The organism is Pseudonocardia sp. NPDC049635 (assembly GCF_040659795.1).
Taxonomy (GTDB): Bacteria; Actinomycetota; Actinomycetes; order Mycobacteriales; family Pseudonocardiaceae; genus Pseudonocardia.
Genome location: NZ_JBFAON010000002.1, coordinates 390,918 through 432,566, shown reverse-complemented (window position 1 = coordinate 432,566; position 41,649 = coordinate 390,918). Strand labels below are relative to the sequence as shown.

Sequence of the window (41,649 nt, the reverse complement as noted above, 5' to 3'; positions counted from 1 at the left end):
GCTCGTTTCCGCTCACCTTGTGAGCGGAAACGAGCAACACCCACCCCCGGCCCGGCCGCCGCGGTGCAACTCGCGTGGAGATCGGACGGCGTCCGTTCGCGGTGCCCGGGCTCGGTGCCGGGCGGGTCCGCCTCAGCGCCGCCGGAAGCCGGGTCGACGGCGGTCCCGCGCGTTCCAGCAGGGCAGGTGCCAGTGTCTGCGGTCCTCGACACCCCCGGTGCCGTCGGCGGGCCAGGCCACGACGTGCGGCGTCCCGGACGACAGCAACTGGTCGCACCCGGGACACCGGTAGGTCTTCACGTCATTGCCGCCCGGGACCCGGCGGACGTTCCACTCGCCGTCCCGGGAGCTCTCCCGTGACGTGACCATGCCGCTGCCGAGCGGTGGCGCGACGGGACGGCCCCGCCCCCGTTCCGAGGGGCGGGGCCGCCGCGCGCGCCTGCCTGCCACGGGTCAGCGCTGGGTGTAGTCCCGGAACCCGTGCCCGGTCTTGCGGCCCAACCGCCCCGCGGTCACCAGGTGCTCGAGCAGCGGGGCCGGCGCGAAGCCGGACTGCCGGAACTCCGAGTACAGCGACCGCTGGATCGCCAGCGACACGTCCAGGCCGACCACGTCGAGCAGCTCGAACGGCCCCATCGGGAGGGCACAGCCGGTCTTCATCGCGGCGTCGATGTCGTCGGCCGTGGCGTAGTGCGCCTCGAGCATCTTCACCGCGTCGTTCAGGTACGGGAAGAGCAGTGCGTTGACGATGAACCCGGCCCGGTCGCCACAGCTGACCGGCACCTTGCCCAGCTTCTGGGCCACCGCGAGCACGGTGGCGGCGACCTCGCGCGAGGTCCCGATCGTCGACACGACCTCGACCAGCTTCATCACCGGCGCCGGGTTGAAGAAGTGCATCCCGATCACGTCACCGGGCCGCCCGGTCGCCGCCGCGCACTCCACCACCGGCAGCGACGACGTCGTCGTCGCCAGGATCGCCCCCGGCTTGCAGATCTCGTCCAGCGCTCCGAACATGGCTCGCTTGACGTCGAGCTCCTCGGCGACCGCCTCGACGACCAGGTCGACGTCGGCCATGTCCTCCAGCGACGTCGTACCGGTGATCCGCCCGAGGACCGCGTCCCGCTCGGGCTCGGCCAGCTTGCCGCGGGCCACCGCCTTGTCGAGCGACTTGCGCACGTGCGCGATCGAGCCCTCGACCTTCGACTCGCTGCGCCCGCGCACGACGACGTCGTACCCGGCCTTGGCGAACACCTCGACGATCCCGGAGGCCATCGTGCCCGTCCCGACGACACCGACCCGGCTGACGTCGCGCAGCGTCACGTCCTCCGGCACGGTCGACGACGGGGTCTCGTCGTCGGGCACCACGGTCGAGCTGTGCGGCGCCTCGTAGGTGTAGAAGCCGCGCCCGGTCTTCCGGCCGAGCAATCCAGCGGTGATCATCTGCTTGAAGACCGGGTTGGGCGCGTGCAGCAGGTTGCGCGACTCGGAGTACATCGTCTCGAGGATCTCGTAGGCGGTGTCCAGCCCGATCAGGTCGAGCAGCGCCAGCGGGCCCATCGGGTAGCCGCAGCCGAAACGCATGGCGGCGTCGAGGTCCTCGCGGGTCGCGTAGCGCTCCGCGTACATCTTCGCCGCGTGGTTGAGGTAGCCGAACAGCAGCGCGTTCGCGATGAACCCGGCGCGGTCGCCGATCACCACCGGGACCTTGCCCAGCGAGTCGGCGAACGCCTTCACGTCGTCGATCACGTCCGGCTCGGTGACGACGGTGCGCACCACCTCGACCAGCTTCTGCACCGGCGCGGGATTGAAGAAGTGCATCCCGACGACCTTGCCGGGGCGCTTGGTGCGCACCGCCAGCTCGGTGACCGAGAGCGAGGAGGTGTTGGAGCAGAGGATGGTGTCCTCGGCGACGACACCGTCGACGGTCCCGAAGATCTCGGCCTTGGCCTCGAGGTTCTCCGGGATCGCCTCGACCACCAGCTGGGCCGGGGCCAGGTCGGCCATCGAGGTGCTGATCGTGATCCGCCCGAGCAGCTCGTCGGCCTGCTCCTGGGTGAGCTTGCCGCGCTGCACCGCGCGCCCGGTGGACGCCGCCAGATGAGCCTTGCCGCGCTCACCGGCCTCGGCGTCGACCTCGACGGCGATCACCTCGAGGCCGTTGCGGGCGAACACCTCGACGATTCCCGCGCCCATGGTGCCGAGGCCGACCACTCCGACCGTCCGGATCTCGCGTGCCACGCTGCAACCTCCCAGTTGGACGTCTGTCGTTCCGGGCGATCCTGCCATCCAGGCCGCTACCGGTGGGTATCGTGCGACCAGGGCCACCCGCCCGCGTCGCCCGGGTGTGCAGCGTCCCGGCTCAGCGCCCGTGCCGGGCCCTCACCATCCCGATCAGTGCCTGCATGGTCCTCGCGGTCCGCCGGAACGAGGTCACCGCCACCGGCAGTGCGAACCGCTGCCGGGCCACCGACTGGGCCCGGGTGAACTCGCGCAGCCCGTCGGCGCCGTGGATCCGACCGAAACCGGACTCCCCCACCCCGCCGAACGGCAGCGACGGGATCCCGGCGAACGAGATGACGCCGTTGATCGAGACCATCCCGCAGCGCAACCGGGCGGCGATCTCCTCGCCCCGCTTCGCCGAGAAGACCGTGGCACCCAGGCCGTACCCGGTGGCGTTGGCGCGGCGGACGGCCTCCTCGACGTCGGGCACCCGGTTCACGACGACCAGCGGGCCGAAGGTCTCCTCGGTGACGGCCACCGAGTCCTCCGGCACGTCGGCGATCACCACCGGGGAGACGGTGCCGTCGTCGTGCACCGAGTCGAGGCCACCCACGATCGCCCGCCCGCCGGCCGACAGCGCGTCGGTGACGTGCCTGCGCACGACCTCGGTCTGCGACGGCATCGTCATCGGGCCGAGGTCCCCCTCGTGGGCGGCGGTGCCGACCCGCAGCTTCGCCGCGGCCGCACGGACCTTCTCCAGGAAGCGCCCGGCGACGGTCTCCACGACGTAGACCCGCTCCACCCCGACGCAGGTCTGCCCGGCGTTCGACATCCCGCCCCAGACGGCGGCGTCCGCGGCGGCGTCGAGGTCGGCATCGGAGTCGACGATCAGCGGGTCCTTCCCGCCGCACTCCATGAGCACCGGCACCAGGTTCTCGGCACAGGCGGCCATCACCCGGCGGCCGGTCGCGGCCGAACCGGTGAACGCGATCTTGCCGACACCCGGGGCCCGGCACAGCTCGGCACCGGTCGCCCCGAACCCGGTGACGACGCTCAGCAGCGGGTACCGGCCGACCTCGGGCACCGCCTCGGCGAGAGTGCGCGCCAGCTCGTGCGCGACACCGGGGGTCAGCTCGGAGGGCTTGAACACGACGGTGTTGCCCGCCGCGAGCGCGTAGGCGATCGACCCCATCGAGGTGAAGATCGGGTAGTTCCACGGCCCGATCACACCCACCACGCCGAGCGGCCGGTACGCCACCGACGCGGCCTGGTTGGCCATCAGCAGACCGGGCGACACGGACCTGCGCCCGAGCACCTTGGCCGCGTTCGCCGACGCCCAGTCCAGGTGGTCGATCGTGAGCACGACCTCGAGCCGGGCGTCGTCGAACGGCTTGCCGGTCTCGTCGGCCACCACCCGTGCCACCCGGTCGAGCTGGCGGACCAGCACCTTCTTCCAGGCGGCGAGCCGGGTACGGCGCCCGGCGAAGCCCAACCCGTCCCACCAGGCGGCGGCCTCACCCGCGGCGCGGACGGCCGCGCGCACGTGCTCGCCGTCGTGCACCGGGTAGCGGGCCAGCTCGGCCCCGGTGCGCGGGGACAGCGACGCGAAGTCGGTGCTGCCGGCGGCATCGGTGGCGGCGGTCACGGCGGAGTCAGCGGCAGTGGCACTCACGTGATCAGCGTAAACGCCGGCGGAAGGTCCGGCCGGGCCCGAGCTGGCCCGGCGGGGTCAGAACAGCCGCATCTCCTTCGACGTCATCCCGCGCAGCTCGTCGTAGTCGACGGTCGCGCAGCGGATGCCGCGATCGGTGGCCAGGGTCCGTGCCTGAGGCTTGATCTGCTGCGCGGCGAACACGCCCCGCACCGGGGCGAGCAGCGGATCGCGGTTCATCAGCTCCAGGTACCGGGTCAGCTGCTCGACGCCGTCGATCTCACCGCGGCGCTTGACCTCCACCGCGACGTGCCCGCCGTCGGCGTCGCGGCACAGCAGGTCGACCGGCCCGACAGCGGTCATGTACTCGCGGCGGACCAGCGTCCAACCGTCGCCGAGGGTCTCCGGGTGCGCGGCCAGCAGCTCCTGCAGGTGCGCCTCGACACCGTCCTTGACCAGGCCGGGATCGACGCCGAGCTCGTGCGTCGAGTCGTGCAGCACCTCGTCGATGGTGATCACCAACGACTCGTCGGCCTTGTTGCGCACGGTCCAGACGCCGGGCTCCTCGGTGAGCCAGCACGGCGGGGACATCCAGTTCAGCGGCTTGTAGGCGCGGTCGTCGGCATGGATGCTCACCGAGCCGTCCTGCTTGACGAGCAGCAATCGCGGGGCCATCGGCAGGTGGGCGGTCAGCCGTCCTGCGTAGTCCACCTGGCAGCGGGCGATGACGAGGCGCACCCGGCTCACTGTAAGCCGACGGTGACCGGCGAAGCTGGGCGGGTGATCGAGCAGATCTCGACCCGCCGGGTGTACGCGAACAGCTGGATGACCGTCCGCGAGGACGTCGTCCGGCGGCCGGACGGCAGCGAGGGGGTCTACGGCGTCGTCGACAAGCCGACCTACGCCCTGGTGATCCCCCGGGACGACGACGGCAGGCTGCACCTCGTCGAGCAGTTCCGCTACCCGGTCGGGGAGCGCCGGTGGGAGTTCCCGGCGGGCACCGCGCCGGACCGGGCGGAGATCGACCCGGCCGAGCTCGCGGTCCGCGAGCTGGTCGAGGAGACCGGCCTCGCCGCGACCGCGATGACCTTCCTCGGCCTGCTCGACGTCGCACCCGGTATGTCGAGCCAACGCGGCTGCGTCTACCTGGCCTCCGGGTTGACCGCGGGCCCGCCGCAGCGTGAGCACCCCGAGCAGGACATGCGCTCGGCCTGGTTCACCCCCGAGGAGTTCGAGGAGGCGGTCCTGCGCGGCGGGATCACCGACGCGCAGACCCTCGCCGCCTACGCGCTGCTGCGCCTGCACGACTCGCGCCGCTCCCGCTGACCGCGGGCCAGCAGGGCGCCCAGCAGCTCGGCGTCGAGCGCGGGTTCGCCGTCGAACGACTCGCGGACCAGCACCGCACCGCGGACGTCGTGCCCGGCGGTCGGTTCGGAGCGGACCACCACCGTCGCCAGTCCCGCCCCGAGGGCGGCCCGCAGCCCGGCGGCCGAGTCCTCCACCGCCACCACGCAGGCCGCCGGCATCCCCAGTCTGCGCAACGCCAGCCGGTAGCAGCGCGGGTCCGGTTTCAGCGCGGCCACGTCGTCGCCGTACACGGCCACGTCGATCCCGCGTGCGACGTCGCCGATCAGGTGCCCGACCAGCGGTTCGGCCCACTCCCGGCGGCCGGTCGTCACCACCCCGATCCGGACGCCGCGCCGGCGCAGGTCCGCGACCAGGGTCCGGACCCCGGGCCGGGCCGGGATCGAGCCGGACCTGGCGTGCTCGGCGAACAGCGCCGTCTTGGTGCGGTGCACCTGCGCGGCGATCCGCTCCGCCTCCTGGGCGCGGTGCCCGCGACGGCGGAGGTCGGCGGCGATGCGTTGCCGGCCACCGGTGACGGCGAGCAGCCGGGCGTAGTGCGCGGCGTCCCAGTGCACGCCGACGCCGTGTTCGGCGAACGCCCGGTTGAACGCGGGCCGGTGCCCGTCGCGTTCGGTCTCCGCGAGGGTCCCGTCGACGTCGAACAGCACCGCCGACGGCACGTCGCCGGGGCTCACCGGTCCAGCTCCATCAGGTGGAACAGGATCAGCAGCTGAGCGATCGCCAGCGGTTCGCTGCGCTCGGTGCCGATCCGTCCCAGCTCCTCCGGGGTGTCCCGGCCGGGTGCGCCCAGCTCGGCCCAGATCGCCTTCTCCACGGCGACCGACTCCTCGCGGGGGACGTAGCCGTGCACGTGCAGCGACTCCACGGGCCGTCCGTCCGGGTCGCGTTCCAGCTTGAGGTGCATCGCCCGGCTCAGCCCGGGCTGCAGCACCCCGGTCAGGTCGGGGTGCGGGATCGTCGGGCGCAGCATCACCGTCGCCGAGAGCGGGGTGTCCGCCGGATCGTTGCGGCTCTCGATCGGTGCGAAGCGCACCACCAGGTCGGCGTGCCTGCGTTGCGGACGGATGAACTCGGCCGACTCCGGCTCGCGGCGTTCCAGCTCGGCCAGCACCTGCTCCGGGGAGTAACCGCGCTTCGCGCAGTCCCGCTGCACCTTCCACCCGCGGCGGATCTCCTCCGGCGGGTCCAGGTACACGGTGACGTCGAAACACGCCCTCGCCAGCTTGGAGTACAGCGGCAGCAGCCCCTCGACGATCACCACCGGGGCCGGTTCCACCAGCTCGGGCCGGACCAGCTCGCCGGTCGAATGGTCGTAGACCGGTTTGAGCACCGGCTCACCGGTCGCGAGCAGCTGCAGGTGCTGTTCCATGATCCCGATGTGGTTGCAGTCCGGGTGCAGCGCCGTGAACGGCAGCCCGCGGCGTTCGGACCGGTCGTAGCGGTGGTAGTCGTCGGTGCACAGCGACACGCACCGCTCCGGCCCGAGCGCCTCCACGAGCCCACGGGTGAGCGTGGTCTTGCCCGCGGCGCTGTCCCCCGCGATCGCCAGCATGATCGGTCGGCGGCGTGCCTCGTCGGGCGCGGCCCGCCGGATCCGCAGTGACTTGTCCGGCACGGCGGTCCTCCTCTCCACGTCGGAGGGGACGACGCTAGGGAGCCCGCGCCGGTGCGGCTCCCCCGTCACGGGGGAGCCGCGGGGGGAGAACCCGACCTATGGTGGTGACCATGACGGGCGCCACACCGCTGCGGCTGGTCGTGGTGGACGACCACGAGATGGTCGTCCAGGGCCTGAAGGCGATGCTCGGCCCGTTCCGCGGCCGGGTCCGCGTCGTGGGCACCGCGCACGACGCCGAGGCGGCGCTGGCGGCCGCGGTCTCGCTGGAGCCCGACATCGTGCTGTGCGACGTGCGGATGGCCGGCGAGTCCGGGTTGGACCTGTGCCGCAGGCTGCGCGACCGGCTCCCGGACCAGAAGGTGGTGCTGCTGAGCGTCTACGACGACGAGCAGTACCTGTTCCAGGCGCTCCGCGCAGGGGCGGCCGGTTACCTGCTGAAACGGATCGGCGGTGAGGAACTGGTCCGGCAGCTGGAGCTGGCGGCGACCGGCACGACCGTGGTGGACGCGACGATGGCCGGCCGGGCGGCGGCGTCGGCGGCCCGCCTGGAGCGCAACGAGTTCTGGCCCGGCGCCCGGCTCGGGCTGACCCACCGGGAGAGCGAGGTACTGGCGCTGCTGGTCGCCGGGCACTCGAACCGCTCGATCGCCGCCGAGCTGGTCATCGGCGAGGAGACGGTGAAGTCGCACGTCCGGGCGGTGCTGCGCAAGCTCGACGTGCCGGACCGGACGGCCGCGGTCGCCGTCGCGCTGCGCGAGGGCGTGTTTCGCTGAACAACCATCAGTCGAACGGCGAAGAGTCTGCCGTAAACACTCGATTGTCCGTCTGACTGTCGCGCCGGACGCTGGTCCCATGAGCGACCGATGGAGCGCAGGCGTCATCCCCTATGCCGAGATGGGGTACTGGCAGCCCGACTACGAACCCCGCGACACCGACCTGCTGTGTGCCTTCCGGGTCACCCCGCAGGACGGGGTCCCGCCCGAGGAGGCCGGTGCCGCCGTCGCCGGCGAGTCCAGCACCGCGACCTGGACGGTCGTCTGGACCGACCGGTTGACCACCTACGAGCACTACCAGGCCAAGTGCTACCGGGTGGAGCCCGTCCCGAACACGCCCGGCCAGTGGATCGCCTACATCGCCTACGACCTCGACCTGTTCGAGGAGGGTTCGATCGCGAACCTGACCAGCTCGATCATCGGCAACGTGTTCGGGTTCAAGCCGCTCAAGGCGTTGCGGCTGGAGGACATGCGGATCCCGCCGCACTACGTCAAGACCTTCCCCGGCCCGCCGCACGGGATCGTCACCGAGCGCGAGTACCTGAACAAGTTCGGCCGCCCGCTGCTGGGCGCCACCACCAAGCCCAAGCTCGGTCTGTCCGCACGGAACTACGGCCGGGTCGTCTACGAGGCGTTGCGCGGCGGGCTCGACTTCACCAAGGACGACGAGAACATCAACTCCCAGCCGTTCATGCGCTGGCGGGACCGCTTCCTGTCCTGCATGGAGGCGGTGAACAAGGCACAGGCCGAGACCGGCGAGGTCAAGGGCCACTACCTCAACGTCACCGCGGCGACGATGGAGGACATCTACGAGCGCGCCGAGTTCGCCCGCGAGCTGGGCAGCGTCATCGTGATGGTGGATCTGACGGTCGGCTACACCGCGATCCAGAGCCTGTCGAGGTGGGCCCGGCGCAGCGGGGTGATCCTCCACCTGCACCGGGCCGGGCACGGCACCTACACCCGGCAGAAGAACCACGGCGTCAGCTTCCGGGTGATCGCCAAGTGGATGCGGCTGGCCGGGGTGGACCACATCCACGCCGGCACCGTCGTCGGGAAGCTGGAGGGCGACCCGAACGCGGTCGCCGGGTTCTACGACGTGCTGCGCGCCGGACGCAGCACCGCCGACCCGGTGAAGGGCCTGTACTTCGACCAGGACTGGGTGTCGATGCCGGGGACCATGCCGGTCGCGTCCGGCGGGATCCACGCCGGGCAGATGCACCAGCTGCTGCACCACCTCGGCGAGGACGTCGTGCTGCAGTTCGGCGGCGGGACGATCGGGCACCCGATGGGCATCGCCGCCGGCGCCGAGGCGAACCGGGTCGCGGTCGAGGCGATGATCAAGGCCCGGAACGAGGGTGCCGACTACCTCGCCCAGGGCCCGGAGATCCTGCGAGCAGCCGCGAAACGCAACCGGCCGCTGGAGACGGCGCTGTCGACCTGGGGCGACATCACGTTCGACTACGCCTCCACCGACACCCCGGACGTCGTGACCACCCCCACCCCGGCCTGAGACGGAGGCACCGATGCGCGTCACCCAGGGCACCTTCTCGTTCCTGCCCGACCTCACCGACGACGAGATCACCGCACAGATCCGCTGGGCGCTCGACCACGGCTGGCCGTGCGCCGTCGAGTTCACCGACGACCCGCATCCCCGCAACACCTACTGGGCCATGTGGGGCATGCCGATGTTCGACCTGACCGACCCGGCCGGGGTGCTGGCCGAGGTGAACGCCTGCCGGTCGGCCCACCCGGAGCACTACGTCCGGGTCAACGCCTACGACGCCTCGCTGGGCCGGCAGACCGTGGCGCTGTCGTTCCTGGTGGCGCGGCCCTCGGTCGAACCGGGGTTCCGGCTGGACCGGGCCGAGGGTGCGGACCGGCGGATCGGGTACACCGTGCACCCGTACGCCACCGAGCGTCCGGCGGGTTCGCGTTACGGCGCGACGGGGAACGGCCGTGCGCCGCGCTGAGCCCGGTGCCATCGGCCCGCGGGCCGGTGGTACCGGCGGCCCCGCCACCGCGGCGCCGCCCCGGATCGCGTTCGGCTCGTCGGCCCCGGCCCCGGCCGCCGACCGTGCGCGCCCGGCCTCCCCCAGTGCCGAGCCCGGTGCCGAGCCGGGCGCCGAGCCCGGTGCCGAGCTGGGCGCCGGTGACACCGTCGACCTGAACGAGGTCCGCCGCGAGGCCGGTGTCGACGACGTCCTCGACGGCCTGGACCGCGAGCTCGTCGGGCTGGCACCGGTGAAACAGCGGCTGCGCGAGCTGGCCGCACTGCTCGTCGTCGACCGGGTGCGGGCCCGCTTCGGACTCGCCACCGGGGCCCCGACGCTGCACATGTGCTTCACCGGCAGCCCCGGCACCGGCAAGACGACGGTGGCCCGGCGGATGGCCGGTCTGCTGCACGGCCTGGGCTACCTGCGTACCGGGCACCTGGTCTCCGCCACCCGTGACGACCTGGTGGGCGAGTACGTCGGGCACACCGCACCGAAGACCAAGGAGACCGTCCGGCGGGCGCTCGGCGGGGTGCTGTTCATCGACGAGGCCTACTACCTGCACCGCGCCGGCAACGAGCGGGACTACGGCGGGGAGGCCATCGAGATCCTGCTCCAGGCGATGGAGGACCATCGCGACGACGTCGCGGTGATCCTGGCCGGTTACGCCGACCGGATGCAGACCTTCTTCGCCGCCAACCCGGGGATGCAGTCGCGGATCGCCCATCACGTCGAGTTCCCCGACTTCTCGGTGGACGAGCTGGCCGAGATCGGCGGCCGGATGGTGCGCGAGCTCGACCTCACTCTCTCCGCGGACGCGACGACCGCGCTGCACGAGTACCTGGAGCTGCGCATGCGGCAACCCTGGTTCGCCGGGGCCCGCAGCGTCCGCAACGCACTCGACCGGGCCCGGATGCGTCAGGCGCAACGCCTCGCCTCCACCGGCGGGGCGGTGGGGCTCTCCGACCTCGTCACGCTCACCGCTCCCGATCTGCGGGCCAGCCGCGTGTTCGGCCTCTCCTGATCCCGCGGCAGGCGGGTGCGACGGGGCGGTCGCTCACTACCCTGCTCCGGTGACCACCACCGCCCGGATGCGCGCGTTCGTCGCGCTGGCCGAGCACGGGTCGGTGCGCGGCGCCGCGGCCGCACTGATCGTCACCGAGTCCACGGTCTCGGCCGCGGTCCGCGCGCTCGCCGACGACGTCGGTGTCCCGCTGGTCGAGCGGGACGGCCGCGGGATCCGGCTGACCGCGGCCGGGCGTCGCTACGCCGGGTACGCGCGGCGGGTGCTCGGCCTGCTGGAGGAAGGCGCGGCCGCGGCCCGCGGCGAGGCCGACCCGGAGCACGGCCGGGTCCGGTTGGCGGCCGTCACGACCGCGGGCGAGCACCTGCTGCCCGGGTTGCTCGCCGGGTTCCGCGCCCGGTACCCGGGGGTGGCGCTGGAGGTGGACGTGGCGCCCAGCGACCGGATCTGGCCGATGCTCGCCCACCACGAGGTGGACGTCGTCGTCGCCGGACGGCCACCGGCGACGGGCGGCCCGGGGGCCTCCGGCCCACCCACCGTGCGCGCGGTGCGCGACAACGTGCTGGTCGTGGTCGGCGCACCCGGTTCGGTACCGGACCCCGCCACGGCGACCTGGCTGCTCCGGGAGGCCGGATCCGGGGTCCGGGCGACCCTGTCCACGCTGCTCGACGCGCTCGGAGTGGATCCGCCGCGGCTGGTGCTCGGTTCGCACGGTGCGACCGTCGCCGCCGCCCGGGCCGGCCTCGGCGTCACGCTGGTGTCCCGGGAAGCGGTGCGACGGCTGATCGCCGACGGCGAGCTGGTCGAGCTGCAGGTCCCGGGGACCCCGCTGGACCGGCCGTGGCACGTCGTCACGCATCCGGACGCGACCGCGAGCACGGCGCTGCTGCTGCACCACGTGCTCGCCACGCCGCCGTGGCGGGTGCCCTGAGCGGCGCGCTCCATTCACGCCCACGTTCCGCGGCGGGGGCCGCCGGGCGCGTTCCGCGGAACGCGCCCGGGAGCCCCGGAGGCCCCGGGTGGGGCTGGATCCACTCACGTGCTGAGCGGATCCAGCCACCGGACATGCCCCCGGACGACAGGCACGAGGCACCGGTTCACCCCGATCAGGCCGCCTCCGGCGACGGCGCGGCGTTGCGCCGCACCTCGGCGAGCAACGCGGCCTGCGCGGCGGGCACCGCGCCCGGGTCACCGCGCCAGGCGTGCAGTGCCGGGGTCACGAGTGCCCGCCCGAACGAGAAGGTCACCGGCCAGGGCGCGGGCAGCTCCCGGATGGCGGCCAGGTTCGCCGCCGCGGTCACCGGGGGCCAGCCGCCGGAGAGGAACGCGACCCCGGCCAGGTCGTCGGGGACGGTCGCGCGGAGCACGTCCAGCGTCGCCCGGGCGACCGCCGCGGGCTCGGCGACGTCGGTGTCCGCCCCTGCGGTGACCATGTTCGGCTTCAGCACGGTCGCCGCCGGATCGACACCCGCGTCGGTGAGGGCCGTGGTGACCGCCGCCAGCACCCGCGCGGTCACGGTGGCGGTGCGGTCGAGCGGATGCGCTCCCTCTGCCAGTACCTCCGGCTCGACGATCGGCACCAGTCCGGCCCGCTGGCAGTCGGCGGCGTAGCGGGCCAGCGCGTGCGCGTTCGCCCGGACCGCCCAGGTCGACGGCAGGTCACCGGCGATCCGGAACACCGCCCGCCACTTGGCGAACCGGGCGCCGAGCGCGACGAATTCGGCGGCCCGCTCCGGCAGCCCGTCCAGCCCGGTGGTCACCGTCTCGTCCGGAGCCCCGGCCAGCGGGGCCGTGCCGGTGTCCACCTTGATCCCGGGCAGCATGCCGAGCCCGGTGATCCCGGCGGGGAACGTACGGCCGTCGGCGAACCGCTGCCGCAGGGTCTCCTCGCAGAGGATGACCCCGTTGACGCCGTCGGCCAACCCGTCCGCGGTGACCAGCAGCTCCCGGTAGGCACGACGGTGTTCGGCGGAGGCCGGCACCCCGGCGTCGGCCAGCCGTTTCGACATCGTCGTGACGCTCTCGTCGGCGGCGAGCACGCCGCGCCCGCCGGTCACCAGCCGGCGGGCGGTGGCGCGCAGCCCGCCCGGCAGCAGCGCCGGGTGTCGGTCCGTCATCGGTGCACCTCCCGTGGATCGTGCCCGGCGGCTCCGCCGGGCCCGGACCGACGCTAGGTGCGCGGCACGATGCGGCCCTCCCCCGCCGGGAGGACCGGGCGGGGGAACCACACATCAGGCGGTCGTCAGGAGAGTCGTCAGGAGATCAGGACGGGCAGCTGCGCCACCCGGCTCGTCCCGGGCTGGGGTTGCCAGACGATCTCTCGCGCGGGAACCGCGAGCCGCAGATCGGGGAAGCGGTCGAACAGCATCCGGAGACCGACGTCACCCTCCTGCCGGGCCAGCGCCGCGCCCAGGCAGTAGTGCGCTCCCTGGCCGAACCCGACGTGCCCGTCACCGCGTCCGGCCCCCCGCCGGACGTCGATCTCGTCCGGTCGGTCGTAGGCGCGCGGGTCGTGGTTGGCCGACAGCAGACCGGCCGTCACCGGGGTCCCGGCGGGGATCAGCACCCCGCCCAGCTCGACGTCCTCGACCGGGTACCGGAACTGGGTGAACTGGACCGGTCCGCGGGCACGCATCAGCTCGTTGACCGCAGCCGGCCACCGGTCCGGTTCGGCCCGCAGTACCGCGAGCTGATCGGGGCGGGTCAGCAGGGCCAGTGCGCCGTTGGACAGCAGGTGCGCGGTGGTCTCGTGCCCCGCCATCACCAGAGCGAAGATCATCGTGACCATCTCCTGGTCGGAGAGCCGGTCACCGTCGTCCTCCTGGGCCGCGATCAGCGCGCTGACCAGATCGTCGGCCGGTTCGGCGCGGCGTGCCGCGATCAGTTCGTGCACGTGGCCGACGGCAGCACGCAACACCTCGGGGGTCCGTCCGGGGTCCATCGACGTCAGCACCCGGCCCCAGTCGTGCCACTGCGCACGGTCCGGCTCGGGGACCCCGACGAGCTCGCAGATCACCGTGATCGGCAGCGGGTAGCCGAACGCCTCGACCAGATCGACCGGTGCGCCGCGCGCACCCGCCGCGGCGATGTCGTCGAGCAGGCCGGCGGTGATCTGCTCGACCCGGGGCCGCAGCGCCTGCACCCGGCGCACCGTGAAGGCGCGCGACACCAGCTTGCGCAGCCGGGTGTGGTCGTCGCCGTCGACGGTCAGGATGGTCCGCAGCAGGTAAACGGCCAGGTCGTCGGGAACGCCGGCCTGGCGCAGCAACGTGTCCCGCAGGTTCGACCCGGCACCGGCGAACTCCGGATCGGTGACGAACCGCGGATCGGTGAGCACGGTGCGCACCTCGTCGTAACGGGTCACCAGCATCATCGGCGGGCCGCCCATCAGGGACACGGTCGCCGCCGGCGCCTGCTCCCGCAGCCGGGCGTACCCGGCGTAGGGGTCGTCGGTGAACTCGGGGGCCAGCAGGTCCGGAACTCCAGTCGGTGCGGTCATGTCGTGCTCCCCTCGGTGGTGGTCCGGCGGGCCCGGGATCACCGGGTCCGGCGGTGCCATTCGGTGTCGATGTGTTCGATCAACGGCCGGTACAACCCGGCGGCCTCCGTCGCGACGGAGGCGGCGGTGCCCGCCTCGTGCTCGGGATCGAGACCGGGGGCGGCGAGCAGGCGGCGCACCGTGTACTCGAGGAGCTCACCGCGGTCGCCCCCGGTGGCCGGTGCCCCGACCTGCGGCAGCCCGTCGGTGAGGAAGTAGCCGTAGACCACCGATCCCCAGGCGTGGATCTGCAGATCGGCGGGCAGGTCGTCGGCGACCAGCCCGGCGTCACGCAGCAGGCGGAAGTAGCGGTGCGCCACGTCCTCACGCATCGTCGCGAGGTCACCGAGCGCCTCGACCGCCTCGTGGGCGAGCCGCCCGAGCACATCGGCGTCGCCCAGGTAGACCGCGCGGCACACATCGTCACCGCGCATCCGCTCGTAGAACAGTCGCGACATCCGCCACGGCAGCGCGTTCGCCGGCTCGGCGGCCATCCGGTCGGCGAGATCGGCGAACAACCGCCGCTGTGCCCGCAGCAGCACGGTCAGGAACAACGCGTCCTTCGTCCGGACGTGCAGGTAGACGGTGCCCTTCCCGACCCCGGCCCGCCGGGCGACGTCCTCGATCGTCACCCGGCGGTAGCCCCACCGCACGAGCAGTTCCGCCGCCGCGTCGAGCACCCGCTCCATCCGCTCGGTGTCACCCGGGACCCGCTCCACCACCGCCACGACACTCCCCTGACCCCGTGACCTTCTGACCCTCTGACCCTCTGACCAGAATCGCTTATCCAGTCATCACATCACGGTAGCTTCGCCGCGCCGCCCTGTCGAGATACCGTCAGAGGTATGGCCGACTACGAGCATCTGCTGGTCAAGCAGGACGGGGACACGGTCCGGATCACGATGAACCGGCCGCAGCGGCGGAACTCGCTGACCGCCGGGCACCTCCGGGAGCTGCTGGACGCGTTCGAAGGCGCAGGCCGCAGCGATGCGACCGGAATCGTGCTCGCCGGTGAGGGCAAGGCGTTCTCCTCCGGGCACGACTTCGGTGACGTCGCCGAACGCGACCTCGCCGGGGTGCGTGAACTCCTGCGGCTGTGCACGACGGTGATGCGCACCGTGCAGGAGGTGCCGCAGGTCGTCATCGCACGGGTGCACGCGACGGCCTGGGCGGCGGGCTGCCAGCTCGTCGCGTCCTGCGATCTGGCGGTCGCCGCGGAGTCCGCGACGTTCGCTCTGCCGGGCGGTAAGGGCGGCTGGTTCTGCCACACCCCGGCGGTGCCGGTCGCCCGCAACATCGGGCGCAAGCGACTGATGGAGCTGGCACTCACCGGGGACCCGATCGACGCCGCCACCGCCGCCGAGTGGGGCCTGGTCAACTACGCGGTGCCGGACCAGGAGCTGGACGCCCGGGTGGACGAGCTGCTCGCCCGCGCCACCCGCGGCAGCAGGCTGTCCAAGGCCGTCGGGAAGCAGACGCTCTACGCCCAGCTCGACCGCCCCGAGGCGGACGCCTACCAGATCGCGACCGAGGTCATGGCCTCGATGTCGCAGTCCGGCGGAGCCCGGGAGGGGATGGCGTCGTTCCTGGAGAAGCGACCGCCGCAGTGGTCGGACTAGCGGCACACCGCGGCCGGACGAGCCCGGGCGCCTCGATCACCTAGGCTCGTCCGGACCATGGACCACCCGATCCGACTGAGCCGGCGCCGCCTGCTGGGCACCGCCGCCCTGCTCGGTGGTGCCGCGATCGGGCTGGCCGGCTGCGGCCGGGAGTCGGCCGACGCGCTGACCCGGGTCCGGGCCGGTGGCGACGTCGTGGTCGGCATCTCCGGGGAACGGCCGTTCGGATTCACCGACGGGGCAGGGCGGCTGACCGGCCAGGGCCCCGAGGTCGCGCGCGCGGTCGTCACCGGGCTCGGCGGCGGCGGCCTGGTCGCCGTGCAGGTCCCCTTCGAACGGCTCGTCCCCGACCTGCTGGACGAGCGGTTCGACCTGGTCACGGTCGGCCTGACCATCACCCCGCTGCGGTGTCAGCAGGTCGCGTTCTCCCGGCCCGACTACATCGCCCGGACCGGCCTGCTCGTCCGGACCGGCAACCCGCTGGGTGTCGCGACGTTCGGCGGCGTCCGGCGCTCCGGCGCGACGCTCGGTGTGCTGGGCGGATCCGCCGAGTTCGAGTACGCGCTCGCCGCCGGGATCGGATCCGACAAGATCGTCACGTTCGACTCGCAGGGCGCGCTCGTCCGCGGCGTCGCCGGTGGCCAGGCCCAGGTCGGGGCGCTCACCCGGATCTCGCTGCTGGACGAGGTGCGGCGCAACGCAGGCATCGGCCTCGAGGTCACCCGGGGGTTCGCCCCCGAGGTGAACGGCAGGCGGGTCGTCGGCGCCGGCGCGTTCGCGTTCCGGCCGGCCGACGCGGAGTTCCGCGCGGAGTTCGACCGGGAGCTGACGGCACTGCAGGAATCCGGCCGTTGGCTGGAACTCACGCGTCCGTTCGGGTTCACCGAGGACAACCTCCCGCCGCCTGATCTCACCGTCGACGACCTCTGCGCGCGCACACCCGAGTCGTGACCTCCCGCGGGTCCGCGGGATGCGAGGATCCGGCACATGGCACTGCGCATCGCCGGGATCCCGGTCCCCGGCCCGTCCGACCTGCTCTCCGGGGCGGCAGCCGTCGTCGACCGGACCGGTGAACTCGCCGGAACGGTGGTGGCGCTGCCGGCACGCGCCGGCGAGCTGATCGACGACATCGGGTCGCTGGTCGGCCGGATCGGCACGATCGCGGACCGCGCGGAGGCGCTGCTGGACCGGGTGGACGGCGTCGTCGACCGGGCGGAGGGCCTGCTCGTCCGGGTCGACGCGGTCGCCGTGGACGCCGAGTCCCTGGTCTCCCGGGTCGATGCGGTCGCCGTGGACGCCGAGTCCCTGGTCTCCCGGGTCACCACCGTCGCCGACGGCGCGGACGAGCTGGTCCGCCGGGTCACCACCGTGGCCGTCGACGCCGAGGCCCTCGTCCGCGCGGTCACCACCGTCGCCGAGGACGCGGACGGGCTGGTCCGCCGGGTCACCACCGTGGCCGAGCGGACCGACGGACTCGTCGAACGGGTCACCGCGGTGTCCGAGGAGGCGGGCGGGCTCGTCCGCACCACGACGACCGTCTGCGACCGGGCCGGTAACCTCATCTCGCAGGTCGAGCAGGTCACCGCGGACGCGACCGGCGTCATCGGCTCGGCCCGCCAGGTCGCCGACCGAGCGAACGACGTCGTCACCGAGGCGCAGGGCGCGAGCCGACAGGCCGGCGAGCTGCTCGATCTCTACGGCCCGCTGGCCCGGGAGGCGGCGCCGCTGGCCCGCAAGTTCGTCGACGAGCTGTCCGAGGACGAGATCCACGCCGCGATCAAACTGGTCGACCATCTCCCGGTGTTCACCGAGCACATGGAGAACGACATCATGCCGATCCTCGCGACGCTCGACCGCGTCGGACCGGACGTGCACGAGCTGCTGGACGTGCTGAAGGAGGTCCGGCAGGCGATCGTCGGCATCCCCGGCTTCCGGCTCCTCAGCCGCCGGGGCAGCGACCGGACCGACGACTGACCGCGCCGCCGCTCACCCCTGGCCGAGTCCCTGGGCCTGCCGGATCAGCGACACGATCTCGTCCATCATCTCGGTCATCCGGTAGTTCTTGGGCGTGAAGACAGCGGCGACCCCGCCCTCGCGCAGCCGCTTCTCGTCGTCGGGCGGGATGATCCCGCCGACGACGACCGGGATGTCCCCGGCGCCCGCCTCGCGCAGGCCGCGCACCACCGCCGGAACGACCTCCAGGTGCGACCCGGACAGCACCGACAGGCCGACCGCGTGCACGCCCTCCTGCACCGCGGCCGCCACGATCTGCGACGGGGTCAACCGGATGCCCTGGTAGACGACCTCGAAGCCGACGTCGCGGGCCCGCACGGCGACCTGCTCGGCGCCGTTGGAATGACCGTCCAGACCGGGCTTGCCGACCAGCAACCGCAGCCGCTGGCCCAGCTCCTCGCCGGTCGCGCGCACCCGCTCGCGCACCTCGGCGATCTCGGTCGCGGCCTCGCCGGACGCGCTCGCCCCGGACACCCCGGTCGGTGCCCGGAACTCGCCGAACACCTCGCGCAGCGCGCCCGCCCATTCGCCGGTCGTCACGCCGGCCTTGGCGCAGTCGATCGAGACCTGCATCAGGTTCTGTTCGGTCTTCGCCGCGTCCCGCAGCGCCCGCAGCGCCTCCTCGACCGCCGCCTGGTCCCGCTCGGCGCGCCAGGCCCGGATCGCGTCGATCGCGGCCCGCTCGGTGGCCGGGTCGACGGTGAAGATCGCCTCCGCGCCCTCGGCCTGCAACGGGCTGGGCTCGGTGCTCTCGAACTTGTTGACGCCGACGACGACCTCCTCGCCGGACTCGAGGCGGCGGCGCCGCTGCGCCAGCGAGCTGACCAGCTCACCCTTCATGTAGCCGCTCTCGACGGCCTCGACGGCGCCGCCCATCTCCTGCACCCGGTCGATCTCGGCCCGGGCCCCCTCGACGAGCTCGGCGACCTTGGCCTCGACGACCCGTGACCCGTCGAAGATGTCCTCGTACTCCAGCAGGTCGGTCTCGTAGGCGAGCACCTGCTGCATGCGCAGTGCCCACTGCTGGTCCCACGGACGGGGCAGGCCGAGCGCCTCGTTCCAGGCCGGCAGCTGCACGGCCCGGGCCCGCGCGTCCCGGGACAGGGTGACGGCGAGCATCTCCAGCACGATCCGCTGGACGTTGTTCTCCGGCTGGGCCTCGGTCAGGCCCAGCGAGTTGACCTGGACGCCGTAGCGCAGGCGACGCTGCTTGGGATTCTCGACACCGTAGCGTTCCCGGGTGATCTCGTCCCAGAGCCGGGCGAGGGCGCGCATCTTGCACATCTCCTCGACGAACCGGATGCCCGCGTTGACGAAGAACGAGATGCGGCCGACGACGTCGCCGAACTTCTCCGGCGGCACCTGCCCCGAGTCGCGGACCGAGTCGAGCACGGCGATCGCGGTGGACAGCGCGTACGCCAGCTCCTGGGTCGGCGTGGCGCCGGCCTCCTGCAGGTGGTAGCTGCAGATGTTGATCGGGTTCCACTTGGGGATCTCGGTGACCGACCAGGCGACCATGTCGGTGATCAGGCGCAGGCTCGGCCCGGGCGGGAAGACGTAGGTGCCGCGGGACAGGTACTCCTTGACGATGTCGTTCTGGGTGGTGCCGGCGAGCTTCTGCCGGACCTCGGAGTAGTCGAGGCCCTGCTGCTCGGCCTGCTCCTCGGCGACCGCGACGTAGAGCGCCAGCAGCCACATCGCCGGGGCGTTGATCGTCATCGAGGTGTTGGCCTCGGCGACCGGGATGCCCTCGAACAGAGCGCGCATGTCGCCGATGTGGCTGACCGGGACGCCGACTTTGCCGACCTCGCCCTTGGCGAGTTCGTCGTCGGGGTCGTAACCGGTCTGGGTGGGCAGGTCGAAGGCGACCGACAGGCCGGTCTGGCCCTTGGCCAGGTTGCGCCGGTAGAGCTCGTTGGTCTTCGCCGCCGACGAGTGCCCGGCGTACGTGCGGATCACCCACGGGCGGTCGCGCTCACGATCGGTCGGGTAGGGCACCGGACACCTCCGCGTCGTCGTCGGCACAGTCGGCAGAGCCTGCACGGATACTACTGGCGAGTAGCCGATTCGTGTCGCCGAGTCCGCACTCGTCACACCCCTGCGCTCGGCAAACTACGCGATCCGCGCGGGAAACCGAGCACTGGATCGGTTCACCCCGCCCGCTCGGCGAGGCGGGCGGGGCCCCCGGGTGCGACGATCGGGCGATGGACCTGGACCTCGTCCCCCGGTTGGGCACGGTGATCGGCCTGGTCACGGCGCTGGTCCTGATCGGGCTGCTGCTGCGCTGGACGTTCGGTCACCAGCGGAACGTGAAACTGCCCACCGACGACCCGGACGACCCGGTGGCGACCGGCCTGCTGACCGAGGTCTCCCGCGTCCCGGGCCTGGACGCGGCCCGGGTGCTGCGCGACCGGCTGCGCGCCGCCGGGATCCGGGCGACGATCTCGCAGCACGAGGGCGGTGCCGGGTACGCGCTGCTGGTCTTCCCGCGCGACGTCGAGGACGCCAAGGTGGTGCTGTCCCGCGGGTCGTTCTAGGCGCGGTGGGTCTCCCGCAGCACGGTCTTGAGCACCTTCCCGCTCGGGTTGCGCGGCAGCGCGTCCACCAGTCGCAGGTGCCGCGGCCGCTTGTAGGCGGCGAGCCGTTGCCGGGAGTAGGTCTCGACCTCGGCGACGGTCGGGGGATCGGCCGGGTCCCGCGGCACGACGACGGCCAGGGGCGTCTCCCCCCACGTGGGGTCCGGGACGCCGATCAGGGCCACGTCGGCGATCTTCGGGTGCCCGGCGAGGACGTTCTCCACCTCGGCGCAGTAGATGTTCTCACCGCCGGAAATGATCATGTCTTTCTTCCGGTCGACGACGTAGAGATATCCGTCCTCGTCCGCGCGCACCAGGTCGCCGGAGTGGAACCAGCCGCCGCGGAAGGCCTCCGCGGTCTCCTCCGGCTTGTTCCAGTAGCCGGCCATCACCATCGGGCTGCGGTAGACGATCTCCCCGACCTCCCCGCGCGGGACGTCGTTCATGTCCTCGTCGACGATCCGGACCTCGACCCCCACCATCGGCGTCCCGATGGACCCGATCTTGCGGATCGAGTCCTCGCCGCGCAGGTTCGTGGTGACCGGGCTGCACTCGGTCTGCCCGAACGCGGTGCAGACCTCGGCCTGCGGGAACGCGTCGATCATGGTGCGGAGCAGGGTGGTGGACGCCGGCGCCGCACCCCAGGAGATCCGGTGCAGCCGGGACAGGTCGTGGGCGGCGAGATCGACCGAGCAGACGGCCTGCCACTGCGCCGGGACCATGAAGCACGACGTGACGCCCTCGGCGGCCAGGGTGCGCACGGTCTGCTCCGGGTCGAAGCCGCCCGACGGCGGGATCACGACCTTCCCGCCGGTGATGAGCACCGGCAGCATCCCGGAGAGCCCGGCGATGTGGAACAGCGGCGCCGCCGACATCCACACCCGGTCGTCGCCGGTGGTCCCCAGCGTCGCCATCGAGCAGAAGGCGTGCAGGTACAGGTTGCGATGGGTGAGCACCGCGCCCTTCGGGTGCCCGGTCGTCCCGGACGTGTACATGATGTAGGCCGGTGCCTCGTCCGGCACCGCGAGCTCCTCGGGTCCGGCCGGCCCGGTCTGCTCGCCGGCCAGCAGCGCCTCGTACTCCTCGCCGAACGTGACGACCGACCCGACGGCGGGCGCGCCCGCACGGGCCTGCTCGACCGCGGGGGCCAGGTCCGGATCGACGACGACCAGGCTCGATCCGCTGTCGTGGAGGATGTAGCGGATCTCCTCGGGCGCGAGCCGGAAGTTCACCGGCACCGCGATCGCCCCGAGCCGCAGGACCGCGAGCCAGGACTCCACGACCTGGATGCTGTTGCGCCCCAGCACGGCGACCCGGTCGCCGGAACCGATCCCGCGGCCGGCGAGTACGCCGGCGAGCCGGTCGACCCGGGCGTCGAGCTCGCGGTAGGTCCGCCGGTGCACCGGGTCGGTCAGGGCCACCGCGTCCGGTGAGACGCGGGCGTGCCGGGCCACCAGGTCGCTCATCGTCATTCCCCGGCCGGGGATCGCGGCCCCTGGCATCGTCCCGGACATCGTCGTCCTCGCTTCCGTCGCGGTGCTCGATCCGGTACTGCCGCTACAGCCCGAGCCGGTCGGCGAGCCGGGCCCGGTGCCCGGCCGGGGACCCGAGGAGCTGCTCGGCGCTCTTGGCCCGCTTGTAGAACAGGTGCGCGTCGTGTTCCCAGGTGTAGCCGACGCCGCCGTGGTATTGCACCATCGCGGTCGCCGCGGCGAACGCCGCAGGCCCGGTCCAGGTCTGGGCGAGCGCGGCCGCCACCGGCAGCTCGGCGCGGTCGTGGTCGGCGGACCACGCGGCGTGGCGCACCACCGAGACGGCGTGCTCCCAGGCGCTGTACACGTCGGCGCAGCCGTGCTTCACCGCCTGGTAGGAGCCGATGGGGCGGCCGAACTGCACGCGCAGCGTCGCGTACTCGACGGTCAGCTCCATCGCCCGCTGCATCAGCCCGGTCTGCTCGGCGGCGAGCGCCACCGCGGCGAGATCGGCGACCGTGTCGAGCGCGGCGGCCGGGTCGGCGGACACGAGCGGCCGGGCCGGGGTGGCGTCGAAGGTCAGCCTGGCGAGCCGCCGTGTCGGGTCCAGGGTGTTCAGCCGGTCGCGGGCCAGCCCGGGTGCCGCGCCGTCGACGGCGAACCAGGCCGGGCCGTCACCGGTGCGGGCCAGGACGAGCACCAGCCCGGCCGTCTGCCCGGCGAGCACCGGGGTCTTGACCCCGGTCAGTTCCCACCGGCCGTCCCGCTCGGTGGCGGTGGTCAGCCCGCCGGTGCGGTCCCACTCACCGCCGCGCTCGGCGACCGCGACGGTGCCGAGGAGATCCCCGGCCGCCAGCCGCGGCAGGAACTCGGTGCGGGCGGCGTCGTCGTCGAGCGACTGCAGGGCATCGACGGCGAGCACGGCCGACGCCAGGAACGGCACCGGCGTGAGCGCACGCCCCAGCTCCTCGGCGACGACGGCACGCTCCACGTGCCCGGCCCCGCCACCGCCCAGCTCCTCGGGCACCACGAGCCCGAGCACCCCCTGGGCTGCGAGCCCGGACCAGACGTCCGGGTCGTACCCGGGGCCGGAGTCCGACACGGCGCGTACCCGTTCCGAGGGCGCCTTGTCCGCGAGGAACCGGCGCACCGACGCGCGCAGCTCCTCCACCTCGCTGTCCAGGACGAGTGTCACCGGGCCCCCTCCCGCCGCTGCGTCCCGACCGCGAGCTCGCGGAACGGGACATCCCGATCGACCTGCGGCTCCTTGGGCAGACCGAGGATCCGCTCACCGATGATGTTGCGCTGCACCTCGTTCGTCCCGCCCGCGATGCTCGCCGACGGCGCCGCGTTGATGGCCAGCGCCAGTTCGTCACCGCCCGCTGCGGCCGGGTCCCAGGCCACCGCATCGGCACCGGACACCAGGCCCGCCACCTCGATCGCGCGCCGCAGCTGGAGCGCCCCGGCGAGCTTCAGGACCGAACCGCGTGCCCCCGGCGGACGGCCGGCCGCGGTCTCCTGCCGGATCCGCGAGTTGAGCAGCGCGAGGGCACGCTCGTGCGCGTAGAGCTCGGCGAGCCGGTCGCGCACGACCGGATCGCTCGCGACGCCCGCCTCCCGGGCGCGCTCGGCGAGCGAGCTGAACTCCAGCGGGCTGCGGCGCGGCCTGCGCGCGGAGCCGATGGACACCCGCTCGTGCCCGAGCATCGTCACCGCGGCGTGCCAGCCACCACCGACCTCGCCGAGCACGTTCTCCACCGGGATCTCGACGTCGTCGAAGTAGACCTCGTTGAACGGCGCCCGGCCGGTCATGTCCTTCAGCGGCCGGACCGTGACCCCGGGCGCGTGCATGTCGACGACGAACATCGTCAGCCCCGCGTGCTTCGGCCGGTCCGGGTCGGTGCGGGCCAGCACGGCGCCGAAATCGGCGAACTGGGCGTTGGTCGTCCACACCTTCTGGCCGTTGAGGATCCAGCGGTCCCCGTCGAGCACCGCACGCGACTGCAGGCTCGCCACGTCGGACCCGGCGCCCGGCTCCGAGAACAGCTGGCACCAGATCTCCTCGCCACGCAGCAACGGCCGCAGGTAGCGGTCGCGCTGGGCGTCGGTGCCCAGGTCGACGATCGTCGGCCCGCACATCCCCATACCGATCATGAACGGGTACAGCGGCAACTCGTGCTCGGCCGCCTCGTCGGAGAACGCCTGCTGCTCGGCCTGCCCGAGCCCCTGGCCGCCGACGCTCGTCGGCCACGTGATTCCCGCGTACCCGGCGTCGTAGAGGGCGGCCTGGAACTCCCGGGACCGCTGCAGCTGTTCCTCGGGCTCCAGATGGGCGAGCGGGCCCGGGGCGTGCACCGCGAGCCAGTCGCGCAGCACCCTGCGGTACTCCGACATCGGGGTGTCCCGGGTTTCCTCGACCACGGTCATGCGCGGACTCCCTCCACGTCGAGGCGTCAGTGGCGAACCTACTGATCAATCGTTAAGAACGCAACGGCACGGCCTCGACTCGTTCCACTCCGGACAGGACCCCCCTGTCGCTAACCTGGTCACCCCCCACCAGCCCGGAGGACCCCCGTGGAACGACCGGCCCCGCGCCACGCAGCCGTCGTGCTCGCACTCGCACTCGCCGTCCTCGCCGGCTGCGCGAACAGCACCCCCACCGGACCGTTCCCGCCCCGGCCCGCCGACATCGACACGAACACCGTGGACCTCTGCACCGCTCTGACCCCGGAACAGCAGGATGAGTTGGAGGTGGGGCCGGGCATGGCGAAGACCGCAGAGCTCAGCGACGGCCCGACCAGGATCTGCAGCTGGAACAACTTCGACGACGGCTACAACTACAGCGTCCAGACGCTGCCCGTACCTGCACACGTCGTAGTGGGCAGCCCTGGTTCGACCACTCATGTCATCGATGGCTACGGGGTCGTCCGGATCACGGACCGAGAGGACTCGACGCCAGTATGTGCGAACTACGTCGACGCCTCCGACGCATTCGGACTGCGCATCCAGGTACTCCTGACCGGAGCGAGCGACGACGCCGAGAACGAGAGGATCAACGAGGTGTGCGAGCGGAGCTCGCTCCTCACCTCGCGCGCCCTACGAAACCTGCAGCGCGCTTCTTAACCGTTCGCCCCTGCGAAGTTCGGTTCCAACCACGACCGTTGCGGCGCCGCTACGTCTACGTTCCTGCGGATGCACATCGAGGCCAAGCTTCCCCGTGGGACCGCGTCCGACTCGCTCATGACCCAGATCCACATCGACAACGTCCTGCAGACACACGCGATACTCGCACAACAGGCGGCTGCCATTCAGATTGCGTTGACCAATGCGGTCGCGCTGCGGAGCATCCCACGCTGCGGGGAGGACCCAGTGTCCAAGGATGCCCAGAAGATGTTCCAGGCCAAGATCGACCTCATCCTCGACAGCCACGAGGATTACCTCGTCGAGCTGCGCGAGGCCTGTGAACGCCTCAGGCAAGCCGCCGTCCAGTACGGCCTCATCGAGGACGACGTGACCGACTCGCTCAGGTGACCCGGTGGTACCGGGCGTCGAGGAAGCAGAAGACCCCGTAACAAGCGATCCCCACACCCACTGCAATGAGCAGGAACACCCCGTAGGGCTGCTCCCGCAACGCCTTCAGCGCCGAGTCGAGGCCGTTCGCCCGCTGCGGATCGAACGTCAGCGCGGCGACCCCGAGCAGGATCCCCAGCACCCCGACCGCGATCCCCTTGGCGATGAACCCGACCTGCCCCGTGCGCGCGTTGAGCCGCCGTGCGCGGGTGTCGGCACCGGCGAGATCCTGGTCCTCCAGGAACCGCTTCGTCCAGCCGTTCCAGACCATCACCCCGCCGGCGACCAGGACACCGACCCCGACGAGTGCGGTGATGATCTGACCGCCCGGCAGCCCCAGGAGCCCGGCGGTGGCCTCGCCGCCGCTGCCCGAGGACGCCCGCCCGCGGATCGCGGTCGTCGCCGCCGCCACCGCCAGCACCAGATAGACCACAGCCAGCCCGGCGGAGACGAACCGCTTCGCCAGCTGCTTCTTCCGGTCACCCAGGTAGCCGAAACCCCACATCGCCGACACCGAACGCCACAGCACGACAGCGGCGAACCCGACGACCAGCACCCACAGGAGAGCCCGGCCGAGCGGTTCCGCCGCGATGGCCCCGAGCGCCCCGTTCTGGTCGGCCTGCCCACCGGAGCCGAGCGCGACCTGCACGGCCAGCCAGCCGATCAGCAGGTGCAGGACGCCGTTGGCGGCGATCCCGACCCGCGCCGCGAGCCGGACCGGGGTGGAGTGGGCCACGTCCCGGGCCCCGCGGCCGGCCCTGGCCACGTCGGCCGCGTCGGGGGTTCGCACCATTGCAGCCTCCTCGTCAGTGTGACGGGAAGCGTCCCACGATCGGGGCACGACTGCAGCGTGCGGTGGGTAGGAGAACGCGGCACCGGTCCGGGCCGGACGGCCCGACGCGACTATCGTTCCGGCTCGCCCGCCACCCGGGCGACGTCGGCGCCCAGCGCCCTCAGGTTCTCCACGAACCGCGGGTAACCGCGGTCGATGTGGGCGACGTCCCACACCTCGGTCGAGCCGCGCGCACACAGCCCGGCCAGGACCAGCCCGGCGCCGGCCCGGATGTCACTGGCCCACACCGGGGCGCTGGACAACTCCGGCCGCCCGCGGACGACGGCGTGATGACCGTCGGTGCGTGCGTCGGCCCCGAGCCGCACCATCTCGTCGACGAACCGGAACCTGGCCTCGAACACGTTCTCGGTGATCATCGAGGTGCCGTCGGCGATCGCGGAGAGCGCGATCGCCATCGGCTGCAGGTCGGTCGCGAAGCCCGGGTAGGGCAGCGTCACGAAGTCGACCGCCTGCGGGCGCTCCGCCTGGACGACGGTGAACTCGTGCTCGCCGACGGTGATCTCGGCGCCGGCGCTGCGCAGCTTGTCCAGCACCAGGTCGAGATGGTGCGGGTCGACACCGCGCACGGTCACCTCACCACGTGTCATCGCCGCGGCGAACGCCCAGGTAGCGCCGACGATCCGGTCGCCGATCACGCGGTGCGTGGTCGGCTGCAACCCGGTCACGCCGTGCACGGTGAGCGTGGACGAGCCGACGCCTTCGAGCTTCGCGCCCATCTGCTGCAGCATCACGCAGAGGTCGACGATCTCGGGCTCGCGGGCGGCGTTGTCGATGATCGTGGTGCCCTCGGCGAGCACCGCGGCCATCAGGATGTTCTCGGTGGCGCCCACGCTGGGGAAGTCCAGCCAGATCTGGGCGCCGTGCAGGTCCCCGGCGGACGCGGTGACACTGCCGTGCACGATGTCGGTCGTCGCACCGAGCTTGCGCAGACCGTTCTGGTGCATGTCCAGCGGCCGGGAGCCGATCGCGTCCCCGCCGGGCAGCGGGACCACCGCGCGCCGGCAGCGGGCCACCAGCGGACCGAGCACGCAGACCGACGCCCGTAGCTTGGACACCGACCGGTAGTCCGCCTCCGCGCCGGGGTCGGCGGGGACGTCGATGTGCACCGTCGATCCCTCGATCGTCACCGTGCAGCCCAGGCTGCGCAGGACGTCGGCCATCAGCGGCACGTCGAGGATCTCCGGACAGTTCTCCAACGTCGTCCGGCCTTCGGCGAGCAGCGCCGCCGCCATCAGCTTGAGCACGCTGTTCTTCGCCCCGACGACGTCGACGGACCCGCTCAGCCGGGCCCCGCCGCGGACCGCGAAATGCTCCACCACACCTGGAACGGTAACGGGACGGCCACCGGCAGCCCGCCACACCCCGACGTGTCGGCCGGACGTTGGACCGTCCGGCGCAACACGCCGAGCGGTCGGCGTGGCGCGACCCGTCCGGTCCGGTCTGGGCAGCGTGTCGCCGCTGCGCATAGCCTGTGGGTGTGGCGGTACACCTGACTCGGATCTACACGAAGACCGGCGACGACGGCACGACGGCACTGGGCGACTTCAGCCGGGTCCGCAAGACCGACCCGCGGCTGGCGGCCTACGCCGACACCGACGAGGCGAACGCCGCGATCGGTGTCGCCGTGACGGTCGGCGGGCTCGCCGAGCGGGTCGTCGAGCCACTGCGGCAGATCCAGAACGACCTGTTCGACGTCGGCGCCGACCTGTGTGCGCCGATCGTCGGGGACGGGGCGGGCGGGGAGAAGGCCGAGTTCCCGCCCCTGCGGGTGACCGAGGGGTACGTCACCCGGCTGGAGGCCTGGTGCGACGAGTTCAACCCGGAGCTGCCGAAGCTGAACTCCTTCATCCTGCCGGGCGGCACACCCGGTGCGGCCTACCTGCACGTCGCCCGGACCGTCACCCGGCGTGCCGAGCGGTCGGTGTGGGCGCTGCTGGAGGACGACGCGGAGCGCACCAACCCGCTGACGGCGCAGTACCTGAACCGGCTCTCGGACCTGCTGTTCATCCTGGGCCGGGTCGCGAACCCGGACGGTGACGTGCTCTGGCAGCCGGGCGGCCCGCACGGCGCTCCCCGGGCCTGAGACACGGCCCTGACACACGAAAGGCGCCTCCCGGACGGGGGGCGCCTGCTCATCCCTACGAGGCCTCCCGATAGTGGTTGCGGCCCGGCGGCGTCGACTCCAGCCACGCCATGAAGCCGGTCCGCACGTCCGCCGACATCGCCAGCTCGACGTCCATCTCGCGCCCGCCCGCGTCCCGGCCGCGACAGCGGAGCACCTCGACCGCCATCGGGATCGCGAACTCCTCGGAGCGGTACGGCGGGCGCCGGTCGACGATCTCCAGCTCCCCCCGCTCGACGACGACCGTCGGCCCGATCCGGAAGCTGGTGAGCCGGTACCAGGCGAACCGCTCGCCCTCGTAGCGGCCGACGCCGAAGTGCCAGTCGGTGACAGCGAAACGGCGGCGCAGACACAGGTCCACGCCGCCGTTACGCATGAGTCTCACCCGCCGTACGGCGAGCCAGACGAGGGGCACGACAAGACACAGCAGCAGAACACCGACGATCGCCGCGATGAACTCCGACGTAGACATCGTGGGCACCGCCGTGTGTCTCCCCCCCTAGTTGGCCTCGGCCGCGCGGAGGCGGGCCTGCGCGCGGGCCTTCGCGGCCGTTCCCTCGTCGGAGTCGTCGGCCCGCTCCAGGGCGCGCCGGGCGCGGTCGACGTCGATCTCGTCGGACTGCTCGGCGAACTCCGCCAGGATCGACACCCGCTTCGCCGACACCGAGAGGAAACCGCCGTGCACCGCGATGGTGCGCTTCGAGCCGTCGGTCGAGTCGATCCGGACGACCCCGGCCTCCTCCAGCTGCGCCAGCATCGGCTGGTGCCCGGGAAGGATACCGACCTCGCCGACCGTGGTGCGGGCGAGCACGAAGCGTGCTTCGCCCGACCACAGACGCCGCTCGACGGAGACGAGCTCCACGGTCATCTCAGCCGGCATGGTCTCAGCTCTCCAGCTTCTTGCGGTTCTTCTCCAGGTCGTCGAGACCGCCGCAGAGGAAGAACGCCTGCTCGGGGACGTCGTCGAAGTCGCCCTTGGCGATCTTGTCGAACGCCTCGATGGTCTCCTTCAGCGGGACCGTCGAGCCCGGCTGGCCGGTGAACTGCTCGGCGACCAGCAGGTTCTGCGACAGGAAGCGCTCGATCCGGCGGGCCCGGCCGACCAGCTGCTTGTCCTCCTCGGACAGCTCGTCGATACCGAGGATGGCGATGATGTCCTGCAGGTCGTTGTACTTCTGCAGGATCCGCTTGACCTCGTTGGCGACGCGGAAGTGCTCGTCACCGACGTACTGCGGGTCCAGGATCCGCGAGGTCGAGGTCAGCGGGTCCACCGCCGGATAGATCCCCTTCTGGGAGATCGGCCGGGAGAGCTCGGTGGTGGCGTCGAGGTGGGCGAACGTGGTCGCCGGAGCCGGGTCGGTGTAGTCGTCCGCGGGGACGTAGATCGCCTGCATCGAGGTGATCGACCGGCCGCGGGTCGAGGTGATCCGCTCCTGCAGCTCGCCCATCTCGTCGGCCAGGGTGGGCTGGTAACCCACCGCGGACGGCATCCGGCCCAGCAGGGTGGAGACCTCCTGGCCGGCCTGGGTGAACCGGAAGATGTTGTCGATGAACAGCAGGACGTCCTGGTCCTGCGCGTCCCGGAAGTACTCCGCCATGGTCAGCGCGGACAGCGCGACGCGCATACGGGTGCCCGGCGGCTCGTCCATCTGACCGAACACCAGTGCGGTGTTCTTCATGACGCCCGACTCGGTCATCTCCGTGATGAGGTCGTTGCCCTCACGGGTGCGCTCGCCGACGCCGGCGAACACCGAGGTGCCACCGAAGTTCAGCGCGACACGCTGGATCATCTCCTGGATCAGCACGGTCTTGCCGACACCCGCACCGCCGAACAGGCCGATCTTGCCGCCGACCACGTACGGGGTCATCAGGTCGAGGACCTTGATGCCGGTCTCCAGCATCTCGGTCTTGCCCTCGAGCTGGTCGAACCGCGGCGCCTTCTGGTGGATGGACCGCAGGTCACCGGTGAACTGGATGTTCGGGTCGTCCAGGCAGTCGCCGAGCGCGTTGAACACGTGGCCCTTGACCTGGTCGCCGACCGGCACCGAGATCGGACGGCCGAGGTCGGTGACCTCCTGGCCGCGGACGACGCCGTCGGTCGGCTGCATGGAGATGGCGCGGACCAGGTTGTCACCCAGGTGCTGGGCGATCTCCAGGGTCAGCTTGCGCTGGTTACCGGAGAGGTCCACGTCCAGCGTGAGCGCGTTGTACAGGTCCGGGACCTGGTCACGCGGGAACTCGACGTCGACGACGGGACCGGTCACCTGGACGACGCGCCCGGTGATCGGACCGGCCGACGTTTCGGCAGTGGTCGTGGTCATCAGCTCTCACTTCCTGCGCTGGCGAGAGCGTCGACACCACCGACGATCTCGCTGATCTCCTGGGTGATCTGAGCCTGCCGTGCCTGGTTGGCCTCCAGGGTCAGACTACGGATCAGTTCGTTGGCGTTGTCGGTCGCGGCCTTCATGGCCCGCTGCCGGTTCGCCGACTCCGACGCCGCCGACTCCAGCAGGGCCGCGTAGAGGCGGGCCCCGATGTACTTCGGCAGCAGCGCGTCGAACAGTGTGTCCGCGTCCGGCTCGAACTCGTACAGCGACTGCGGGCCACCCGCACCCGTCTCGGCCGGGCTGCTCTCGCGGGCCGGCTCGTCGGCCGAGTCGACCGGCTTCGCCGAAGCGGAGTCGGCCGCGTACTCGACCTCGAGCGGGGCCATCCGCCGGGCCTGCGGAACCTGCGTGATCATGTTCTTGAAGCTGGTGTAGACGAGGTGCAGCTCGTCCACGCCCAGCACGCCGTCGGAGCTGCCGTCGGACTCGCCGTCCGGGTCGTCCACGCCCGCCATGAACGCGTCGACCAACGTCCTCGCCGCCTCGGCCGCGTGCTCGTAACCCGGCTGCTCGGAGAAGCCGGTCCAGGACTGCTCGATCTCCCGGTTGCGGAACCGGTAGTACGACACGCCCTTGCGGCCGATCACGTAGAGGACCGGCTCCTTGCCCTGCTCACGCAGGAGCGACTGGAGCTGCTCGGCCTCCTTCAGGACGTTCGCGTTGTAACCGCCGCACTGGCCGCGGTCACTGGTCACGACCAGGACCGCGGCGCGCTTCGGCTGCTCGCGCTCGACCAACAGGGGGTGGTCCAGCGCCGAGTTGGCGGCGAGCTCGGAGAGCGTGCTCGTCATCAGCTCGGCGTAGGGCCGCGCCTCCTGCACCCGCGCCCGGGCCTTCGCGATCCGTGAGGTCGCGATCAGCTCCTGGGAGCGGGTGATCTTCTTGATGGACTGCGTCGACCGGATACGCCGGCGCAGCACCCGGATCTGTGCCGCCATCGGGTATCAGCCTCAGTTCTTCTTCTTGACCTTGACGGTCTCCTGCTCGACTTCGTCCTCGTCGAGTGCCTCGGCGGGCTTCTCGTTCGGGACGACGGACGAGCCGTCGGATGCGGTGAACTCGTCCCGCTTGAACGCGTCGACCGCCTTGGCCAGCCGCTCGACGGCCTCGTCGGTGAGTTGGCCGGTGTCGCGGATCTCGTCCAGCACACCGGACAGGTGCCGGCGGCTGTACTCGCGGAACTCGGCCTCGAAGCGCTGCACGTCGGCGACCGGCACCGAGTCGAGCTTGCCGGACGTGCCCAGCCAGATCGAGACGACCTGGTCCTGTACCGCGACCGGCGCGTACTGGGCCTGCTTGAGCAGCTCGACGAGCCGCTCGCCGCGCCCGAGGGTAGCGGCGGAGGCGGCGTCCAGGTCGGAACCAAAGGCCGCGAACGCCTCCAGCTCGCGGTACTGCGACAGGTCCAGCCGCAGCGAACCGGACACCTTCCGCATGCCCTTGATCTGCGCCGTGCCACCGACCCGGGAGACCGAGATACCGACGTTGATCGCCGGCCGGACACCCTGGTTGAACAGGTCGGACTCGAGGAAGACCTGGCCGTCGGTGATCGAGATGACGTTGGTCGGGATGTAGGCCGACACGTCGTTCGCCTTGGTCTCGATGATCGGCAGACCGGTCATCGAGCCGGCGCCCAGCTCGTCCGAGAGCTTCGCGCAGCGCTCGAGCAGCCGCGAGTGCAGGTAGAAGACGTCACCGGGGTAGGCCTCGCGGCCCGGCGGGCGGCGCAGCAGCAGCGAGATCGCGCGGTAGGCCTCGGCCTGCTTGGACAGGTCGTCGAACACGATCAGGACGTGCTTGCCCTGGTACATCCAGTGCTGGCCGATGGCCGAACCGGTGTAGGGGGCGAGCCACTTGAAGCCGGCCGGGTCGGACGCCGGGGCGGCGACGATCGTCGTGTACTCCAGCGCGCCCGCGTCCTCCAGGGACTGCCGCACTCCGGCGATCGTCGAGCCCTTCTGGCCGACGGCGACGTAGATGCAACGGACCTGCTTCTTCGGGTCGCCGGACTCCCAGTTCTCCTTCTGGTTGATGATCGTGTCGACGCAGACCGCGGTCTTGCCGGTCTTGCGGTCGCCGATCACCAGCTGCCGCTGGCCACGGCCGATCGGCGTCATCGCGTCGATTGCCTTGATGCCGGTCTGCAGCGGCTCACGGACCTCCTGGCGGTCCATGACGCCAGCAGCCTGCAGCTCCAGCACGCGCCGCGAGTCGGCCTCGATGTCGCCGAGCCCGTCGATCGGGTTGCCCAGCGGGTCGACGACCCGGCCCAGGTACCCCTCGCCGACCGGGACCGAGAGGACCTCGCCGGTGCGGGTGACCTGCTGCCCCTCCTCGATGCCGGTGTAGTCGCCGAGGACGACGGCGCCGATCTCGTTCTGCTCCAGGTTCAGCGCGACGCCGCGGACGCCGCCGTCGAACTCCAGCAGCTCGTTGGTCATGGCCGAGGGCAGGCCCTCGATGTGGGCGATGCCGTCGCCGGTGTCGGAGACGAACCCGACCTCACGGCGGGACGTGCCGCTCTCCAGCGACGAGACGTAGCTGGAGATCGCACTCCGGATCTCCTCGGAGGAGATCGTCAGCTCTGTCATGGCTGCGTCGTTCCTTCTCTCGAACGGGGTCTTCGGGTCGCGGAGCCGGTCGGCGCCTCGAGCCTGAAGCAGGTCAGCTGGGCAGGGACCGGCGTGCGGCGGCGAGTCTGCCCGCCACGCTGCCGTCGATGACCTCGCCGCCGACCTGCACGACCAGTCCTCCGAGGAGGTTCCGGTCGAGCTCGACCTGCAGGGAGATCGTGCGGCCGTAGATGCGGCCGAGGGTGTCCGCGAGCTTCGACTCCTGGTCCGGAGTGAGCGCGACGGGCGTGCGTACCTTCGCCACCGAGCGGTCCCGGCGGGCCGCCGCGAGCTCGGCGAGCTCCTCGGCGACGACGTCGAGGTGCCGGCCGCGGGGCAGCCGCACCGCCTCGCGGAGCAGCATCGCGGTGACCGGGTAGACCCGGTCACCGAGCACGCTGTCCAGCAACCGGACCCGCCCCTCCACCGGGGTGGCGGTGTCGGAGAGCAGAGCGGCCAGCTCCGGCTCGCGGCCGAGGATGCGGCCGAAGCGGAAGAGCTGGTCCTCGACCTCGTCGAGCGATCCGTTCTTCTCGGCGATGGCGACCGCGGTCTGCCGGGCCAGCGCCTCGGCGGCGGTGACCACGTCGCGGGCCTTCGACCAGCGCTTGCGCGCCAGCTCGGTCACCAGGTCGAGGGTCGCCTGCGAGAGCTGCTGCCCGAACAGCCTGCGGACCAGGTCGGCGCGACCCTCCTCCGGGGAGGACGAGTCGGCCAGCAGCCGCTGGATCGAGCGCTCGCCGTCCAGGAACCGCGCCACCGCGAACAGCTCGTCCGCGACGGTCGTCAGGTCCCGGGCCGACGCGCCGTCGGCGTAGGCGTCCAGCCGCTCGGTCAGCGCGGCCAGCGCCTCCCGGGTGGCGGGCTGCAGGACCGTCGTCATCAGTTCGCCCCGCTCCGCGCAGCGGCGTCCTGCTGGTCGAGCTCACCGAGGAAGGAGTCGATCGTCGCGGAGCGACGCGCGTCGTCGGCGAGCTGCTCGCGCAGCAGGCGCTCGGCGAGCTGCACGGACAGGCCGCCCACCTCGTTGCGCAGGGCACGTTGCGCGGCGTCGCGGGCCGCGGCGACCTGCTCCTCGCCCCGTGCCTTGATCCGGGCGGCCTCCTGCTCGGCCTCGGCCCGCAGCTCGGCCTTGATCTGCTGGCCCTCGGCACGGGCGTCGTCGCGGATGCGCGCCGCCTCGGCACGAAGCCCGGCCAGCTGGTCCTCGTACTCCTTCTTCAGCCGGTCCGCCTGCTCCTGGGCCTCCTGCGCACGCTTCAGGCCGCCCTCGATGGCGTCGGTCCGCTCCTCGTAGAGCTTCTCGAAGCGCGGCACCGCGAACTTCCAGAGCACGGTCAGCAAGATGGCGAAGGAGACCAGGCCGAGCACGAGCTCGGCCGGGTAGACGGCGATCGGTGAGGGTTCCTCGGCGGCGAGGATCAGTCGTTCCACCATATGTCCTTCCGTGACGTGTCCCACGCCGCCGGCAGCGGGCCGGGATCAGGGACGACGATCAGGCCGAGGCGATGAAGAAGACGACCAGACCGATCAGCGCCACCAGCTCGGCGAGCACGAAGGTCGCCCAGCCGATACCCATCAGCTGGCCACGGGCCTCCGGCTGGCGGGCGGTGCCGTTGACGACGGCCGACCAGATCAGGCCGACGCCGATGCCGGCGCCGATGGCGCTCAGGCCGTAGCCGATGGCCGCGTAGCCGGCGTTGTTGTCGGCGGCCTGGGCGAGGATCTGCTGCGTTGCGCTCACTTCGGGTTCCTTCCGTCGGGTCCGCTCTCGGGCGGGGTGGTTCGGGGATGAGCCGGGCGAACCGGCGGGTTCAGGTCGGCGTCGGGGCGCCGGGTCGGTACTCCTAGTGCTCCTCGGCCACCGCCGCGCCGATGAAGACCGACGCCAGCAGCGCGAAGATGTAGGCCTGGATCGTCATCACCAGTGCCTCCAGGAAGGTGAAGGCGATACCGGCGACGACCACCAGCCCGGCCGGGATCACCAGGAACCCACCGGCGAAGAGCATGAACTCGGCGCCGACGGCCACCAGGACCAGCATGAGGTGACCGGCGAACATCGCCGCGAACAGACGCAGCGCCAGCGAGGCGGGCTGGACCAGGAACTTCTGCAGCAGCTCGATGACGATGATCAGTGGAGCGATCGCCATCGGCACCCCCTTGGGGAGGGTGGCGTGCTTGAAGTACCCGACGAAGCCGTGCTTCCGGAATCCCGCGTAGTGGTAGGCCACGTAGACCACCAGCGCCAGCGCGATCGGGAAGCTGATCTTCGACATGGTCGGGATCTGGAAGAACGGGATGATCCCGAAGTAGTTGTTGACCAGGACGAAGCTGAACAACCCCAGGATGAGCGGGATGAACGGCTTGAAGTCGTCCTTGCCGATCTGGTCACGGGCCATGCCGTTGCGCGCGACGTTGTAGAACGACTCGAGCGCGAACTGCCCCTTGCCCGGCACGATCGACATGCGCCGGGTCGCCACCGCGAAGTAGACGGCGATGATGATCGCCGACATGACGATCAGCACCATCGGCTTGGTGACGCCCGCGAAGATCGGCGGGTAGTTGAAGACACTGGGACCGGGCGGGGTGAACTCCTCAGCCGCCAGTACGAGCTCGCCCAATGGGGGTCCTTCCGGTGCTCCCGTCCCACGACTCGACTCGGACGGGGATCGCCTGCAAGGTGCCTCTGGGGCGATGCACCAGGGCGTTCGGACATCACCGAAAATCACCCACATCGCCTACGAAGCGGGATGTTATCAGCCGTACTTCTACACGGCGTCGGGGGCCGACGTGCAGCTCACCAGCGTCTTCGCCGCCCGGAACGATCTTGACCCGCCCGGGGCCCGGTCGTGGTGCACCGGCCGGCCCGCGGCACCCGCCGGCCATCGCCGGGCCACCCGCCGTGCATCCCCGCGATCACGCAGGGAAAGGCGACGAACCGGACGAACAACCACAGGTCAGGCCCCCGGGCCTGCAGGAACCTCGCCGACGAGCACCCGCAGCCGGTAGGCCGCCCATGTCTCACCGGCCGCCGTCGCGATCATCCCCAGCAGGAGGGTGACGACGAGCGCGTCCCGGTCCAGCCAGGCCGCCCCGCCGAGCGTGAACAGCACGCCGAACAGGATCAGCGACTTGGTGAGCCATCCGGTGATTGAGGCCAGCATCACAAATCGGGGCGGGATCTCGGCCGTCCCTCTGACCAGGACCGAGGTGATCAGGCCGAACACTGTGGACGTGATCGCACCGACGGCGGCGCCGTTGAGGCCGGACCGCCCGGCCAGCACGGTGAACGCCGCGACGCACGCCACGCCCACCACGACGGCGAGCAGGGTGGCGTTGCGGGCCATCCTGGTCGACAACCGGCGCATCGCCTGCTCGTGCCCGACCACGAGCTCCGGCCCGGTCGATCGCCACATGCTTCGTCGCCTCCTCGTGGGGACGGGCGCGCGTCGCGCGCCCCTCCCCACGGTAACGACGGGCAGGGCCGGTCCCGCGGACACCGCGCACCGGGCGGGGTTCAGTCGCGGGGCAGCGGATCGCCGTGGACCGGGTTCGGCACGGTCGGCTGGTCGACCCAGGGCGGTGCCGGCTCCGGCCGACCGCTCTCCGGGCGAGGTGCCGGCGCCGGTCCCTCGGCCGCCGGCCCGGGCCACGCCCCGCCCGGGCGCGGCCCCGCCGGACGCCCGCCCGGCCCGTTGCGCGGCCCGGACGGGCCGGTGGAGCGGGCCCGCGGCGGCAACGGCTCACGACCCGCCCTGGGCCACGGGGCGCCGGGCCCCGCGGGCGGCGGCCCCGGCCGGCCGCGCGGCGCTGCCCCGCCCCGGCCCGGGGGACCGGTCCGCACGTCGTCCGCGGCGGCAGCGACCGAGGCCCGCGCCGCACGGGCCCGGGCCAGGTGCGGCACGGCCGAGGCGACGGAGGCGACGACCAGCGCGACCCCGACCGCCGCCAGCACCAGGCCGGTGCGTTCGACCAGGGCGAGCGCCACCGCCCCGAAGGCGAGCACCGCCGCCCACAGGTAGACGAGCAGCACCGCGCGGCGGTGGCTGTGCCCGAGCTGCAGCAGGCGGTGGTGCAGGTGCATCTTGTCGGGACTGAACGGGCTGGTCCCGGCCCGGGTCCGGCGGATCACCGCCATCAGCAGGTCGAGCACCGGGATGAAGACGATCCCGACCAGCACGACCAGCGGCGCGACCAGCGCGAGGAAGTCGGTCGCCGAGGTCTCCTCGTCCGGGATGACCCGGCCCGAGGCGGCGGTGATCGCGGCGGACAGCATCACCCCGACCATCATCGATCCGGTGTCGCCCATGAAGATCCGGGCCGGATGGAAGTTGTGCGGCAGGAAGCCCAGGCAGGCCCCGGCCAGCACGACGGCGATCAGGGCCGGCCCGAACGCCGCGGGCGCGTTGCCGTTCTCGCTGATCAGGCCGACGCAGAAGACCGCGGTGGCCAGCGTGGTGATCAGCCCGATCCCGCCGGCGAGCCCGTCCAGGCCGTCGACGAAGTTCATCGCGTTCACCAGCGCGACGGTGAGCAGCACGGTCAGCAGCACGGACTGACCCTGGCCGAGGATGAGCGTCGATCCGGAGATCCCGGTGCCGCCGCCGCCGAGCGGGATCCACAGGGTCGTCCACTGCACGCCGTAGAGCACGAGCAACCCGCCGGCGGTCACCTGTGCGGCGAGCTTGGTGATCGCGTCGAGATCGAAGCGGTCGTCCAGCAGCCCGACCCCGACCAGCAGCCCGGTGGCCACGACGACGCCCACCACCTCGGAGCTGCCCTCGAAGTACGCGAGCCGCAGCGCGGGCAGGGACAGCGCCAGCAGCAACCCGGCGAGCACCCCGCCGAACATCGCGAGGCCGCCCCACCGCGGGGTCGGGGTGACGTGCACGTCCCGTCCCCGCGGCCAGGCGACCGCGCCGGCCTTCAGCGCCAGCATCCGGACCGGCCCGGTCAGCAGCAGCGTGACGACGGCGGACACCAGACCGACGAGCAGGAACTCCCGGATCGGGAGTCCGTAGCTCAGCTGGTCCACCGGCACGTCAGGTCACGCCTCTCCGGTCCGCCTCGGGCTCGGGTCAGCCCCGAGGGTAGGCGGGAGCCCGGGAGACGAGCGCGGTGACCGCCGCGGCGACCTCGCGCAGCTCGGCGTCACCGGCCGCGGTGTCGTGCTCGGCCTTGACCGCGCGGGCGAGCAGGCGCCCGATCTCGGCCATGTCGGACTCGGTCATCCCCTGGGTGGTGACGCTCGGCGAGCCGACCCGGATGCCCGAAGGCTTCATCGGCGGCGCCGGGTCGTACGGGATCGCGTTCTTGTTCAGGGTGATCCCGGCCCGGTCGCAGCGGGTCTCGGCCTCGCCGCCGGTGACGCCGATCGGCCGCAGGTCCAGCAGCGCGAGGTGGTTGTCGGTGCCGCCGGAGACGGCCCGGATGCCCTCGGACTCCAGGCTCTTCGTGAGCGCCTGGGCGTTCGCGATGACCTGCCGCGCGTACGCCTGGTACTCCGGCTGCGCCGCTTCCTTCATCGCGACCGCCTTCGCGGCGACGGCGTGCATCAGCGGCCCGCCCTGGGAGAACGGGAACACCGCCTTGTCGATCGCCTTGGCGTGCTCCTCGCGGCACAGCACCATGCCGCCGCGCGGCCCGCGCAGCACCTTGTGCGTGGTGGCGGTGACGACGTCGGCATAGGGCACCGGCGACGGGATCGCCTGCCCGGCGACGAGGCCGATGAAGTGCGCGGCGTCGACCATGAGCTTGGCGCCGACCTCGTCGGCGATCTCGCGGAAGATCGCGAAGTCGATCAGCCGCGGGTACGCGGTCGCACCGGCGATGATGATCTTCGGCTGGTGCTGCTTCGCCAGGTCGCGGACCTGGTCGTAGTCGATGATCTCGGTGTCCTCCCGGACCAGGTAGGACACGGCGTTGAACCAGAGGCCGGAGAAGTTGACCTTGCTGCCGTGCGTCAGGTGGCCGCCCTGCTTGAGGTCCATGGCCAGCACGGTGTCGCCGGGCTGGGCGAACGCGGCGTAGGCGGCGAGGTTCGCGCTCGCACCGGAGTGCGGCTGCAGGTTGGCGTGCTCGGCGCCGAACAGCTCCTTGGCGCGCGCGTTGCCGATGTCCTCCGCCCGGTCCACCACGCCGCAGCCGCCGTAGTACCGGCGCCCGGGGTAGCCCTCGGCGTACTTGTTGGACAGTGTCGACCCGAGTGCGGCCAGCACCGCCGGGCTGGTCAGGTTCTCGCTCGCGATGAGCTGGAGTCCGCCGCGCAGGCGGTCCAGCTCGTCCAGCACGACCCCGGCGATCTCGGGATCCTGCTGCTGCAGTGCGGAGAAGTCCGGGCCCCAGAAGGTCTGCTCACTCACCCCGGGCACGCTACCGGTACCCGTCGGCGCAGGCCGCGCCGCTGACGGAGCGATCACACCTTCGCGCCTCAGGAACGGTCGATCTCCACGCCGACGACCTCCTCGACCTGTTCGGCCGAGACCCCGCCCTCGCGCAGCACCCGCGGGCGGGCGCCGGTGAGGTCGACGATGGTCGAGGCGACCGGAGCACCGGACGGGCCGCCGTCGAGATAGACCGCGACGTTCCCGGCGAGCTGGGTGATCGCCTCGGTCACGTTCGACGCCGGCGGGTTGCCCGAGGTGTTCGCGCTCGACACCGCCATCGGGCCGACCTCGCGCAGCAGCTCCAGGGCCACCGGATGCAGCGGCATCCGCAACATGACGGTGCCGCGGGTGCTGCCCAGGTCCCAGGCCAGTGACGGCGCGTGCTCCAGCACCAGGGACACCTCCCCCGGCCAGAACGCCTCAATCAGCGCCCGGGCGGCCTGCGGCACGCTGGTGACCAGGCCGTCGATCGTCGTCCACGAACCGACGAGCACTCCGACCGGCATGTCCGGGCCGCGCCGCTTGGCGGCGAGCAGGCTCCGCACGCCCGTGCCGTTGAAGGCGTCGCACCCGATCCCGTACACCGTGTCGGTCGGCAGGACGACCAGCTCACCGGCGCGCACGGCGCGGGCGGCCGCGGCCAGCCCCCGGCGCCGCTCGGTCGGGTCGCTGCAGTCGAACAGCGGTTGGGTCTGCGGTGCGCTCACGGTTCGCGACAATACGACCGGCCCCGCCCCGGCCCGGTGCCGGGCTCGCGCGACGCTCACCGAGATGCAGATCAGCGGGCCCGGGAGATCGAGAACTCCCGCTCGTCTGCATCTCGGCGGGCGGCGCGGGCCGGCGCGACGGCCGGGTCAGTGGCTCGGGACGCGGCGGGCCGTCACGAAGCGCGGGCGGCCGCTGAGGTCCCGGTGCTCGGTCACCTCGGCGAGGGTGCGCCGCCGGCGCAGCAACGCGGGCACCGACTCGGCGTGGGTGTCGTCGTGCTCGATCGCCAGCCATCCGCCGTGCCGCAGCCACCCGGTCGCGCCGCGTACCACCGCCTGGATGATCTCGGTGCCGTCCGGGCCGCCGAACACCGCTCCCGGTGGGTCCCAGTGCTCGACCTCCGGCGGCACCGGTGTCCCGTCCGGGACGTAGGGCGGGTTGCAGACGACCAGGTCCACCCCGGCCTCCAGCTCGACCAGCAGGTCCGGCCAACGGACGTCGGCGACGTGCAGCGTCACCGGTCGCCCGCCCGCCCGGACGTGGGCGTCGAGATTGCGCCGGGTCCAGGACAGCGCCGCCGGATCGGCTTCCAGCGCGTGCACCTCGGCGTCGGGCCGGGACACGGCGAAGGCCAGCGCGAGCGCCCCCGAACCGGTGCACAGGTCGAGCACGACCGGCCGTCGCACGTCCCGGACGGCGCCGAGCCCCCACTCCAGCAGCAGCTCGGTCTCCGGGCGAGGGATGAACACCCCCGGCCCGACGGCCACCTCGACCGGCCCGAGCACCGCGGTGCCGAGGATGTGCTGCAACGGTTCCCGGGTGGCCCGGCGGGCCGCGAGGGCCTGCAGCCGGGTCACCACGTCCGGGTCGACCAGCGGGATCATCGGCAGTGTGGAGCGGTGCGCGCCGAGGACGTGTGCGGCGAGCAGCTCGGCGTCGACCCGCGGGGACGCCACGCCGGCGGCGGCGAGGGTCCGCTCGACCTCCGCGATCGCCACCCGGAGCGGCTGTCTGCTCACCGGAGCCCCCTGACCGCGGTGCCGGTCCGTCGGCCGCGGCGGCGAGCGGACCGCGACGCGCCGCCGGGACCACACGGGCGGGGCGTCAGCGGACGGGACGTCACCGCGCGGGGCGTCAGCGGACGGGACGTC

At 72.2% G+C, this 41,649-nt stretch carries 42 protein-coding genes; 13 read left to right on the top strand and 29 right to left on the bottom strand.

The genetic code is table 11. The annotated features are described in order from the left end of the window. Window positions 1-132: 132 nt before the first annotated feature. The 4 genes from AB0J24_RS04715 to nucS form a co-directional block, all read right to left on the bottom strand. A complete protein-coding gene (locus tag AB0J24_RS04715; protein ID WP_358675397.1) occupies window positions 133-369 on the bottom strand; it encodes a hypothetical protein in 237 nt (78 codons plus the stop codon). 84 nt (window positions 370-453) lie between these two features. Then, complete coding sequence (locus AB0J24_RS04710) at window positions 454-2,238, bottom strand: 3-hydroxybutyryl-CoA dehydrogenase (RefSeq protein ID WP_358675394.1); 1,785 nt, start codon at window positions 2,236-2,238, stop codon at window positions 454-456. Window positions 2,239-2,359: 121 nt separating this feature from the next. Then, entirely contained in the window at window positions 2,360-3,865 is a 1,506-nt protein-coding gene (locus AB0J24_RS04705) for an aldehyde dehydrogenase family protein (protein WP_358675453.1), read from the bottom strand. Window positions 3,866-3,949: 84 nt separating this feature from the next. After that, complete coding sequence (nucS, locus tag AB0J24_RS04700; RefSeq protein WP_358675392.1) at window positions 3,950-4,609, bottom strand: endonuclease NucS; 660 nt, start codon at window positions 4,607-4,609, stop codon at window positions 3,950-3,952. A gap of 87 nt (window positions 4,610-4,696) precedes the next feature. Here nucS and AB0J24_RS04695 point away from each other — a divergent pair, with 87 nt between their 5' ends. Further along, window positions 4,697-5,197 (top strand): NUDIX hydrolase, encoded by a 501-nt coding sequence (locus AB0J24_RS04695; protein ID WP_358675450.1) that lies wholly within the window; start codon window positions 4,697-4,699, stop codon window positions 5,195-5,197. On the opposite strand, the gene AB0J24_RS04690 is transcribed toward AB0J24_RS04695, so the two are convergent. Beyond that, a complete protein-coding gene (locus AB0J24_RS04690) occupies window positions 5,155-5,913 on the bottom strand; it encodes an HAD-IA family hydrolase (RefSeq protein ID WP_358675389.1) in 759 nt (252 codons plus the stop codon). The genes AB0J24_RS04695 and AB0J24_RS04690 overlap by 43 nt on opposite strands. Next, complete coding sequence (locus tag AB0J24_RS04685; RefSeq protein ID WP_358675386.1) at window positions 5,910-6,854, bottom strand: phosphoribulokinase; 945 nt, start codon at window positions 6,852-6,854, stop codon at window positions 5,910-5,912. Before AB0J24_RS04685 ends, AB0J24_RS04690 begins: the two co-directional genes overlap by 4 nt. A gap of 110 nt (window positions 6,855-6,964) precedes the next feature. Between AB0J24_RS04685 and AB0J24_RS04680 the strand changes: the two genes are divergently transcribed. From AB0J24_RS04680 to AB0J24_RS04660, 5 genes are all read left to right on the top strand, one after another. Continuing rightward, complete coding sequence (locus AB0J24_RS04680; RefSeq protein ID WP_358675383.1) at window positions 6,965-7,627, top strand: response regulator transcription factor; 663 nt, start codon at window positions 6,965-6,967, stop codon at window positions 7,625-7,627. A 79-nt stretch (window positions 7,628-7,706) separates the two neighbouring features. Further along, window positions 7,707-9,137, top strand: coding sequence for a form I ribulose bisphosphate carboxylase large subunit (locus AB0J24_RS04675; RefSeq protein ID WP_358675380.1), 1,431 nt, complete (start codon window positions 7,707-7,709; stop codon window positions 9,135-9,137). A 13-nt stretch (window positions 9,138-9,150) separates the two neighbouring features. Continuing rightward, the gene (locus tag AB0J24_RS04670) at window positions 9,151-9,597 is read left to right on the top strand and encodes a ribulose bisphosphate carboxylase small subunit (RefSeq protein ID WP_358675377.1); all 447 of its coding nucleotides are present in this window, start codon (window positions 9,151-9,153) and stop codon (window positions 9,595-9,597) included. Further along, window positions 9,584-10,642 (top strand): AAA family ATPase, encoded by a 1,059-nt coding sequence (locus AB0J24_RS04665; RefSeq protein ID WP_358675374.1) that lies wholly within the window; start codon window positions 9,584-9,586, stop codon window positions 10,640-10,642. Before AB0J24_RS04670 ends, AB0J24_RS04665 begins: the two co-directional genes overlap by 14 nt. Before the next feature lie 49 nt (window positions 10,643-10,691). Beyond that, a complete protein-coding gene (locus tag AB0J24_RS04660) occupies window positions 10,692-11,573 on the top strand; it encodes a LysR substrate-binding domain-containing protein (RefSeq protein WP_358675371.1) in 882 nt (293 codons plus the stop codon). 175 nt (window positions 11,574-11,748) lie between these two features. Here the strand turns inward: AB0J24_RS04660 and AB0J24_RS04655 are convergent, their stop codons facing one another. The 3 genes from AB0J24_RS04655 to AB0J24_RS04645 form a co-directional block, all read right to left on the bottom strand. After that, window positions 11,749-12,759, bottom strand: coding sequence for a class I fructose-bisphosphate aldolase (locus AB0J24_RS04655; RefSeq protein WP_358675368.1), 1,011 nt, complete (start codon window positions 12,757-12,759; stop codon window positions 11,749-11,751). 137 nt (window positions 12,760-12,896) lie between these two features. Further along, complete coding sequence (locus AB0J24_RS04650) at window positions 12,897-14,141, bottom strand: cytochrome P450 (RefSeq protein ID WP_358675365.1); 1,245 nt, start codon at window positions 14,139-14,141, stop codon at window positions 12,897-12,899. Window positions 14,142-14,179: 38 nt separating this feature from the next. Further along, window positions 14,180-14,908 (bottom strand): TetR/AcrR family transcriptional regulator, encoded by a 729-nt coding sequence (locus AB0J24_RS04645; RefSeq protein ID WP_358675362.1) that lies wholly within the window; start codon window positions 14,906-14,908, stop codon window positions 14,180-14,182. Window positions 14,909-15,025: 117 nt separating this feature from the next. On the opposite strand from AB0J24_RS04645, the gene AB0J24_RS04640 reads away from it, so the two are divergent. Genes AB0J24_RS04640 through AB0J24_RS04630 form a run of 3 tightly spaced genes read left to right on the top strand, consistent with a single transcriptional unit; the run spans window position 15,026 to window position 17,773 of the window. After that, the gene (locus AB0J24_RS04640; RefSeq protein ID WP_358675359.1) at window positions 15,026-15,799 is read left to right on the top strand and encodes an enoyl-CoA hydratase-related protein; all 774 of its coding nucleotides are present in this window, start codon (window positions 15,026-15,028) and stop codon (window positions 15,797-15,799) included. Between the two features lie 57 nt (window positions 15,800-15,856). Then, entirely contained in the window at window positions 15,857-16,750 is an 894-nt protein-coding gene (locus tag AB0J24_RS04635) for a transporter substrate-binding domain-containing protein (RefSeq protein WP_358675356.1), read from the top strand. 36 nt (window positions 16,751-16,786) lie between these two features. After that, complete coding sequence (locus AB0J24_RS04630; RefSeq protein WP_358675354.1) at window positions 16,787-17,773, top strand: hypothetical protein; 987 nt, start codon at window positions 16,787-16,789, stop codon at window positions 17,771-17,773. Window positions 17,774-17,785: 12 nt separating this feature from the next. Here AB0J24_RS04630 and AB0J24_RS04625 read toward each other — a convergent pair whose 3' ends face one another. Then, a complete protein-coding gene (locus AB0J24_RS04625) occupies window positions 17,786-19,810 on the bottom strand; it encodes a protein meaA (RefSeq protein ID WP_358675351.1) in 2,025 nt (674 codons plus the stop codon). A gap of 206 nt (window positions 19,811-20,016) precedes the next feature. On the opposite strand from AB0J24_RS04625, the gene AB0J24_RS04620 reads away from it, so the two are divergent. Next, the gene (locus AB0J24_RS04620; protein ID WP_358675348.1) at window positions 20,017-20,349 is read left to right on the top strand and encodes a hypothetical protein; all 333 of its coding nucleotides are present in this window, start codon (window positions 20,017-20,019) and stop codon (window positions 20,347-20,349) included. Here the strand turns inward: AB0J24_RS04620 and AB0J24_RS04615 are convergent. From AB0J24_RS04615 to AB0J24_RS04605, 3 genes are all read right to left on the bottom strand, one after another. Next, window positions 20,346-21,854 (bottom strand): long-chain-fatty-acid--CoA ligase, encoded by a 1,509-nt coding sequence (locus AB0J24_RS04615; protein WP_358675345.1) that lies wholly within the window; start codon window positions 21,852-21,854, stop codon window positions 20,346-20,348. The genes AB0J24_RS04620 and AB0J24_RS04615 overlap by 4 nt on opposite strands. Window positions 21,855-21,945: 91 nt before the next feature. Continuing rightward, window positions 21,946-23,055, bottom strand: a complete 1,110-nt coding sequence (locus tag AB0J24_RS04610) for an acyl-CoA dehydrogenase family protein (RefSeq protein ID WP_358675342.1) — start codon at window positions 23,053-23,055, stop codon at window positions 21,946-21,948. Further along, window positions 23,052-24,287 carry an acyl-CoA dehydrogenase family protein gene (locus AB0J24_RS04605; RefSeq protein ID WP_358675339.1) on the bottom strand — a complete coding sequence of 412 codons (1,236 nt, stop codon included), beginning with the start codon at window positions 24,285-24,287 and terminating at the stop codon, window positions 23,052-23,054. Before AB0J24_RS04605 ends, AB0J24_RS04610 begins: the two co-directional genes overlap by 4 nt. A gap of 147 nt (window positions 24,288-24,434) precedes the next feature. On the opposite strand from AB0J24_RS04605, the gene AB0J24_RS04600 reads away from it, so the two are divergent. Then, on the top strand, window positions 24,435-24,983 hold the full coding sequence (locus AB0J24_RS04600) for a DUF3558 family protein (RefSeq protein ID WP_358675336.1): 549 nt from the start codon (window positions 24,435-24,437) through the stop codon (window positions 24,981-24,983). 69 nt (window positions 24,984-25,052) lie between these two features. Then, window positions 25,053-25,391, top strand: a complete 339-nt coding sequence (locus tag AB0J24_RS04595; RefSeq protein ID WP_358675333.1) for a hypothetical protein — start codon at window positions 25,053-25,055, stop codon at window positions 25,389-25,391. Here the strand turns inward: AB0J24_RS04595 and AB0J24_RS04590 are convergent. Beyond that, complete coding sequence (locus AB0J24_RS04590) at window positions 25,384-26,223, bottom strand: DUF1206 domain-containing protein (protein ID WP_358675330.1); 840 nt, start codon at window positions 26,221-26,223, stop codon at window positions 25,384-25,386. The genes AB0J24_RS04595 and AB0J24_RS04590 overlap by 8 nt on opposite strands. Window positions 26,224-26,333: 110 nt before the next feature. Beyond that, the gene (murA, locus tag AB0J24_RS04585) at window positions 26,334-27,602 is read right to left on the bottom strand and encodes a UDP-N-acetylglucosamine 1-carboxyvinyltransferase (RefSeq protein ID WP_358675328.1); all 1,269 of its coding nucleotides are present in this window, start codon (window positions 27,600-27,602) and stop codon (window positions 26,334-26,336) included. Between the two features lie 158 nt (window positions 27,603-27,760). Between murA and AB0J24_RS04580 the strand changes: the two genes are divergently transcribed. Continuing rightward, entirely contained in the window at window positions 27,761-28,366 is a 606-nt protein-coding gene (locus AB0J24_RS04580; RefSeq protein WP_358675325.1) for a cob(I)yrinic acid a,c-diamide adenosyltransferase, read from the top strand. A gap of 55 nt (window positions 28,367-28,421) precedes the next feature. Here AB0J24_RS04580 and AB0J24_RS04575 read toward each other — a convergent pair whose 3' ends face one another. From AB0J24_RS04575 to prmC, 14 genes are all read right to left on the bottom strand, one after another. Beyond that, window positions 28,422-28,877, bottom strand: a complete 456-nt coding sequence (locus AB0J24_RS04575; protein ID WP_358675322.1) for a DUF2550 domain-containing protein — start codon at window positions 28,875-28,877, stop codon at window positions 28,422-28,424. A gap of 27 nt (window positions 28,878-28,904) precedes the next feature. Then, the gene (locus AB0J24_RS04570; protein ID WP_358675319.1) at window positions 28,905-29,273 is read right to left on the bottom strand and encodes a F0F1 ATP synthase subunit epsilon; all 369 of its coding nucleotides are present in this window, start codon (window positions 29,271-29,273) and stop codon (window positions 28,905-28,907) included. Window positions 29,274-29,289: 16 nt separating this feature from the next. Next, window positions 29,290-30,726: a F0F1 ATP synthase subunit beta gene (gene atpD, locus AB0J24_RS04565; protein ID WP_358675317.1), complete on the bottom strand. Its 1,437-nt coding sequence runs from the start codon at window positions 30,724-30,726 to the stop codon at window positions 29,290-29,292. After that, window positions 30,726-31,730, bottom strand: coding sequence for a F0F1 ATP synthase subunit gamma (locus AB0J24_RS04560; RefSeq protein WP_358675314.1), 1,005 nt, complete (start codon window positions 31,728-31,730; stop codon window positions 30,726-30,728). The genes atpD and AB0J24_RS04560 overlap by 1 nt, the downstream gene beginning before the upstream one ends. Window positions 31,731-31,742: 12 nt before the next feature. Next, window positions 31,743-33,383 carry a F0F1 ATP synthase subunit alpha gene (gene atpA, locus AB0J24_RS04555; RefSeq protein ID WP_358675311.1) on the bottom strand — a complete coding sequence of 547 codons (1,641 nt, stop codon included), beginning with the start codon at window positions 33,381-33,383 and terminating at the stop codon, window positions 31,743-31,745. Window positions 33,384-33,456: 73 nt separating this feature from the next. Next, complete coding sequence (locus AB0J24_RS04550) at window positions 33,457-34,287, bottom strand: F0F1 ATP synthase subunit delta (protein WP_358675309.1); 831 nt, start codon at window positions 34,285-34,287, stop codon at window positions 33,457-33,459. Then, entirely contained in the window at window positions 34,287-34,841 is a 555-nt protein-coding gene (locus AB0J24_RS04545; RefSeq protein WP_358675306.1) for a F0F1 ATP synthase subunit B, read from the bottom strand. The genes AB0J24_RS04550 and AB0J24_RS04545 overlap by 1 nt, the downstream gene beginning before the upstream one ends. Window positions 34,842-34,899: 58 nt before the next feature. Continuing rightward, a complete protein-coding gene (locus AB0J24_RS04540) occupies window positions 34,900-35,148 on the bottom strand; it encodes an ATP F0F1 synthase subunit C (protein WP_085910746.1) in 249 nt (82 codons plus the stop codon). A gap of 103 nt (window positions 35,149-35,251) precedes the next feature. Beyond that, window positions 35,252-36,025 (bottom strand): F0F1 ATP synthase subunit A, encoded by a 774-nt coding sequence (gene atpB / locus AB0J24_RS04535; RefSeq protein ID WP_358675302.1) that lies wholly within the window; start codon window positions 36,023-36,025, stop codon window positions 35,252-35,254. Window positions 36,026-36,361: 336 nt separating this feature from the next. Beyond that, window positions 36,362-36,820 carry a hypothetical protein gene (locus tag AB0J24_RS04530; protein ID WP_358675300.1) on the bottom strand — a complete coding sequence of 153 codons (459 nt, stop codon included), beginning with the start codon at window positions 36,818-36,820 and terminating at the stop codon, window positions 36,362-36,364. Window positions 36,821-36,921: 101 nt separating this feature from the next. Then, window positions 36,922-38,439, bottom strand: coding sequence for an MraY family glycosyltransferase (locus AB0J24_RS04525; protein ID WP_358675297.1), 1,518 nt, complete (start codon window positions 38,437-38,439; stop codon window positions 36,922-36,924). A 43-nt stretch (window positions 38,440-38,482) separates the two neighbouring features. Then, complete coding sequence (glyA, locus tag AB0J24_RS04520) at window positions 38,483-39,766, bottom strand: serine hydroxymethyltransferase (protein ID WP_358675294.1); 1,284 nt, start codon at window positions 39,764-39,766, stop codon at window positions 38,483-38,485. A 68-nt stretch (window positions 39,767-39,834) separates the two neighbouring features. Continuing rightward, window positions 39,835-40,497, bottom strand: coding sequence for an L-threonylcarbamoyladenylate synthase (locus tag AB0J24_RS04515; RefSeq protein WP_358675292.1), 663 nt, complete (start codon window positions 40,495-40,497; stop codon window positions 39,835-39,837). 147 nt (window positions 40,498-40,644) lie between these two features. Continuing rightward, window positions 40,645-41,517, bottom strand: coding sequence for a peptide chain release factor N(5)-glutamine methyltransferase (prmC, locus tag AB0J24_RS04510; protein WP_358675289.1), 873 nt, complete (start codon window positions 41,515-41,517; stop codon window positions 40,645-40,647). Window positions 41,518-41,649 lie beyond the last annotated feature (132 nt).

Excerpts from the sequence above, each read along its gene's own strand:
- AB0J24_RS04715 (WP_358675397.1), bottom strand. The coding sequence starts at position 369 with ATGGTCACGTCACGGGAGAGCTCCCGGGACGGCGAGTGGAACGTCCGC.
- AB0J24_RS04680 (WP_358675383.1), top strand. The coding sequence starts at position 6,965 with ATGACGGGCGCCACACCGCTGCGGCTGGTCGTGGTGGACGACCACGAG.
- AB0J24_RS04630 (WP_358675354.1), top strand. The coding sequence starts at position 16,787 with ATGGCACTGCGCATCGCCGGGATCCCGGTCCCCGGCCCGTCCGACCTG.
- AB0J24_RS04570 (WP_358675319.1), bottom strand. The coding sequence starts at position 29,273 with ATGACCGTGGAGCTCGTCTCCGTCGAGCGGCGTCTGTGGTCGGGCGAA.
- AB0J24_RS04695 (WP_358675450.1), top strand. The coding sequence starts at position 4,697 with ATGACCGTCCGCGAGGACGTCGTCCGGCGGCCGGACGGCAGCGAGGGG.
- AB0J24_RS04595 (WP_358675333.1), top strand. The coding sequence starts at position 25,053 with ATGCACATCGAGGCCAAGCTTCCCCGTGGGACCGCGTCCGACTCGCTC.
- AB0J24_RS04550 (WP_358675309.1), bottom strand. The coding sequence starts at position 34,287 with ATGACGACGGTCCTGCAGCCCGCCACCCGGGAGGCGCTGGCCGCGCTG.
- AB0J24_RS04655 (WP_358675368.1), bottom strand. The coding sequence starts at position 12,759 with ATGACGGACCGACACCCGGCGCTGCTGCCGGGCGGGCTGCGCGCCACC.
- atpA (WP_358675311.1), bottom strand. The coding sequence starts at position 33,383 with ATGACAGAGCTGACGATCTCCTCCGAGGAGATCCGGAGTGCGATCTCC.
- AB0J24_RS04675 (WP_358675380.1), top strand. The coding sequence starts at position 7,707 with ATGAGCGACCGATGGAGCGCAGGCGTCATCCCCTATGCCGAGATGGGG.
- AB0J24_RS04650 (WP_358675365.1), bottom strand. The coding sequence starts at position 14,141 with ATGACCGCACCGACTGGAGTTCCGGACCTGCTGGCCCCCGAGTTCACC.
- AB0J24_RS04615 (WP_358675345.1), bottom strand. The coding sequence starts at position 21,854 with ATGAGCGACCTGGTGGCCCGGCACGCCCGCGTCTCACCGGACGCGGTG.
- AB0J24_RS04620 (WP_358675348.1), top strand. The coding sequence starts at position 20,017 with ATGGACCTGGACCTCGTCCCCCGGTTGGGCACGGTGATCGGCCTGGTC.
- AB0J24_RS04530 (WP_358675300.1), bottom strand. The coding sequence starts at position 36,820 with ATGTGGCGATCGACCGGGCCGGAGCTCGTGGTCGGGCACGAGCAGGCG.
- atpD (WP_358675317.1), bottom strand. The coding sequence starts at position 30,726 with ATGACCACGACCACTGCCGAAACGTCGGCCGGTCCGATCACCGGGCGC.
- AB0J24_RS04640 (WP_358675359.1), top strand. The coding sequence starts at position 15,026 with ATGGCCGACTACGAGCATCTGCTGGTCAAGCAGGACGGGGACACGGTC.
- AB0J24_RS04635 (WP_358675356.1), top strand. The coding sequence starts at position 15,857 with ATGGACCACCCGATCCGACTGAGCCGGCGCCGCCTGCTGGGCACCGCC.
- AB0J24_RS04575 (WP_358675322.1), bottom strand. The coding sequence starts at position 28,877 with ATGTCTACGTCGGAGTTCATCGCGGCGATCGTCGGTGTTCTGCTGCTG.
- AB0J24_RS04670 (WP_358675377.1), top strand. The coding sequence starts at position 9,151 with ATGCGCGTCACCCAGGGCACCTTCTCGTTCCTGCCCGACCTCACCGAC.
- AB0J24_RS04605 (WP_358675339.1), bottom strand. The coding sequence starts at position 24,287 with ATGACCGTGGTCGAGGAAACCCGGGACACCCCGATGTCGGAGTACCGC.
- AB0J24_RS04545 (WP_358675306.1), bottom strand. The coding sequence starts at position 34,841 with ATGGTGGAACGACTGATCCTCGCCGCCGAGGAACCCTCACCGATCGCC.
- AB0J24_RS04590 (WP_358675330.1), bottom strand. The coding sequence starts at position 26,223 with ATGGTGCGAACCCCCGACGCGGCCGACGTGGCCAGGGCCGGCCGCGGG.
- AB0J24_RS04560 (WP_358675314.1), bottom strand. The coding sequence starts at position 31,730 with ATGGCGGCACAGATCCGGGTGCTGCGCCGGCGTATCCGGTCGACGCAG.